Source organism: Saccharomonospora piscinae, assembly GCF_005862235.1.
Taxonomy (GTDB): domain Bacteria; phylum Actinomycetota; class Actinomycetes; order Mycobacteriales; family Pseudonocardiaceae; genus Saccharomonospora; species Saccharomonospora piscinae.
On the sequence record NZ_VCEK01000002.1, the window covers coordinates 1 to 56,479 of the forward strand.

At 70.8% G+C, this 56,479-nt stretch carries 55 protein-coding genes, 1 tRNA gene and 1 riboswitch (1 of these 57 cut by a window edge); of the genes, 28 read left to right on the top strand and 28 right to left on the bottom strand.

The features are described from left to right. Positions 1-177: 177 nt before the first annotated feature. From FFT09_RS05490 to FFT09_RS05505, 4 genes are all read right to left on the bottom strand, one after another. Positions 178-822 carry an Abi-alpha family protein gene (locus FFT09_RS05490; protein WP_167305359.1) on the bottom strand — a complete coding sequence of 215 codons (645 nt, stop codon included), beginning with the start codon at positions 820-822 and terminating at the stop codon, positions 178-180. 23 nt (positions 823-845) lie between these two features. Then, positions 846-1,160, bottom strand: coding sequence for a hypothetical protein (locus FFT09_RS05495; protein WP_176218265.1), 315 nt, complete (start codon positions 1,158-1,160; stop codon positions 846-848). Between the two features lie 228 nt (positions 1,161-1,388). Next, positions 1,389-2,000 (bottom strand): alpha/beta hydrolase, encoded by a 612-nt coding sequence (locus FFT09_RS05500; RefSeq protein ID WP_081191780.1) that lies wholly within the window; start codon positions 1,998-2,000, stop codon positions 1,389-1,391. Beyond that, positions 1,997-2,959 (bottom strand): ring-cleaving dioxygenase, encoded by a 963-nt coding sequence (locus FFT09_RS05505; protein WP_138382060.1) that lies wholly within the window; start codon positions 2,957-2,959, stop codon positions 1,997-1,999. Before FFT09_RS05505 ends, FFT09_RS05500 begins: the two co-directional genes overlap by 4 nt. Positions 2,960-3,053: 94 nt before the next feature. On the opposite strand from FFT09_RS05505, the gene FFT09_RS05510 reads away from it, so the two are divergent. Next, on the top strand, positions 3,054-3,548 hold the full coding sequence (locus tag FFT09_RS05510; protein WP_081191783.1) for a MarR family winged helix-turn-helix transcriptional regulator: 495 nt from the start codon (positions 3,054-3,056) through the stop codon (positions 3,546-3,548). Positions 3,549-3,590: 42 nt separating this feature from the next. On the opposite strand, the gene FFT09_RS05515 is transcribed toward FFT09_RS05510, so the two are convergent. The 4 genes from FFT09_RS05515 to FFT09_RS05530 form a co-directional block, all read right to left on the bottom strand. Beyond that, complete coding sequence (locus FFT09_RS05515) at positions 3,591-4,208, bottom strand: dihydrofolate reductase family protein (RefSeq protein WP_138382061.1); 618 nt, start codon at positions 4,206-4,208, stop codon at positions 3,591-3,593. 92 nt (positions 4,209-4,300) lie between these two features. Then, the gene (locus FFT09_RS05520) at positions 4,301-4,669 is read right to left on the bottom strand and encodes a YciI family protein (protein WP_081191785.1); all 369 of its coding nucleotides are present in this window, start codon (positions 4,667-4,669) and stop codon (positions 4,301-4,303) included. A gap of 80 nt (positions 4,670-4,749) precedes the next feature. Further along, positions 4,750-5,997: an RNA polymerase sigma factor gene (locus FFT09_RS05525; RefSeq protein ID WP_425273042.1), complete on the bottom strand. Its 1,248-nt coding sequence runs from the start codon at positions 5,995-5,997 to the stop codon at positions 4,750-4,752. 7 nt (positions 5,998-6,004) lie between these two features. Continuing rightward, positions 6,005-6,373 carry a YciI family protein gene (locus FFT09_RS05530; protein ID WP_081191786.1) on the bottom strand — a complete coding sequence of 123 codons (369 nt, stop codon included), beginning with the start codon at positions 6,371-6,373 and terminating at the stop codon, positions 6,005-6,007. Between the two features lie 300 nt (positions 6,374-6,673). On the opposite strand from FFT09_RS05530, the gene FFT09_RS05535 reads away from it, so the two are divergent. Further along, the gene (locus FFT09_RS05535; RefSeq protein WP_244231244.1) at positions 6,674-7,648 is read left to right on the top strand and encodes an alpha/beta fold hydrolase; all 975 of its coding nucleotides are present in this window, start codon (positions 6,674-6,676) and stop codon (positions 7,646-7,648) included. Between the two features lie 47 nt (positions 7,649-7,695). Here FFT09_RS05535 and paaE read toward each other — a convergent pair whose 3' ends face one another. From paaE to paaZ, 6 genes are all read right to left on the bottom strand, one after another. Next, complete coding sequence (paaE, locus tag FFT09_RS05540) at positions 7,696-8,775, bottom strand: 1,2-phenylacetyl-CoA epoxidase subunit PaaE (RefSeq protein WP_081191789.1); 1,080 nt, start codon at positions 8,773-8,775, stop codon at positions 7,696-7,698. Positions 8,776-8,903: 128 nt separating this feature from the next. After that, positions 8,904-9,398 (bottom strand): 1,2-phenylacetyl-CoA epoxidase subunit PaaD, encoded by a 495-nt coding sequence (gene paaD / locus FFT09_RS05545; RefSeq protein WP_024875313.1) that lies wholly within the window; start codon positions 9,396-9,398, stop codon positions 8,904-8,906. Then, positions 9,392-10,261 (bottom strand): 1,2-phenylacetyl-CoA epoxidase subunit PaaC, encoded by an 870-nt coding sequence (gene paaC, locus FFT09_RS05550; protein ID WP_138382062.1) that lies wholly within the window; start codon positions 10,259-10,261, stop codon positions 9,392-9,394. Before paaC ends, paaD begins: the two co-directional genes overlap by 7 nt. An 11-nt stretch (positions 10,262-10,272) precedes the next feature. Continuing rightward, entirely contained in the window at positions 10,273-10,557 is a 285-nt protein-coding gene (gene paaB, locus FFT09_RS05555; protein ID WP_024875315.1) for a 1,2-phenylacetyl-CoA epoxidase subunit PaaB, read from the bottom strand. Then, complete coding sequence (gene paaA, locus FFT09_RS05560; protein ID WP_081191791.1) at positions 10,554-11,507, bottom strand: 1,2-phenylacetyl-CoA epoxidase subunit PaaA; 954 nt, start codon at positions 11,505-11,507, stop codon at positions 10,554-10,556. The genes paaB and paaA overlap by 4 nt, the downstream gene beginning before the upstream one ends. Before the next feature lie 2 nt (positions 11,508-11,509). Then, a complete protein-coding gene (gene paaZ, locus FFT09_RS05565; protein ID WP_244231245.1) occupies positions 11,510-13,549 on the bottom strand; it encodes a phenylacetic acid degradation bifunctional protein PaaZ in 2,040 nt (679 codons plus the stop codon). A 119-nt stretch (positions 13,550-13,668) separates the two neighbouring features. Here paaZ and FFT09_RS05570 point away from each other — a divergent pair, with 119 nt between their 5' ends. From FFT09_RS05570 to FFT09_RS05580, 3 genes are all read left to right on the top strand, one after another. Further along, on the top strand, positions 13,669-14,949 hold the full coding sequence (locus FFT09_RS05570; RefSeq protein ID WP_244231246.1) for an AMP-binding protein: 1,281 nt from the start codon (positions 13,669-13,671) through the stop codon (positions 14,947-14,949). Between the two features lie 18 nt (positions 14,950-14,967). Further along, positions 14,968-15,579: a TetR/AcrR family transcriptional regulator gene (locus tag FFT09_RS05575; RefSeq protein ID WP_024875319.1), complete on the top strand. Its 612-nt coding sequence runs from the start codon at positions 14,968-14,970 to the stop codon at positions 15,577-15,579. Between the two features lie 116 nt (positions 15,580-15,695). Then, a complete protein-coding gene (locus FFT09_RS05580) occupies positions 15,696-16,118 on the top strand; it encodes a hypothetical protein (protein WP_081191796.1) in 423 nt (140 codons plus the stop codon). A gap of 54 nt (positions 16,119-16,172) precedes the next feature. On the opposite strand, the gene FFT09_RS05585 is transcribed toward FFT09_RS05580, so the two are convergent. After that, positions 16,173-16,946 (bottom strand): metal-dependent hydrolase, encoded by a 774-nt coding sequence (locus FFT09_RS05585; RefSeq protein WP_081191797.1) that lies wholly within the window; start codon positions 16,944-16,946, stop codon positions 16,173-16,175. Between the two features lie 246 nt (positions 16,947-17,192). Between FFT09_RS05585 and FFT09_RS05590 the strand changes: the two genes are divergently transcribed. From FFT09_RS05590 to FFT09_RS05610, 5 genes are all read left to right on the top strand, one after another. Then, a complete protein-coding gene (locus FFT09_RS05590; protein ID WP_167305340.1) occupies positions 17,193-20,375 on the top strand; it encodes a S8 family serine peptidase in 3,183 nt (1,060 codons plus the stop codon). 96 nt (positions 20,376-20,471) lie between these two features. Continuing rightward, the gene (ligD, locus tag FFT09_RS05595) at positions 20,472-21,896 is read left to right on the top strand and encodes a non-homologous end-joining DNA ligase (protein ID WP_138382066.1); all 1,425 of its coding nucleotides are present in this window, start codon (positions 20,472-20,474) and stop codon (positions 21,894-21,896) included. Next, positions 21,893-22,801, top strand: a complete 909-nt coding sequence (gene ligD, locus FFT09_RS05600; protein WP_138382067.1) for a non-homologous end-joining DNA ligase — start codon at positions 21,893-21,895, stop codon at positions 22,799-22,801. The genes ligD (FFT09_RS05595) and ligD (FFT09_RS05600) overlap by 4 nt, the downstream gene beginning before the upstream one ends. A 199-nt stretch (positions 22,802-23,000) precedes the next feature. Then, complete coding sequence (locus FFT09_RS05605) at positions 23,001-24,617, top strand: ATP-binding SpoIIE family protein phosphatase (RefSeq protein ID WP_138382068.1); 1,617 nt, start codon at positions 23,001-23,003, stop codon at positions 24,615-24,617. Then, a complete protein-coding gene (locus FFT09_RS05610; protein ID WP_081191802.1) occupies positions 24,614-24,931 on the top strand; it encodes an STAS domain-containing protein in 318 nt (105 codons plus the stop codon). The genes FFT09_RS05605 and FFT09_RS05610 overlap by 4 nt, the downstream gene beginning before the upstream one ends. Before the next feature lie 4 nt (positions 24,932-24,935). Here FFT09_RS05610 and FFT09_RS05615 read toward each other — a convergent pair whose 3' ends face one another. Together FFT09_RS05615 and FFT09_RS05620 are read right to left on the bottom strand one after the other, a co-directional pair. Beyond that, on the bottom strand, positions 24,936-25,646 hold the full coding sequence (locus FFT09_RS05615; protein ID WP_081191803.1) for an SIS domain-containing protein: 711 nt from the start codon (positions 25,644-25,646) through the stop codon (positions 24,936-24,938). A 90-nt stretch (positions 25,647-25,736) separates the two neighbouring features. Beyond that, complete coding sequence (locus FFT09_RS05620) at positions 25,737-27,374, bottom strand: amidohydrolase (RefSeq protein ID WP_138382069.1); 1,638 nt, start codon at positions 27,372-27,374, stop codon at positions 25,737-25,739. Positions 27,375-27,471: 97 nt separating this feature from the next. Here FFT09_RS05620 and FFT09_RS05625 point away from each other — a divergent pair, with 97 nt between their 5' ends. Beyond that, positions 27,472-28,140 carry a hypothetical protein gene (locus FFT09_RS05625; RefSeq protein WP_244231247.1) on the top strand — a complete coding sequence of 223 codons (669 nt, stop codon included), beginning with the start codon at positions 27,472-27,474 and terminating at the stop codon, positions 28,138-28,140. Positions 28,141-28,188: 48 nt separating this feature from the next. Here FFT09_RS05625 and FFT09_RS05630 read toward each other — a convergent pair whose 3' ends face one another. The 3 genes from FFT09_RS05630 to FFT09_RS05640 are packed head-to-tail and all read right to left on the bottom strand — an operon-like array spanning position 28,189 to position 30,844. After that, entirely contained in the window at positions 28,189-28,464 is a 276-nt protein-coding gene (locus FFT09_RS05630) for an amphi-Trp domain-containing protein (protein WP_081191805.1), read from the bottom strand. A 46-nt stretch (positions 28,465-28,510) separates the two neighbouring features. Beyond that, entirely contained in the window at positions 28,511-29,554 is a 1,044-nt protein-coding gene (locus FFT09_RS05635; RefSeq protein ID WP_081191806.1) for a cobalamin B12-binding domain-containing protein, read from the bottom strand. A 3-nt stretch (positions 29,555-29,557) separates the two neighbouring features. Further along, positions 29,558-30,844: a PP2C family protein-serine/threonine phosphatase gene (locus FFT09_RS05640; RefSeq protein WP_420852682.1), complete on the bottom strand. Its 1,287-nt coding sequence runs from the start codon at positions 30,842-30,844 to the stop codon at positions 29,558-29,560. A gap of 164 nt (positions 30,845-31,008) precedes the next feature. Between FFT09_RS05640 and FFT09_RS05645 the strand changes: the two genes are divergently transcribed. Together FFT09_RS05645 and FFT09_RS05650 are read left to right on the top strand one after the other, a co-directional pair. Next, positions 31,009-31,635: a DUF6461 domain-containing protein gene (locus FFT09_RS05645; protein ID WP_138382070.1), complete on the top strand. Its 627-nt coding sequence runs from the start codon at positions 31,009-31,011 to the stop codon at positions 31,633-31,635. A 39-nt stretch (positions 31,636-31,674) separates the two neighbouring features. Beyond that, a complete protein-coding gene (locus tag FFT09_RS05650) occupies positions 31,675-32,235 on the top strand; it encodes a CG0192-related protein (RefSeq protein WP_138382071.1) in 561 nt (186 codons plus the stop codon). 19 nt (positions 32,236-32,254) lie between these two features. On the opposite strand, the gene FFT09_RS05655 is transcribed toward FFT09_RS05650, so the two are convergent. Then, positions 32,255-32,327, bottom strand: a tRNA-Thr gene (locus FFT09_RS05655). A 251-nt stretch (positions 32,328-32,578) separates the two neighbouring features. Here FFT09_RS05655 and FFT09_RS05660 point away from each other — a divergent pair. The 3 genes from FFT09_RS05660 to otsB are packed head-to-tail and all read left to right on the top strand — an operon-like array spanning position 32,579 to position 38,167. Further along, positions 32,579-34,102, top strand: a complete 1,524-nt coding sequence (locus FFT09_RS05660) for a threonine/serine exporter family protein (protein WP_024875358.1) — start codon at positions 32,579-32,581, stop codon at positions 34,100-34,102. Between the two features lie 23 nt (positions 34,103-34,125). Then, a complete protein-coding gene (locus FFT09_RS05665; RefSeq protein ID WP_081191809.1) occupies positions 34,126-35,595 on the top strand; it encodes an alpha,alpha-trehalose-phosphate synthase (UDP-forming) in 1,470 nt (489 codons plus the stop codon). 40 nt (positions 35,596-35,635) lie between these two features. Then, the gene (gene otsB / locus FFT09_RS05670) at positions 35,636-38,167 is read left to right on the top strand and encodes a trehalose-phosphatase (protein WP_138382072.1); all 2,532 of its coding nucleotides are present in this window, start codon (positions 35,636-35,638) and stop codon (positions 38,165-38,167) included. 125 nt (positions 38,168-38,292) lie between these two features. Here the strand turns inward: otsB and FFT09_RS05675 are convergent, their stop codons facing one another. From FFT09_RS05675 to FFT09_RS05685, 3 genes are all read right to left on the bottom strand, one after another. Continuing rightward, positions 38,293-39,186 (bottom strand): hypothetical protein, encoded by an 894-nt coding sequence (locus tag FFT09_RS05675; protein WP_244231248.1) that lies wholly within the window; start codon positions 39,184-39,186, stop codon positions 38,293-38,295. Positions 39,187-39,430: 244 nt separating this feature from the next. Beyond that, positions 39,431-40,798, bottom strand: coding sequence for a DNA repair protein RadA (gene radA / locus FFT09_RS05680; protein ID WP_024875361.1), 1,368 nt, complete (start codon positions 40,796-40,798; stop codon positions 39,431-39,433). A gap of 50 nt (positions 40,799-40,848) precedes the next feature. Next, complete coding sequence (locus tag FFT09_RS05685) at positions 40,849-41,481, bottom strand: copper chaperone PCu(A)C domain-containing protein (protein WP_138382074.1); 633 nt, start codon at positions 41,479-41,481, stop codon at positions 40,849-40,851. Between the two features lie 320 nt (positions 41,482-41,801). Between FFT09_RS05685 and FFT09_RS05690 the strand changes: the two genes are divergently transcribed. The 11 genes from FFT09_RS05690 (at position 41,802) to FFT09_RS05735 (ending at position 50,893) form a co-directional block, all read left to right on the top strand. Continuing rightward, positions 41,802-42,293 (top strand): CarD family transcriptional regulator, encoded by a 492-nt coding sequence (locus FFT09_RS05690; protein ID WP_024875363.1) that lies wholly within the window; start codon positions 41,802-41,804, stop codon positions 42,291-42,293. A gap of 66 nt (positions 42,294-42,359) precedes the next feature. After that, positions 42,360-43,010 (top strand): IspD/TarI family cytidylyltransferase, encoded by a 651-nt coding sequence (locus FFT09_RS05695; protein WP_341869008.1) that lies wholly within the window; start codon positions 42,360-42,362, stop codon positions 43,008-43,010. Then, positions 42,961-43,425 (top strand): 2-C-methyl-D-erythritol 2,4-cyclodiphosphate synthase, encoded by a 465-nt coding sequence (gene ispF / locus FFT09_RS05700; protein ID WP_138382076.1) that lies wholly within the window; start codon positions 42,961-42,963, stop codon positions 43,423-43,425. The genes FFT09_RS05695 and ispF overlap by 50 nt, the downstream gene beginning before the upstream one ends. 16 nt (positions 43,426-43,441) lie before the next feature. Beyond that, positions 43,442-44,128 carry an HAD family hydrolase gene (locus tag FFT09_RS05705; RefSeq protein ID WP_138382077.1) on the top strand — a complete coding sequence of 229 codons (687 nt, stop codon included), beginning with the start codon at positions 43,442-43,444 and terminating at the stop codon, positions 44,126-44,128. 17 nt (positions 44,129-44,145) lie between these two features. Continuing rightward, positions 44,146-45,525, top strand: a complete 1,380-nt coding sequence (gene cysS, locus FFT09_RS05710; protein ID WP_138382078.1) for a cysteine--tRNA ligase — start codon at positions 44,146-44,148, stop codon at positions 45,523-45,525. A 3-nt stretch (positions 45,526-45,528) separates the two neighbouring features. Further along, a complete protein-coding gene (rlmB, locus tag FFT09_RS05715; protein ID WP_024875368.1) occupies positions 45,529-46,497 on the top strand; it encodes a 23S rRNA (guanosine(2251)-2'-O)-methyltransferase RlmB in 969 nt (322 codons plus the stop codon). 160 nt (positions 46,498-46,657) lie between these two features. After that, entirely contained in the window at positions 46,658-48,094 is a 1,437-nt protein-coding gene (locus tag FFT09_RS05720) for an MBOAT family O-acyltransferase (protein WP_081191816.1), read from the top strand. A 188-nt stretch (positions 48,095-48,282) separates the two neighbouring features. Continuing rightward, a complete protein-coding gene (locus FFT09_RS05725; protein ID WP_081191817.1) occupies positions 48,283-49,509 on the top strand; it encodes a helix-turn-helix domain-containing protein in 1,227 nt (408 codons plus the stop codon). A gap of 64 nt (positions 49,510-49,573) precedes the next feature. Next, complete coding sequence (locus FFT09_RS23405) at positions 49,574-49,702, top strand: hypothetical protein (protein ID WP_279631012.1); 129 nt, start codon at positions 49,574-49,576, stop codon at positions 49,700-49,702. Beyond that, entirely contained in the window at positions 49,699-50,001 is a 303-nt protein-coding gene (locus tag FFT09_RS23475; protein ID WP_341869001.1) for a hypothetical protein, read from the top strand. The genes FFT09_RS23405 and FFT09_RS23475 overlap by 4 nt, the downstream gene beginning before the upstream one ends. A 463-nt stretch (positions 50,002-50,464) precedes the next feature. Then, a complete protein-coding gene (locus FFT09_RS05735; RefSeq protein ID WP_244231250.1) occupies positions 50,465-50,893 on the top strand; it encodes an excalibur calcium-binding domain-containing protein in 429 nt (142 codons plus the stop codon). A 66-nt stretch (positions 50,894-50,959) separates the two neighbouring features. On the opposite strand, the gene metE is transcribed toward FFT09_RS05735, so the two are convergent. The 4 genes from metE to FFT09_RS05755 all read right to left on the bottom strand — a co-directional run bounded on the left by metE (position 50,960) and on the right by FFT09_RS05755 (position 56,033). Further along, complete coding sequence (gene metE / locus FFT09_RS05740) at positions 50,960-53,248, bottom strand: 5-methyltetrahydropteroyltriglutamate--homocysteine S-methyltransferase (protein WP_138382079.1); 2,289 nt, start codon at positions 53,246-53,248, stop codon at positions 50,960-50,962. A gap of 140 nt (positions 53,249-53,388) precedes the next feature. Beyond that, positions 53,389-53,622: riboswitch (cobalamin riboswitch) on the bottom strand. A gap of 34 nt (positions 53,623-53,656) precedes the next feature. Beyond that, positions 53,657-54,346, bottom strand: a complete 690-nt coding sequence (locus tag FFT09_RS05745; protein ID WP_024875374.1) for a hypothetical protein — start codon at positions 54,344-54,346, stop codon at positions 53,657-53,659. Between the two features lie 52 nt (positions 54,347-54,398). After that, positions 54,399-55,172 carry an SDR family oxidoreductase gene (locus FFT09_RS05750; protein WP_138382080.1) on the bottom strand — a complete coding sequence of 258 codons (774 nt, stop codon included), beginning with the start codon at positions 55,170-55,172 and terminating at the stop codon, positions 54,399-54,401. A gap of 54 nt (positions 55,173-55,226) precedes the next feature. Next, complete coding sequence (locus tag FFT09_RS05755) at positions 55,227-56,033, bottom strand: DivIVA domain-containing protein (protein WP_138382081.1); 807 nt, start codon at positions 56,031-56,033, stop codon at positions 55,227-55,229. Between the two features lie 129 nt (positions 56,034-56,162). On the opposite strand from FFT09_RS05755, the gene FFT09_RS05760 reads away from it, so the two are divergent. Then, positions 56,163-56,479, top strand: partial view of a DUF445 domain-containing protein gene (locus FFT09_RS05760; protein ID WP_081191822.1) — the 5' portion only. Its footprint extends 913 nt past the window's final position; the window shows 317 of its 1,230 coding nt (coding positions 1-317); the start codon lies at positions 56,163-56,165; its stop codon lies beyond the right edge, outside the window.

The following is a 56,479-nucleotide window of genomic DNA, read 5'->3' on the forward strand; positions in this document are numbered from 1 at the left end:
CCGTGTCCGCAGCCTGCGTAGCCGTGTCCGCAGCCTGCGTAGCCGTGTCCGCAGCCTGCGTAGCCGTGTCCGCATCGTGCGGTGCCGTGTCCGCAGCCTGCGTAGCCGTGTCCGCATCGTGCGGTGCAAACACGGCTACCTAACCTGCGGACACGGCTACCTGACCTGCGGACACGGTTACGGGGCCACGGCCTGCCAGAAGTTCGCTCCGAACTGGCTGATTCGCAGGGTGCGGCGCACGTACGTGGGCCTTCGGGCCAGCCGCGCCGCCTCGACCACCGCGTCGTCAGCGACGAGTACCTCGTACTGGGTGTCCAGCGCGGAGTCCGCCTTGGTGAGGTCGGCCAACCCAGCCCCGACCAGCCGTGTCACGTACACGGGCACACCCTCGGTGAGCACGACTCCCGCCGTGGCGCCGACGGTGGAGGCGTTGCGAAGCACCGTCCGGCCCACGCCACCGAGTGCGGTGCGCTCGGCGACATCGACGGCGGGATGTGGCGCGCCGTCGGCCAGCGTCGCGAGGATACGGACCTCGTCGGGCACCAGATCCGACAGCACCTGCTCGTACAGACGCTGTCGCGCGTCGTCGCGGCCCAGCTCGGCCGACTCCGCGAGCAGGGCGGCGGCCCGCACTCGCAGCGGATCGCCGTCGGCGCTCGGCTCGGGCCTCGGACCGGTGGCTTGCAGTTCGCGGCGGGACGTCGCCGGGTCCCCCGCCGGTGCCCCGTCGTCGACCCCGGGCAGGTAGCGGCTCAGTTCGTAGCCCGTACGCGCCGCCCACCCGGCCATCCGGCCCACACCGCGCACCAGGTTCCGCGTCATCACGGACCCGATGCTACTGCCGATCACGACCCTTTCGGGTGATCCCCATTCGGGTAATAGCCCCAGTGTTCGAGCGCGCTGCGGATGAAGTCGGCCCCGATGCGGTTGGCCGCGGCCACGTTGCCTTCCGGGCAGGCCGGTGCGTCGTCTGGCTCCTGCACCACCCGGTCACCCTCCTGCGCGGGATGGGTCCAGTACTCACCGCACCCCGCGGGGCACGGCATCTCGATGGTGCGCAGGACGCCCCACTGCGGCTGCTGCCACGACAGCACCCCGGACCCGGCACACAGCCGGCAGTCGTCACTTGGGGACCTGGCCGAGTCCTCCACAGTTGCCACAGGCGTCCTTCCGGTTGGGGGCCAGCCCGGAACCAAGGCAGCGCGGGCAGTTCACCATGTCACCGAAGCTCATCGTGCATCGTCCTTCGCGATTTCCGGAAGTGACGACGACTATATTCGCGACATCGGAGCACATCGGCGACTCGCGACGCCATCACCCGATCGCCGCAGCCCGGGCCTCGCCGGGTTTCGTGCAGTGAAGGCCACCCCAGCGCGGGCCGCCGGGCGTCAGCGCCCCAGCCACGCCTTGGCCTCCGCGAGGCCGTCGACGGTGATCTGGTGGCCCCCGCTGTGCCAGTGCTCGGTGACGTCGGCGCCACGCTCGCGCAGCACCGCGGCGAGTTCCTGGGCTGGCGCGAGCGGCGCCATCGGGTCGCGCCTGCCGTTCACCATGAGCACCCGACTGGCGGAGAGATCGTGGTGCGGCGGGTCGGGCACCGGCAGCATGGCCGCGAACAGCACCGCCTCGGCCAGCACGTCGGGTCGCAGCAGTACCGCGGCGGCCGCGATGTTGGCTCCGTTCGAGAACCCGGTGGCCACGAGCCTGCGACCCCCGAGCCCGTAGTGCTCCCGGGCCTCGACCACGAAGTCGGCGAGCTGCCCGGCCCGGTAGATGACGTCTTCGGTGTCGAACACGCCCTCGGCATGACGGCGGAACCAGCGAGCCGCGCCCCGCTCGGTCACCGGACCCGCGGGGGCCAGCATCGGCGAGGACGGGCACAGCTCCTTGCCGAGCGACACGATGTCGGCGGGGCTGCCACCCGTCCCGTGCAGGAGGAGCAGCACCGGGGCCGACGCACTGCCCTCGACGTACTCGTGGTCGAACGTCAGCTCGCTCATGTCCGCACCGGGTTGTTCTCGGCGGGCAGGTCCAGCGCGGGCAACGCCGCCTCGATCTGCTCGCGGTCCGGCTCCAGCCACGGCGGCAGTTTGAGTGCTCTGCCGAGTTCCAGCAACGGCTCGTCGATGCCGAAGCCGGGCTGGTCCGTGGCGATCTCCAGCAGGGTGCCGCCGGGTTCGCGGAAGTAGATGGAGCGGAAGTACTGCCGGTCCAGGATGGACGTGACACCGACCCCGCGGTCGAGCAGTTCGTCGCGCCAGGCCGACTGGGTGTCCTCGTCGGGAGCCCGCCACGCGACGTGGTGCACCGTGCCCGCCGCGACCAGCCCGCGCGGGGCGTCGGGTGTCACCAGGACGTCGACCGTGGCGCCGGGGCCGCCCTCTCCCGCCGCGAACCGGAAACGATCGCGCTCCTCGGCTTCGAACGAGAGGCCGAGGCCCTCCGTCAGCATGCCCGCGGTGGCGTCCTCCCGGCTCACCGACAGCGTCACCGAGTGCAGGCCCCGGATGGCGTGTTCGGCCGGCACCGCCGGGGTGTCCCACGGATCACGCGGGTCGCCCTGCGGGTGCGCCACCAGCGCCAGCGTCAGGCCGTCCGGGTCGCGGAAGTTCAGCGCGTCCTCGCCGTCTCGGTGGACCAGCTCGCTCTCGACTCCGGCCTCGCCGAGGTGCCGCCGCCACCAGCCCAGTGATCGCTCAGGCACGGAGAACGACGTGGTGGTCGCCTGCCCGGTGCCGACTCGGCCTCGGGGCGCGTCCCGCCACGGAAAGAAGGTCAGCAGCGTGCCGGGCCGACCGGACTCGTCACCGTAGTACAGGTGATAGGTGCCCGGGTCGTCGAAGTTCACCGTGGTCTTCACCAGGCGAAGCCCCAGCGTGCGGAGATAGAAGTCGGCGTTGCGCCTGGGGTCACCCCCGATGGCGGTGACGTGGTGCAGTCCGCTCGTCCGAAACGGCATGGCTCCTCCTTGGCGAGTGAGTACCTCCTACGTTAGAGCATAAACTCTTGCGGGCAAGATATATTCCCAGAAGAGAGTCCGGTATCCTGTCGTGGTGCCGATCCAACCCGACGACGATGAGATCGTGACCTGGTGGGGCCTCGTGATCGAGGGCTACCTCGCCACCCAGGACCGCCTGATGGGCGAGATCGCCGAACGTTTCGGACTCGCTCCCGCGTCCTTCGACGTTCTGCTGCGCCTGGTCCGTTCCCCTGATCACCGAATGCCGATGACCCGGCTCGCCCGCGAGGCCGCGCTGTCCAGCGGCGGGTTCACCAAGGTGGCCGACCGGCTCTGCGGCGCGGGCCTGATGCGCCGGGTCGCCAGCACTCACGACCGCCGGGTCACCTACGCCTGCCTGACCGAGCACGGACTGGACGTCGCCCGGCAGGCGCGTACCGCGTGCGCGGAGATCCTCCGCCGCACCGTGCTCGGCCCTCTCGGGCCCGAGGCGTCGGAGGAACTGGCGCGATCCATGCGGCTGCTGCGCGACACCCACAGCGGCGAGCCCGCGCCGGGCCCGGTGAGCGCCAGAAACGGCCGGGTCTAGCAGCGGGCGGTCCGGACGTCGCCGCCCGGACCGCCGTCGCCGTCAGCGGATCACACGGTACGTGAGATGTGCCGCGCTCTCGCCTTCGACGACACGGACTTGCTCCAACGACGGCATGTCGGAGCCGATGCCGTCGAACAGCGGCACCCCGTCGCCCAGCAGGATCGGCACCACGTGCAGCTGGAGTTCGTCGATCAGGCCGGCTCGCAGGTACTGCCGCACCGTCTGTGCCCCGCCCGCGATGTCGACGTTCCGGTCGCCCGCGGCCTCCCGGGCCTGTTTGAGCGCGCTCTCGATGCCGTCGGAGACGAAGGTGAAGCTCGTGCCGCCTGCCTTCTCGAGTACCGGGCGCGGCCGGTTGGTGAGCACGAACACCGGCGCCCGGAACGGCGGATTCTCGCCCCACGGCAGTTCACCGGTGTCGAACATGGTCCGGCCCATCACGACCGCACCGGTGCCGTCGAACCACGCACCGAGAATGCGCGAATCGGTGTTGTCGACGCCGCCGGAGAGGTTCTGCCGCTCGCGCCAGCTGGCGAGACCGGCGAACCACTCGTGCAGTTCGATCCCCCGATCTCCCACCGGATTGTCCGCGGTGATGTTGGGCCCCGCGATGAATCCGTCGAGGGAGATCGCCAGGTCGGCGGTGACAATGGACATGAGTCGTTTCCTTTCTCCGGATGCGGGCGCTGCCGAGCACCAGTGGTGTGCCCTTGAGTCTTGCCCGCGGGTGTGACAGTCCCGGCCGGTCTTCAGTTCGCGGCGTCCGAGTAGACGATCGGCCGGACCTCGATCCCGACACCGTCGAGCCGGGCGTCCGGAATCATCGCGGCGACGGCGTGCGCCCGATCCCTGTCCGCACAGTCGACGATGTAGTACCCACCCATCGACACCTCGGACGGGTGGAACGGGCCACGCCGCACGGCCGTGTCGCCGTCGCTGACGCTCACCACTGTGCTGTCGTCGGTGTCGGCCAGCGCGTGGGTCGACACGAACTCGCCCGTGCGTTTCATCGCCTCGGTGAAGCGGCCGTGTCCCGCGACGATGTCGTCGCGCTGCTGCGTCGACAGGGCCTCGACCAGCTCCGAGATCCCCCGCATGATGAGCATGTAGTGCGGCACAACTGTCCCTTCCTGTCCCGGCACCCGGACGGTGCCTCTCACAGGGAGTCGGAGCGGGACCGCCGATCTCGACACTTCTGTCACCCGGCTCGCGTGAGCCGACCGCACCGGGCTTCGAGGTAGCGCCGCTCCGGCGAGCTGCTCGCGCGGTCACGGGCGGTGCGGTACCACCGCAGCGCCGCGTCGACCTCGCCCGCCATCTCCAGCAGGTGCGCTCGGACGGCCGCGAGCCGGTGGCCGCCCGCCACGCGCTCATCCCGGTCGAGCTCGGCCAGCAATTCCAGGCCGGCGCGGGGACCTCGCACCATCGCGAGCGCCACCGCGTGATTCAGCGTGACCACCGGGCCGGGTGCGATGGCGTCGAGCAGCGTGTACAGGTGCAGGATCTGCGGCCAGTCGGTCTCCTGCGCGTCCGCCGCCTCGTCGTGGATCGCCGCGATCGCGGCCTGTAGCTGGTAAGGACCCGGCCTGCCGCGGCCGAGGACCCCGGTCAGCAGCTCGACGCCCTCCTTGACGGCCGCCGCGTCCCACAGTCGACGGTCCTGCTCGGCCAGCGGGACGAGGTCCCCCTCGGCGGTCGTCCGCGCGGGACGGCGCGCGTCGGTGAGCAGCATGAGCGCGAGCAGTCCGGTCACCTCGCCGTCGTCCGGCGCCAGCGCGTGGACCAGGCGCGTCAACCGCACGGCCTCGTCGGTCAGCTCCTCGCGGTGCAGGTCCGGGCCCGACGTCGCCGTGTAGCCCTCGTTGAACAGCAGGTACAGCACGTGCAGCACCGCACCCAGCCGGTCGGCGAGTTCCGATTCGCCGGGCATGCCGAACACCGCGCCACTCGACCGGATGCGGGCCTTCGCCCTGCTGATGCGCTGTGCCATCGTCGACTCGGAAACCAGAAACGCTCCGGCGATCTGCGCGGTGGTCAGGCCGCACACGGCACGCAACGTCAGCGCGAGGCGAGCGTTGTCGGGCAGCACCGGGTGGCAGCACAGGAACAACAGGAGCAGCGTGTCGTCCCGGCTCGGCCGCACGGTGTCGGCCTCCCCCGGCCCGGGGGCCACCCGGTCGGCGGGCGGCACCAGGGCCGCGACGGCGTCCTCCCTGCGCCGGCGCGCCAGGTCACTGCGGTACTCGTCGGTCAACCGGCGCGACGCGACCGTGAGCAGCCAGCCACGGGGACTCGCCGGGACGCCGTCCTCGCGCCACCGGAGCGAGGCGCTCAGCAGCGCCTCCTGGACGGCGTCCTCACAGGCGTCGAAGCGGCCCTCCCTGCGGACCAGCATCCCCAGGATCTGCGGAGCCATCTCGCGGAGCAGGCCGTCGATGTCCGGCACGAGACGCTCAGCCGGTGCGGCTGTCCGAGAAGACGATCGGGCGCACCTCGATGGCGAGCCCCTCGACACCGGCGTCCGGGATCAGCGCGGCCACCGCGCGCGCACGCTCGGCGCTCTCGCACTCCACCACGTAGAAGCCCGCGAGAAACTCCTTCGACTCGGCGAAGGGCCCGTCCGTCACAGTCGTGACCCCGTCCCGAACCGCCACGACGGCACTGGACGACGGGGCGTCCAGCGCGTCGGTACTGACGAACTCGCCCGTCTGACTGATGGCCGCGATGAATTCGCCATGGCCCTGCTGGATCTCCGTGCGCACCTGCTCGGGCAGGGAGTCCCAGACCTCGCGGTTCGAGTAGATCGACAGTAGGTACTTCACCGGCCACTCACTCCGTTCTCGACTGCGCAGGCATCCGCACGGAGGGTACACGCTCGGTCACGGATTTCCCGTACATTCGCGGGAGCGACCACTGCGGATGCAACGGTCTTCCCACCGTCCGAATCAGACCCGAACGCGCCGGGCCGGCGGCTCGCCGCGGACCGGCCGGTCCGCGAGTCGTGGCGGAGACGGGCGAAAACGGTGCCAAGAAGTTCTCTTGTCGATCTCGACCTTCACCGGGTCGGCCTGCTTCACTGTGTTGCCCACTGTGACGAGTGCGACTCAAGGAGGCACCGCCAAGTGAACGTGACACGACGAGGGCTTCTCGTGATGGGAGCGGGGACGGCCGTGGCCGCCGCTGCCGGAACCACCGCAGCGGCCGCCGGCACCGGTCCCGGAACCATATCGAATCACCACCTGGCTCGGTCCCTGCACGGCGGCTTCAGCAGCCACTACGCCACGGTCAACGGCGTCAGGTTGCACTACGTCGCCGGAGGCCACGGCGAGCCGCTGATCCTGCTGCACGGGTGGCCCCAGACGTGGTGGGAGTTCAGCAAGGTCATGCCCGCACTCGCGCGGCACTACCGGGTCATCGCGGTCGACCTGCGCGGCGGCGGTGCGTCGGACAAGCCCGAGGGCGGCTACGACAAGAAGACCATGGCGCGCGACATCGCCGAGCTGATCCGTGCCCTGGGCTACGACAGCGCCCACGTCGCGGGCCACGACATCGGTTCGATCGTCGGCTACAGCCTCGCCGCCAACCACCCCGAGCGGTTGCGCAAGCTGGCGATGCTGGCGGTGACCCATCCGGACGAGAGCTACTACGAGTTCCGCATGTTGCCGAAGCCCGAGGACCCGTTCCACCTGTGGTGGTTCGCTTTCACCCAGGTACGCGAGCTGCCCGAGCAGCTCGTCGAGGGGCGCTCCCGGTTCCTGATCGACTGGATGCTCGACAACGCCATGCAGAACCCGGCCGCGGTGACCGATTTCGACCGGCGGGTCTACGCGCAGGCTTACGACTCGCGCGACACCATCCGCGGCACCAACGGCTGGTACCAGGCGTTCGGCCAGGACATCGCCGACATGGCGACCTACGCTCCCGTGTCGACCCCCATCCTGGGGATGGCCGACGGGTTCTTCTACACGAGCATGAGCCAGACCCTGCCCCAGGTCGCGAAGGACGTGACGCTCAAGGAGGTCACCGGGGCCGGGCACTACTTCATCGAGGAGAAGCCGGACATGGTCGCCGACGAGCTGATCGGCTTCTTCGGCTGAGACGGCTGCGACCCCGCGAGCGCGCCCGAGGGTGACCCCGGGCGCGCTCAGGCGTCGTAGTCCAGCCGCACGACGTCCGAGACCGGCCGAGCCTGGCAGGTCAGCACGAACCCCTGCGCCACCTCGGCGTCCTCCAGCGCGAAGTTGCGCCGCATCCGCACCTCGCCGTCGACCACCCTGGCCCGGCAGGTCCCGCACACACCGCCCTTGCAGGCGAACGGCAGATCGGGTCGCACGCGCTGCACTCCGTCCAGGATCGCCGACGTCCGCTCCACCGCGACCGTGCTGGCGCGGCCGTCGAGGGTCACGGTGACCTCGCTGGCCTCGCCGGTGATCTCCTCGTCGGGGTGGCGTACCGGTTCGGGCGGCACATCGTCCACAAAGAACAGTTCCTGGCGGATGCGGGAGTCGTCGACGCCGTGGGCGCGCAGCAGTTCCCGCGCGCCGGTCACCATGCCGTACGGCCCGCACAGCCACCAGCACTCAACCGAGGCGACGTCCGGTACCAGGCGGAGCAACTCGGCGAGCTTGGCCCTGTCGAGCCTGCCGGTGAACAGCTCCGCCTCTCTCGGCTCCCGGGACAGCACGTGTACCAGCTGCAGCCGGTCGGGACAGCGGTCCTTGAGCTCCGCCAGCTCGTCGGCGAACATCACGGTGTCCGAACGGCGGTTGCCGTAGAGCAGCATCGCGTCCACCTCGGGATCGCGCAGCACCGAGGCGAGGATCGACAACACCGGCGTGATGCCCGAACCCGCCGCGACGAAGACGTGCTGAGCCGGGCCGGGCTCGGGGACGAAGGTGCCGGTGGGGGTTCCGACGTCGAGGCGGTCGCCGGGCCGCACGTCGTGGACCAGCCAAGACGAGAACATGCCGCCGGGGATCTCGCGCACCCCGATCCTCGGCCGCTCGCCCTCGGCGGCGCACACGGAGTATGAGCGTCGTTCCTCCCGACCGTCCACCGTGCGCCGCAGCGTCAGAGACTGGCCGGGCCGGAAGTCGTAGTCGCGCGCGAGTGCGTCGGGCACCTCGAAGGTCACCGCGACCGCGTCGTCACACAACCGCGTGACGTCGGCGACGGTGAGTGGGTGGAAGACCGTCCGAAGCCGGGACGGAGCGGAGGCGGTCACTGGTCCTCCCTGAGGCCGGACTCCGACGGCCGGCGCGTGAAGTGCGGACACGACTGCACAAAGTGCGGACACGGCTGCATGGGCTGCGGACACGGCTGCATGGGCTGCGGACACGGTGTCAGGGGCACTCAGAACTCCTTCACGTGCTCGAACGGTTCCTCGCAGGCACGGCAGCGCCGCAGCGAGCGGCAGGCCGTCGAGCCGAAGGCGGACAGCGACACGGTGTCGCGCGAGCCGCAACGCGGGCACGGGACCACGCGGCGCGGTGGTTCCAGCGTCAGCGGCACCGCGGTCCCCGCTCCGCCGGACACCACGTGCTGCGGCGGCGCGATTCCCGCCTCGGTGAGCCTGTTCCGGCCCCGCTCGCTGATCCAGTCGCTGGTCCACGGCGGATGCAGCACCGTGCGGACCTCGACCTCGGCGAACCCGGCACGGTGCAGGGCCCGCACCACGTCCGCCCGCATCTCGTCCATCGCGGGGCAGCCGCTGTAGGTCGGGGTCAGCGACACCACGACCCGGCCGTCCGATTCGGACACATCGCGGAGCACGCCGAGATCGGCCAGCGTCAGCATCGGCAGCTCGGGATCGCGGACCTGTTCCGCCACGGAGCGCGCGGTCACCATGTCGCCTCCGGGTGTGCGCGTGCGACGCTCTGCAACTCGGCCAGCAGGTACCCCATCGCCTCGGTGTGGACGCCGTCGCGGCCCGCCCGGCCGGACACGCCGGGTGCCGGGGCGACGTCGGGCACGGTCAGCGTCGCGGCGGAGAGCACGCGCTCGACGACGTCGTCGAACTCGGGCCGCACGAGCGAAGGGTCCACCGCAACGCCCTGCTCGGCCAGCGTCCGCTCGACCGGGTGGGGCTCGAACAGTTCGGCCACGTAGGGCCATACCGTGGTGAGTCCCGCCCGCATCCGCTCGCGGGAGAAGTCGGTGCCGTCACCGAGCCGGACGGTCCACTGTGCTGCGTGGTCGCGATGATAGGTGAGTTCCTTCACGGCCTTGGCCGCGACGGCCGCGAGCACCGGGTCACGGGAGTCCACCAGCCGCCGCAGCACGGCCAGCCGCCAGGTGGACAGCACGAGCAGCCTGGCGACGAGCTCGCCGAAGTCGCCGCAGGGCAACTCCGCCAGCCGGACGTTGCGGAACTCGTGCTCGTCGCGCAGGAAGGCGTAGTCGTCCTCGCTCCGCTCACCCGGGCGGGACAGCAGCAGCCTGGCCTGGCCCAGCAGGTCGAGCCCGATGTTGGCCAGCGCCACCTCCTCCTCCAGTTCGGGGGCGCGCGTACACCACTGCTGCAACCGGTGCGACGTCACGAGCGCGTCGTCACCGAGCATCAGGCAGTACGCGGTGAGGGCGTCACGATCCACACCCGGCGGGACGGTGGTGTCCACGCCGGTCAGCGGATCGGCGAACCCGGTGCCGAAGGCCCAGTGAGCGGAGTCCTCGGCATCGGTGATGGCCTCGTAGACGTTGTCGAATGCCATGATGGTCCGCCTCACATGTGCGGGACGTCGTCGGGAATGTCGTAGAACGTCGGGTGGCGGTACACCTTGTCGCCACTGGGCTCGAAGAACGGGTCCTTCTCGTCCGGGCTCGACGCGGTGATGTCGCGCGACCGCACGACCCAGATGCTCACGCCCTCGTTGCGCCGCGTGTAGAGATCGCGGGCGTTGTGCAGCGCCACCTCGTCGTCGGGCGCGCGCAGCGACCCGACGTGAACGTGGTTGAGCCCGCGCTTGCCGCGCACGAACACCTCGTAGAGAGGCCACTGACCACTCATGCCGCACCGTCCCGTTCCGCCCGCCTTGCCGCGTGCGCCGCGGCGGCCTCCCTGACCCACGCGCCGTCGTCGTGGGCGGCACGCCGGTGCGCCACGCGCTCGGCGTTGCACGGCCCGTTGCCCGCCACGACGCGCTTGAACTCCGCCCAGTCGATGGCCCCGAAGTCGTAGTGCTCGCGTTCGGCGTTCCACCTCAGGTCGGGATCGGGCAGTGTCACGCCCAGCGCATCGGCCTGCGGCACCGTCATGTCCACGAACCGCTGCCGGAGCTCGTCGTTGGTGTGGCGCTTGATCTTCCACGCCATCGAGCGTTCGGTGTGCGGCGAGTCGGCGTCGGGCGGGCCGAACATCATCAGCGACGGCCACCACCAGCGATCGGTGGCGTCCTGCACCATGCGGCGCTGCGAGTCGCTTCCGCGCATCATCGTCATCAGCAGCTCGTAGCCCTGCCGCTGGTGGAAGGACTCCTCCTTGCAGATGCGGATCATGGCGCGGGCGTAGGGACCGTACGAGCTGCGGCACAGCGGGACCTGGTTGCAAATCGCCGCGCCGTCGACCAACCAGCCGATCACGCCGACGTCGGCGAAGCTCAGCGTCGGGTAGTTGAAGATCGACGAGTACTTCTGCCTGCCCTCGATCAGCTTGCGGGTCAGCTCGTCCCGGTCGGCGCCCAGGGTTTCGGCCGCCGAGTACAGATACAGCCCGTGCCCCGCCTCGTCCTGCACCTTCGCGAGCAGGATGGCCTTGCGCCGCAGCGACGGAGCCCTGGTGATCCAGTTGCCTTCCGGCTGCATGCCGATGATCTCGGAGTGCGCGTGCTGCGCGATCATCCGGATCATCGTGGCGCGGTAGTCGTCCGGTACCCAGTCCCTCGGCTCGACGCGCTCCTCGCGCGCGATCACTTCCTCGAACCGGCGTTCCAGCTCAGCGGGCTCCGCGGTCGCGGTCATGGTCAGCCCTCCTTGGCGACGAGGGTCAGCACGTCGTACTTGGCCACCGACTCGCCCTCGGCGTTGGTGACGTCGGCGTCCCAGCGGACCTCGCCGTAGTCGGCGCCCGTGCGTGGGGTGATGCGCTTGGCGGTGAGAGTCACGGTCAGCGAGTCGCCGGGCTTCACCGGAGTGAGGAACCGCAGGTTCTCCAGTCCGTAGTTGGCGAGCACCGGACCGGGCTCCGGCGAGACGAACAGCCCGGCCGCGAGCGACACCACCAGGTAGCCGTGGGCGACGATGCCGCCGAAGAGCGGGTTCTCGACCGCCGCCTGCTCGTCGGTGTGGGCGTAGAAGGTGTCGCCGGTGAACTCGGCGAAGTGCGCGATGTCCTCGCTCGTCACGGTCCTCGGCCCAGCGACGACCGCGTCGCCGACCCGCAGCCGCGACAGCGGCTTGCGGAACGGGTGCTCCCCCTCGCGGCGCGGCGCGCCCGCCACCCACTCGCCGGTGACGGCGCTGAGCACGGCCGGGCTCGCCTGCACCGAGGTCCGCTGCATGTGGTGGGCCACGCCGTGCAGCCCGGCGAGCTCCTGACCACCGCCTGCCCGGCCGGGACCACCGTGGACGAGCTGCGGCAGCGGCGAGCCGTGCCCGGTGGACTCCCCGGCGTCGTCCGCGTCGAGCACCAGCAGGCGCCCGTGCCAGGGTGCCGCCCCGAGCACGACGGCGCGGGCGAAGTCGGCGTCGGCGGTCACCACCGAGCCCGCGAGGCTGCCCTGCCCGCGCGCGGCGAGGTCGACGAGCTGCTCCACCGACCGGTACGGCATCAGGGTGCTCACCGGACCGAACGCCTCGACCTCGTGGGGTTCGGCCCGGTCGGGGTCGTCGGCGCGCAGCAGGACCGGGGAACAGAACGCGCCGCGTTCGGGGTCGGCGTCCACCACGTCGACGTGGTCCGGGTCGCCGAACACGACGCGGCCCGCGTCGCGCAGCGCCTTGAGGCTGCGGCGCAACTCCTCGCGCTGTTCGAGGCTGGCCAGCGCACCCATGCGCACGTCGGGGTGCGCCGGGTTGCCGACCGGGACGGCGGCCAGTCGTTCGGCCACGGCCTGTTCCACGTCGTCGATCAGCTCCGCCGGCACGAAGGCCCTGCGGATCGCGGTGCACTTCTGCCCGGCCTTCACGGTCATCTCGGTGACGAGCGAGTCGACGTAGAGGTCGAACTCGACGGTGCCCGGGGTGGCGTCCGGCCCGAGCGCCGAGAGGTTGAGCGAGTCCGCCTCGGCGTTGAACCGCACGCTGTGCCGCACCACGGTGGGGTGGGCGCGCAGGCGCCGCGCGGTGTCGGCCGAGCCGGTGAACGACACGAGGTCCTGCGGCGTGAGGTGGTCGAGCAGATCGCCGGCACCACCGCACACCAGCTGGAGCGCGCCCTCGGGCAGCAGCCCCGACTCGACGATCAGCTCCACCAGCCGGTGGGTGAGGTAGGCGGTCTGGCTCGCGGGCTTGACCAGGGTCGGCACCCCGGCCACGAACGCGGGCGCGAACTTCTCCAGCGGCCCCCACACGGGGAAGTTGAACGCGTTGATCTGGACGGCCACGCCGTGCAGCGGGGTGAGCAGGTGCCTGCCGAGGAACGTGCCGCCCTTACCGAGCGGGAGCACCGGGCCGTCGGCGCACACGGTGTCGTCGGGCAGCTCACGCCGCGCGAGGCTGGAGTAGGCGAACAGCGTGCCGATCCCGCCGTCGACGTCGAACTTCGCGTCACCACGTGTGGCACCGGTGTGCGCCGAGAGGGCGTACAGCTCGTCGCGGTGCTCGCGCAGGTGGGAGGCGAGTGCCTTGAGCAGGGCACCCCGCTGGTGGAACGTCAGCTCCCGCAGCGCGGGCCCGCCGGTCCGGCGGCCGTGCTCCAGCGCGGCACCCAGATCGAGGCCGCTGGCGGAGATCCGGGCGACGTCATGGCCGGTCACCGCGTCGCGGACGGGTGTGCCGTCGTCCGAGGGCCTGCGCCATCCCCCGGAGACGTAGCTGGGCAACACCGTCGGTACCCCTGTCACCACGAACCTCCTCATTGATTTACCAAACGTTCGGCCAGTAATTTTAGGGGGCACAAGTCACGCCGGACAACGCCCGCACGGACCCGATCTCGCGCCGGGAAGAAGGAGTGTTCGACACCGTGCCGAAACCAGCCCTCGACCCCGAGGAACACCTCGATCCCGACGGCCTGCGTGACCTGCGGCTTCGCCGCCTGCGGCAGACGCTGCGCCACGCCTACGACAACGTCAGGCTGTACCGCCGCAGGATCGACGAGGCGGGGCTGGACCCCGACCGGGCCGAGCCGGCCGACCTCGCGCGACTGCCGTTCACCACGAAGCAGGACCTGCGCGAGCACTACCCGACCGGCCTGTTCGCGGTCCCGCGCGAACGGCTTGCCCGCATCCACGCCTCCAGCGGCACCACCGGCTCACCGACCGTCGTCGGCTACACCGCCGAGGACATCCGCACCTGGTCGGCGCTCATGGCGCGCTCGATCAGGGCCGCCGGTGGCGGGCCGGGCGACACCGTCCACGTGGCCTACGGCTACGGCCTGTTCACCGGCGGGCTGGGCGCGCACTACGGCGCCGAGGCGCTCGGCTGCACCGTGATCCCGGCCTCCGGCGGCATGACGGCCCGCCAGGTGCGCCTCATCGCCGACCTCCGGCCCGAGGTCATCATGGTCACCCCGACGTACCTGCTGACCCTGCTCGACGAGTTCGCACGGCAGGGCCTCGACCCCGCGGAGTCGTCACTGCGGGTCGGCATCCTGGGCGCCGAGCCGTGGACCGAGGGAATGCGGGAGGAGATCGAGCAGCGCGCCGGGTTGCGGGCACTGGACATCTACGGCTTGTCGGAGATCATGGGCCCCGGTGTGGCACAGGAGTGCGCGGACACGAAGGACGGCCTGCACATCTGGGAGGACCACTTCTACCCCGAGATCGTCGATCCGGTCACCGGCGAGGTGCTCGGCGACGGTGAGCACGGCGAGCTGGTCATCACCACGCTCACCAGGCAGGCGATGCCGCTGCTGCGCTACCGCACGCGGGACCTGACGACCCTGCGGCCCGGCACGGCCCGTCCCGCGCACCGCAGGATGGACCGCATCACGGGCCGCTCGGACGACATGATCATCCTGCGGGGCGTGAACATGTTCCCCACCCAGTTCGAGCGGATCATCCTCGGCACCGAGGGGCTGTCCCCGCACTTCCAGCTCGTGCTGTCCTCGCGCGACCGGCTGGACCAGCTCACCGTGCGGGTGGAGGCCGCACCGGGCGCCTCGGGGCTCGACCCGGTGCCCGCGCTGGTCGCCGAGCGGGTCCGTTCGGAGATCGGAGTCACCGTGGCCGTCGACGTGGTGGAGCCCGAGACGCTGGAGCGCTCGGTCGGCAAGCTGCGCCGGGTGATCGACCAGCGAGGATGATCGGGGATACTGACACCCATGACCACAACGCAGCGCACGGGGTCCGGGCGCCGGGGACGGCCCGGGTACGACCTGGAGTCGCTGCTGCGCATCGCCGTCGACCTGTTCAACGAACGCGGTTACGACGGGACCAGCATGGAGGACCTCGCGCGCAGGCTCGGCATCACCAAGTCCGCGATCTACCACCACGTGAGCGGTAAGCAGGAACTGCTGCGGCTCGGTGTCGATCGGGCACTGGACGGCCTGCTCGGTGTCGCGGACGAGGCCGCGGCGCTCCAGGGGCGCGCCATCGACCGGCTCGACCACCTCGTGCGGGGCAGCGTGGCCGTGCTCGTCGATCGGCTTCCGTTCGTCACCCTGCTGCTGCGGGTGCGGGGCAACACCGACGTCGAGCGCGACGCTCTGGCCCGGCGGCGCCGGTTCGACCGGACCGTCGCCGATCTCGTGGCACAGGCCGAACGCGACGGCGACGTGCGCCCCGACGTCGATCCGGCCCTCACCGCACGCCTGTTGTTCGGAATGGTCAATTCCCTGGTGGAGTGGTATCGCCCCCGCGGGGATGACACCCACATTATCGATGCCGTGGCCAGCGTCGCTTTTCACGGCATTCGCGATACCACCAACCGGTGAAGTGATCTGCCACACTCTTCGATTCCCGCTTAGTTCTCGTGTGGCGCGGGTAGCAAAAACGGCGAGGCTTTCTGCCTCGGCTACACACCCTGTGTAACACGAGAAAGGATCAGCTCATGCGCAGTGTTCGTCGCGGTATGGTGGCGGCCGCCCTGGCCTTCCCGCTTGCGTTCGGCTTCGCCGGTGTCGCGGGCGCGGCCGAGAAGGACGAGGCTCAGCTGAACTGGGCTTCCTACGAGGCAAACTACGCCCTCGCGGGTCCGGAAGGCGCCGTCGCCGGCGACGTGTCCACGGAGGCCGTTCAGGCCTCGATCGAGGGCAAGCACGGCAAGAAGAAGGACGCCAAGGAGGACGGCGACAAGCGCTCCGACAACGGCGACGCCCGCCACGGCGACAAGGGCAAGGACAAGGACAAGAAGAAGGACAAGGACAAGAAGTTCGGCTACTCGGAGTACGAGGAGTCGGGCGCCGCGGCCGGTGTCAAGGGTGCCGCCGCGTGGGACGTGGAGTCCGAGGCGTTCTACGCCGAGAAGGGCTGACGTTCTCGCCTGTTCTTCATTCAGCCGCCCCGGGGTCGTTTCCCCGGGGCGGCTTCATGTTGTCGAACTGCTAAATACGTCGTTCACGAAACCGACCAGCGCGGGCCACACCCCCGGAATGAGCAACACGCCAAGAACGGCGAAAACCGGGAAGAGGAAGGTTGTCTCGACCTTTTTTCCCGTGCGGAACCGCAGGGCCTTCGGGGGCCGCAACTCATACCACGTCTCCCCCGCGATGGGAACAGGGAACAGGAACGGGCAACCGGATTCGGTGAGAGCATCACCGAGACAGTGGGTGAAACACCCCAGCGCCACCGCGACGCCGAGCTGACCCGCCACCGAGTCGAGCTCGGCCAGCGCGTTCGGACTGTTCTCGGCGACCCACCAGACGACCGCACCACCCGCCACCGGCAACAGCCAGTCGCCCAGCCCGTCCTCGGCCAGCAGCAGGCCGAAGACCACCACCCCGACGACGACCCACGGCCCACCCTCCGCGGTACCCCACGCGGTCGCGCCGCCGAGCAGCAGCGCGAACAGCAGCGTGTGAGTGAGATGTCGGTGCGTGCCCTTCTTCCGCTCGTCCCTCGGCCCCTTCGTGACGGAGTACAACCCGGCCGACGCCTTCCGCAGCAGCCAGGAGAGCCCCCCGGTGACCGGTCCCAGCAGCCGCGACGCGCGCGCACCCGGATGGTCGAGGTCGGGCAGCAGGGCGTAGCCCGCCGTCGTGGCGGCGAAGACCACAGCCTGGGACAGCGTGGTGACGCCCACCGCGGGTGCGACGGCGAGGCCCGCACACCAACCGGTCAGTGCGTGGGTGCGACCCATCATGGGTGTCAGGGACCTCCAGCTTCTCCTTCGTCGAACACGGGTGCGAACAGTCTCCCCGACCGACCACGCGCAGTGATCAAGACCCCCGCCCCGCGCCGCCGTGCACCCTCGTGGACCCCTACGAAAGTCGGGACTTCACCGCCGAAGCGTCCGCGTGTGAAACGTCTGTGAGTCAACTGGAGATGATCGAGCAAAATTCCGCGCGTGGGAGGTCACCCAGTGACAGCACAACCCTGGTTCAGACGAATGGGGGTCGCGGCGACCGTCGGTGCCGTCGCGTTCCTCGGTGTCGGCGTACCGCAGGCATCCGGCCAGCAGCACCAACCGCCCCCGTCAGAACCCGGTGACGAACAACTCGACCGCGAGGACCGCGTTTTGCTCGACCAGGCCGCGAAGGCGGGCAAGTCGTCGGTGACGCTCCTGGTCGCCGCGGAACGCGGTCGCGCGGGCGCCGCCGCCGGCGAGCTGTCCGCGCTCGGGGGCACGGTGCGCGACACCGACGAGGAACTGGACTACCTCAAGGTCAGCGTGCCGCTCGAGTCGGCCGAGCAGGCGCAGAAGCTGCGCTCGGTCAAGGCCGTCGACGTCGACGGGCTCATCGCCAGGGACGAGCCGGAACCCGTGGGCTCGACCGACCCGATCCCGCAGCCCGCTCCCGACGCCGACACGCCGAAGCGCAACCCGTACCTGCCCACGCAGGACACCAAGGCCGCGCAGTTCACCGACTGGTTCCCCTGGTGGGACGGGCGCGGCACCACGATCGCCGTGCTCGACACCGGCGTCGACCTCGACCATCCCGCGCTCGCGAAGACGAGCACCGGCGAGCGCAAGATCGTCGACTGGTACACGGCCAACTCGCCCACCTCGGGCGACGGCACCTGGGTGACGATGTCGGAGCAGGTCCACTCCGGCACCTTCACCGCCGAGGGCCGCGAGTGGAGTGCCCCGGAGGGCGAGCACACGTTCGGCGTGTTCTCCGAGACCGCGGACGACCTGGGTTCCGGGTCGAGCGAACTCGGCGGTGACGTCAACCGCGACGGAGACCGGCAGGACAGCTGGGGCGTGCTCCTGGACGCGGACACCAAGCAGGTCCGCGTGGACCTCGACGGCGACGGCGACTTCACCGACGAGGAACCGATGCGCGACTACGCGATCGACCACGACGTCGCCCACTTCGGCAAAGACGACCCCGACACCGGGGTGGTCGAACGCATGTCCTTCGTCGTCCAGACCGACCAGCCCGGCTACGTCAACATCGGGCTCTCCGGCGGCGCGCACGGCTCCCACGTCGCGGGCATCGCGGCGGGCAACGACCTGTTCGGCGGCGAGATGGACGGCGCGGCGCCCGGAGCCAAGCTCATGTCGATCAAGGCGTGCCTGTCCACGCCGTCGTGTACGTCGAGCGGGCTCGTGGACGGCGTTGTCTACGCGGCGACCCACGGCGCCGACGTCGTCAACATCTCCATCGGCGGCCTGCCCGCGCTGAACGACGGCAACAACGCCCGCGCCGAGCTGTACAACCGCATCATCGACACCTACAACGTGCAGTTGTTCATCTCCGCGGGCAACAGCGGCGCGGGCGCCAACTCCGTGGGTGACCCGTCCGTGGCCACCGACGCGGTCAGCGTCGGCTCGTACATCACCGACGACACCTGGCTCGCCAACTACGGCTCCGAGTCCGCTACCGACGAGAGCCTGCACCCGTTCTCGTCGCGGGGTCCGGCCGAGGACGGCGGCTTCAAGCCCAACCTGATCGCCCCAGGCTCCGCCGTGTCGCCGATCCCCCGTTGGCAGGAGGGCAGCCCGGTGCCGGGCACCTACGAGCTGCCGCCGGGCTACGGCATGTTCAACGGCACGTCAATGGCCGCACCGCAGGCGACCGGCTCGGCCGCGCTGCTGGTAGGGGCGTACAAGTCGCTGCACCGGGGCGAGGGCCCCGACGTCGCCGTGCTGCGCTCGGCGATGAGCTCGACCGCCCGCTTCGTCGACGGCATCCCCGCCTACGCGCAGGGCGCCGGCCTGATCGACACCGTGAAGGCGCTGCGCGTGCTGCGCGGTACCGAGCACGCGGACGTCAGCACCTCCGTGGAGGTCGACACGGTGCTGTCGCACCAGCTGGCCACCCCGGACACCGGCGTCGGCATCCACGACCGCGAGGGCGTGACGGTCGGCGAGAGCTACACGCGGACCTACACGCTGACCAGGACGACCGGACCGGACCGGCCGGTGAACTACAAGGCCAGCTGGGTCGGCAACGACGGCACCTTCTCCTCGAAGCGCACCGTCAGGCTGCCGCTCGACCGGCCGGTGGAGTTCGACGTGCGGATCGAGCCCGAGACGGCGGGCGCCCACTCCGCGCTCCTGCGTCTGGACGACCGCAGGACCGTCGGCTACGACGTGCAGACCATGAACGTCGTGTTCGCACCGCTGGAGTTCGCCGAGAGCGACGGCTTCACGGCGGAGGCGTCCGGCGAGGTCGGGCGTAACCAGGTGTCGAAGGTGTTCGTCAGGGTTCCCGAGAACACCAGCTCGCTGAAGGTCGACATGGCGGCGGGCGGCGACGACGGCGCGGGCCAGGTGCGCTTCGTCCGCTACGACCCGACCGGCATTCCCGTCGACTCCACGTCGTCGATCCACTGCTTCAACCCGGACGCGGGCGGCGGCTGCCCCGGCGGCACCGCGGCGAGCCGGACGAGCGTGGATCCCATGCCGGGCGTGTGGGAGATCGTGGTGGAGTCGCGGCGAACCTCCGACGTCGAGACCGCGCCGTGGTCACTGTCGATGTCGGTGCAGGGCGCGACCGTGGAACCCGACCCCGACGTGCTGACCGAAGCGACGCTGAACGAGCCGGTGGCGCGGGAGTACACCGTCTCCAACGCCCTCGGCACCTTCACGGGCGGGCTGACGGGCGCCGCGCTCGACAGCGCGCGGCAGGAGCGGCCCACCATCGGTGACGGCGAGGCGCAGACCTACGACCTCACCGTGCCCGACGGTGCCTCGTCGCTGACCGCGACCATCGGTTCCACCTCCGACGGCGGAGCGGACCTCGACCTGTTCGTCTACGACTGCACCTCTGGGTCGTGCGTGCTGGCCGACTACACCGCCGACGGCGACTCCGAGGAGTCGGTGACCGTGGCCGACCCGGCGGCGGGCACCTGGCGAGTCGAGGTCGACGCCTACGCGGTGCCGTCCGGCGCGACCGAGTACGACTACCTCGACGTGTACTCGGTCGACGGCCTTGGCGCGATCGAGGTCGACGACCCGGCCACCGAACGCGCCACCGGCGACACCTGGACCGTGCCGGCCACCGTGACCGCCTCGGGCGAGCCCGGTGAGGGCCGGGTGCTGCGCGGCGTGCTCACCGTGCGCACGGAGGACGACCTGCGCGTCGCCAGCGCCGAGGTCATCGTCGAGTCCGTCACCGGCTGAGCCCGGCGACACTCTGGAACGGCCGGGCGCGATCTCACCGCGCCCGGCCGTTCTCGTCGCGGCGTTCACCACCGCACCTCCGGGTACCCCCGCCGTATGGCATCGCGACTCGACCCGTACCGGGGCAGGCGGCGGGAGGGCCGCACGCCCGAGCCGCTGCCCGGTGAGGTGGCCACGACCGGCGAGGGTGACCGGTTCGTCGTCCACGAGCACCACGCCCGCAGGCTGCACTGGGACGTGCGGCTCGAACGCGACGGCGTCCTCGTGTCGTTCGCCGTGCCGAAGGGGCTGCCCGACGAGCCGGGCACCGTGCGCCTCGCCGTGCACACCGAGGACCACCCGCTCGACTACGCCACCTTCTCGGGCGAGATCCCACCGGGCGAGTACGGCGCGGGGCGCATGTCGATCTGGGACCACGGCCACTACGAAACCCTCAAGTGGACCGAGCGCGAGGTGGCGGTGCTGCTGCACGGGCAGCGGCTGGAGGGCACCTACGTGTTCTTCCGTTCCGGCGATCGCGGCTGGAACGTCATCCGCTCCGATCCCCCCGACGACCCCGGCTGGAGCCCGCCGCCACCACTGCTGCGGCCGATGCTCGCCGTGGCGGGGACGCTGCCCGAGCCTGCCGAGGACGCGCGCTGGGGCTACGAGTTCAAGTGGGACGGGGTGCGCGCCCTCGCCAGGGTGGACGGGGGCCGAGCCACACTGTTCTCCCGCAACGGCGACGACATCAGCGGCACCTACCCGGAACTACGGGCACTCGGCGAGCGGCTCGGCAGCACGCGGGTGTGGCTCGACGGGGAGATCGTGGCCCTGCGCGACGGCAGGCCGAGCTTCGCCGCACTCCAGCGCCGGATCAACGCCGGTGAGCAGCGAGCGCGCAGCCTGGCCCGGCGGCACCCCGTGACCTACCTCGTGTTCGACCTGCTGCACCTCGACGGCCGTTCCTGCCTGGACCTGCCGTATCGGCAGCGCAGGTGGCTGCTGACCGAGCTCGACCTCGCCGGGGAGCACTGGCAGGTCCCGCCCGCCTTCGAGGGCGGTGGCCCCGCCGTGGTGGCCGCTGCCGCCGAACAGCAACTGGAAGGCGTGATCGCGAAACGGCTCGACTCGCCGTACCGGCCCGGTGACCGCAGCGGTGCCTGGCTCAAACTCACCGACGTGCGCACGGCCGAGGTGGTGATCGGCGGCTGGCGGCGGGGCGAGGGAAGGCGAGCGGAGACGTTCGGATCGCTGATGCTGGGGCTGCCCGGCGAGCACGGCCTGCGCTACCTCGGCCAGGTCGGCACCGGTTTCGACGACGCGGCGCTGCGCGCGCTCTCGGCCCGGTTACGCCGGCTGGAACGCCGCACCTCGCCGTTCGCCGAGACACTGCCCCGCGACCGGGCCGAGGGCGCCCACTGGGTGCGCCCGGCACTCGTCGGCGAGGTGGCATTCAAGAGCTGGACCGACGACGGCAGACTGCGCGCACCCGTCTGGCGTGGGCTGCGAACGGACCGCGACCCGGAGGAGCTGCGATGACCGCCGGACAAGTCGTCGACATCGAGGGACGCCGGTTTCGGCTGTCCAATCTGGACAAGGTCTTCTACCCGGACAGCGGGTTCACGAAGGGCGACGTGATCGATTACTACGTGCGCGTGGCTCCGGTGCTGCTGCCGCACGTCCGCGACCGGCCACTCACGCTGAAGCGGTATCCCGACGGGGTCGCGGCCTCGTCGTTCTTCGAGAAGAACGTCTCCCGCCACGCACCGGACTGGGTCCGCACCGTGCGCATCGACACCCCCGGCAGCACCCGGGGTTCGGAGAGCGCCGACTTCGCACTGGTCCAGGACCTGCCCACCCTCGTGTGGGCGGCCCACCTCGCGAGCATCGAACTGCATATTCCACAGTGGACTGTCGGGCCGAGGGGCGGGCTCCGCGACCCGGACCTGCTCGTCTTCGACCTCGACCCCGGCGAACCGGCGACGATCGTGGAGTGCTGCACAGTGGCCCGGTGGCTGCGCGACGAACTCGACGCCGACGGGCTGAGCGCACACCCGAAGACGAGCGGCTCCAAGGGACTGCAACTCTACGCGCCCGTGCGCGCGCGCTCGGGCGAGCGCACCAGCGCCTACGCCAAACGGCTCGCCGAGCGGCTCGAACAGGCGCACCCCGAGCTCGTCGTGTCCCGGATGGCCAAGAACCTGCGCGGCGGCAAGGTGCTCATCGACTGGAGCCAGAACAACCCGAAGAAGACGACCGTGGCGCCGTACTCCCTGCGCGCCCGGCCGTCGCCCACCGTGTCCACTCCGGTGACCTGGAGCGAGGTCGAGACGTGTGAGACACCGGAGGACCTCACCTTCGTCGCCGCCGAGGTCCTCGACCGGATCGCGGAGTCCGGAGACCTGTTCGAACCACTCCTCGCGGCGAACCGCCCACCCCTGTAACCGTGTCCGCAGATCAGGTAGCCGTGTCCGCAGCCCACGCAGCGGAGTTCGCACCGCACGATGCGGACACGGCGACGCAAACTGCGGACACGGCTACGCAGTCTGCGTAGGATTCGGACACGATGTCGGCGGCCGGACGAGCCGAGTATCACGTCGACATGGACTGCCGGGGCGGTAGGTGGAGACTATGCTCGCGGCTATGCCACGGGCGGTCGACACGACGGACAGCGCCGAGGACCGCCTGCGTCGGATCGAAGCGATCACCGATTCGACTCTGGCGCACCTGGGCGTGGAGGACGCGCTTCAGGAGCTGCTGGACCGGATCCGCGACAACCTCGAGGTGGACACCGCAACGGCACTGCTGCTGGACAGCGCCAAACAACACCTGGTCGCCACCGCCTCCTCCGGTATCGAGGAAGAGGTCCACCAGGGCGTGCGGGTGCGCGTGGGCGAGGGATTCGCGGGCCGCATCGCGGCGGAGTGCGAACCGTACGTCATCAACGAGGTCAGCTCCAGCACGGTCGTCAACCCGCTGTTGTGGCGCAAGGGTCTCCGCACGCTCGTCGGTGTTCCCCTGCTCGCGGAGGGTGAGCTGCTCGGCATCCTGCACGTCGGCACGTTCCGCGAACGCGAGTTCAACGACGCCGAGATCGACTGGCTTCGCCTCGCGGCCGACCGGATCTCGGTGAGTGTACGCAGCCAGCTGACCACCACCGAGCGCAACGCCGCGACCACGTTGCAGCGTTCGCTGCTGCCGACGGAGTTGCCGCGCGTGCCCGGGCTCGACTTCGGGTCGCGCTACGTTCCCGGGGAACGACTCGACATCAGTGGGGACTGGTACGACGTGTTCACACTGCCCTCGGGGCGGTTGTGCATGGCGATCGGCGACGTCGTGGGCCGGGGACTGCCCGCCGCGATGATCATGAGCCGGATCCGGACGGCGGTCCGGGCCTACGCGCTCGACTGCGACGGCCCCGCCGAGGTCCTCACCAAGATCGACCGCCACCTCCGGCACTTCGAACCCGAGTCCATGGCCACCATCGCCTTCGCGATGTGGGAACCGTCACTGGACCAGGTCCACCTCTCGCTGGCCGGGCATCTGGCTCCGGTGCTCGCCACCGGGCACGGCGACAGCCGCCTGCTCACCGACCTCCCCGTCGACGCACCCATCGGGGTCAGCTCGTCGACGCGGCCCCGGCGGACGGCCACACTCGACATCGGCCACGGCACCGCGTTGTTCTTCTACACCGACGGCCTGGTGGAACGTCGAGGACGACCGATCGAGGACGGGCTTCGCCTGCTGCGCGAGACCGTGCGGCCCGGACCGGCGGAGGTGGTCTGCGCCGAGGTCATGAGCGCCCTGGTCGGGTCGGAGGCGGCACGCGACGATATCGCCGTGCTCGCCGTGTGCCGACAGGAACCGGAATCCAACTCGTCGTTGGAGCTGGAGATCGACGCCGTTCCCGAGTCGCTGGCCGAGGTGCGCTCCGAGCTGCGTCGCTGGTTGCCGAGCGTCGGGGCGTCCGAGGATGATGTGGCCGATCTGCTGATCGCCGTGGGCGAGGCGGTGGCGAACTCGGTGGAGCACGCCTACGGGCCGCAGGGTGGCACGGTCACGCTGCGGCTGGAGGCGGGCGACGGCGCCGTGGAGGTCACCGTCCGCGACACGGGTACCTGGCGGGAAGCCAGGGGAAAGCACCGAGGAAGGGGAACACAGCTCATGCGGCAGCTCTGCGATGAGCTCACGGTCGACCACGGGGAGCAGGGCACCCGGGTGTGGCTGCGCAAGCTCCTTTCGAAGAGCGAGACCGCGTGACGGCGGCCGATGTCGACGTCCGCCCCCACGGCAGCACCATCGAGATCGTGCTCACCGGCGAGATCGATCTGTCCAACAGCGACGACGTGAAGGACCGGGTCTTCGCCTCGATCGACAACCACCTCGTCGGGGTGACGATCGACCTCGGCGGGCTCCGCTACATCGACAGCGCCGGTCTGCGCATCATCTTCGCACTGGCCGAACGGCTGCGGCTGTTGCAGACGGACTGCCGGGTGGTCGCTCCCGAGGGTTCCGCGACGCGGCGCGTCCTGGAGATGTCGGGCATGGCCGCCGTCGTGCGGCTCGACCCCTGAGCTCTCAGTTCGACAGCTCGGGAATCCGGTCGCTGTAGCGGGCGACGAGTTCCGCGTTGCGCTCGTCGCCGCCCGGCACGTTGGCACTGGTCCACACCGGCAGTGTCTCTCCCCGCTCCTCCGCGAGGTCGTGGAGTTCCGCGAGCAGCGCGGACCACAGGTAGGCACCAGCGATCGTGGACACCGCCGACGTTCGCGGTTCGCCGGCGGGATGCACGACGTCGCCCGGCGGCACCGCCGTGTCGAGCACCAGCGTGGCGTGCTCGGCCAGGCGGGTGCCGCTGCGGTCGGTGGCCGCCGCCGAGGCGGCCACCGACGTCACCGCGATCACGTCGACGCCGCGTTCCAGCGCGGTCCGCGCGATCTCGACGGGGTAGGGATTGCGCCCGCTGGTGGAGAACACCACAACGACGTCGCCGGGTCGGAGATCGGCCCGCTCAACGAGAGCACGGCCCCGCCCGGGCGCGCGTTCGGCCGCGGAGCTGCGCAACGCGCCGGACAGGGGCAGCACCTCGCCGTCCCACAGCGGGCGTACCGCCGCGAGCCCGCCCGCGCGGTAGAAGGTCTCGCACACCATCGCCAGCGAATGGCCCGCACCGGCGGCGTGAATCACACCATCGCCGTCGAGGACGTCGAGCAGCAGACCGGCGGCCTCGCGCAGCGCCGCCCGCCCGGTGTCGAGGCTGTCGAGCAGGCTCCGAACCTCGTCCCGCATCGTCGCACTCCAACCCTGTGTCGCCGTGTCCGCAGCCCACGTAGCCGTGTCCGCAGGCTGCGTAGCCGTGTCCGCGGTTCCCGTAGGGACTCAGCCCGCCCCGCCCCGGGCATAGGTCAGCTTCTCGCCGCCGTACACCGCCTCACCGCCGACGAACGTCGCCAGCACGCCGATCCCGTCGATGGCCGACGACGGCACGGTCGTGGGGTCGTCGTCGAGCAGCACGAGGTCGGCGTCCATCCCGGCCTCGATGTGGCCTCGCCGGTGCTCCAACCCGCCCGCGTACGCCGCGTGCGTGGTGAACGCCCGCAACGCCTCGGTGGCGTCCACGCGCTCGTCCTGCGCCAGCACCACACCACCGCTCGTGGTGCGCTCGACCATGTTCCGCATGCCCGCCAGCGGCGCGCCCGTGCCCACGCAGGGCCGGTCGGAGCTGGCCGGGACCCGCAGTCCCGCGTCGAGGAACGACCGGTGCCGGTACACCCACGGCACGCGGGCGTCGCCGAGCGCGGCGCGGATGGTGTCGCCGATCTCGTACAGGAAGCGCGCCTGCGGCACCGGGACGACGTCGAGTGCCGCCAGTCGCGGCAACTGGTCGGGCCGCACCATGGCCGCGTGCTCGATCCGGTGCCGCACACCGGGCCGGGGGAACTCCCGCTGCGCCTGCTCGAACGCGTCGAGCGTGAGGTCGATGGCCCGGTCGCCGATCGCGTGCGCGGCCACCCGCCAGCCGCTGCGGTGCGCGGCGAGGATGCGTGCCCGCAGCACCTCAGGGTCGTCGCCCAGCACGCCGAGTCCCCCACCGCCCTCGAACGGCTCCGTCACCGCCGCCGTGCGACTGCTCAACGCGCCGTCGGTGAAGATCTTCATCGGGCCGATGCGCAGCCTGTCGTCGCCGAACCCGCTGCGCAGGCCGAGATCGAGCCCCACGAGTTCCTCGGCGAGCGGGTGCAGTACGTCCGCGGCGGGCATCAGCTCGACCCGCGCCGTCAACTCACCACGCTGCCGGGCGAGCTGGTAGGCCGCCGCCTCGGCCGGGCTGTGGCCGATCCAGCCGCCCCCGATGCCCGCCTCCGTGACGTGGGTGAGGCCCTCCGCGGCGTACACCTTCGCCGCCCTGGCGATGGCCTCGGCCAGCTCGTCGACCGGGTACGGCTTGACGAGCGCGTCCACGAGCTGCTGGGCCTGCTCGGCGAGCAGGCCCGTGGCCTCGCCCGCCGCGTCGCGCTCGACGACGCCGCCCTCCGGCACCGGCGCGCTGCCGTCGAGAATCCCCGCCTTGTCGAGGATCGCGCTGCTGGCCACGCACATGTGCGCGGAGCGGTGCTTGAGCCACACGGGACGGCCACCACCGGCGCGGTCCAGCGCCGCCCGCTCGGGGTGGCGGCCCAGCACGAAGTCGTCGTACTGCGACCCGACGACCCAGGCATCCGACGGGAGCTGCGCGGCGCGGGCGGCCACCGTGTCGTACAGCTCGTCGAGCGTGCGGCATCCGGACAGGTCCAGCTCCGCGAGCGACAGCCCGTACCAGACCATGTGGTTGTGCGCGTCGGTGAATCCGGGCGTGAGCACGGCACCGCCGCCGTCCACGACCGTGCGCGCGGAGAGGCCGGCGACCTCGTCGTCGACGCCGACGATGCGACCGCCGAGCACGCCCACGGTATGGGCCCGGGGCGCCTCGTCCCGCATGGTCAGGGCACGCACGTTTCGCAGAAGCAGGTCCAGCACCGCGGTTTCCTCCCTAGAATTCGGGTCACGAAGTCGGCCGATTACCCTCGGAGCACGCTCGACGGTACCCGGACGCGGGAGAAAGGGGCAGCGGTCTGTGCGCCAGAAACTCAGGCGGCCGGCGATCGCGGTGATGGCGTGCCTTGCCGTGGCCGCGGCACTGGCCACCGGCTGCACGACCTCGCCCGCGGCCACGGCGGAACCGGTGCAACGCACCCACACGGTCGTGTTCGACCCCTACGGCGAGCACGGCGATCCCGCCGCGGGCCTCCGGGTCACCGACGAGGTGTCGGCGCGGTGCGAGAACTCCCTGCTCAGCCCGGAGAATCCGCTCGCCCGGCGTTGCTTCACCAACGAGACGACAGTGGCCCTGGACCCGTGTTTCGTGCCGGCGGGGCCGGTACTCGTCCGCGCTCCCGGGGACGGGGACGCGCAACTCACCAGCGTCGACACCGTGGCACTCTGCCTCGCCGACCCGGCACAGTCCGAGCTCACCAGGGTGTACGTGCTGCACGACAACGGTGAGCAGCCGCGCGATTCGGCGGCGTTCGACCCGCACTGGTTCCTCGAACTCGCCGACGGCACGCGCTGCGCCAAGATCTTCGGGGTGCGCGAGACGGTCGAGGGCCACCACCTCAGCTACCGCTGCGACGAGGGCCAGCTCTACGGGATGCTGGACGAGGCAGGAACCGTCTGGACCATTCACCACCGTGCCGAGGGGGAGGACGAGCTGGACGTCGCGGAGGTGCGCACAGTCTGGAAGTGAGGCCGTGGCGGACGGCGGTGGCCCGCCACGGTCTCCGGGACAGGCCGGTCAGACCACCGGCTTGTCGTCGGCTTCGGTCGCCTCGTCGGCGTCCTCGCCCGCATCGGCCAGCGTCCACTTCAGCTGGAACTCGATCTCCTCCTCGCCGTCGCCCCGCTCGTGCTCGATGGAGAACTGGGCGCGAGCGGGAACGCGGACGCGCTCACCGGCGATCTGGATGCGGAACGGCTGGTCGGTCTCCAGTGCGTCGGCGAGACGGCGCAGCTTGGCGACCACCTCCGCGGTCGAGTAGAACTGCTCCACATCACGGGGTGCGGCGGTCACGACTCCTCCTTCACGGCTCGGGTTGTCGAGTCGATCATGGCACGGGTCACGCGGGCGCGGTGCCGGGCCAGCGGTCCTCCACCAGCCTCCGCGCCAACGGGTACTCCCCCAGCGCGGCCACGAGCTCCCCGCGCAGGTCGACGACCGCCGACGGCGGCACCGAGCGCGCCCGCAACACGGCGGCCGTCCAGTCGGCGACCTCACTCACGAGCCTGCCGTCGCCCGTCAGCAGCGCGCCCTGCAGGCAACGCAGCGGCTGCTCGATACAGTCGCGCGCCACCAGCGTGAGGTCGGTGTCGGCCACGATGTCGTCGGCGGGCGCGAGCCCGGCCGGTTTCCAGTGCCGCGCCACCAGCTCCACCAGACGGTGATGATCGGCGTCGAGACCGCGCTGCTCCGACACCACGGCCACGGGCAGCGGCTCCACCGGTTCGACGGTGGCGGGCAGCTCCTCGACGAGATCGAGCCCCTCGGGCAGGGTCGGCGCCCACGCCGTCGCCCCGAGCGCGCGGGCACGCAGCGCATCGGGACCGAACGCCGCACCGCCCGCCAGTACCGGGATGCCTGCGGTCGTGGCCGCCTCGATGGCCCGGCGGGTGCTGGGCAGCCCACCGGCCACCGACGTACTCACCGCCACGGCGTCGGGCGCCATCTGCTGCAGGTAGGAGTAGAGCCGCTCGGCCGGAGTGGCGGCCCCGAGAAACGTGACCTGCCAGCCACGGGTTCGCAGGCTGGTGCCGACGACCATCGCCGCCAGCGCGTGCCACTCCCGTTCGGCGCACCCGACGACGACGCGGCCCTTGGTGGCGGGAACCTCGCGGACCCGCCTGGCCACGGCCTCGGTCGCGGCCAGCGAGATACCGGTGGCGATGTGTTCCTGCGCGACCGACCACTGCCCGTCCTGCCACCGCTGCCCGATCGCGCGCTGTGCCGGGGTGATCACCTCGCACAGCACCGACAGTGGCGCGTGGCCGTCGTCGAGCGCGCTGTCCACGACGCCCACCGCGGCCGACGTGTTTCCCGACAACAGCGCGTACTCGAAGTCGTCGAGGACGGCCACATTGTCGGAACGGGGAGGGCCGGTGCTCATGGATCACGCTCCGTTTCGCACGGCGAGCAGGGCGATGTCGTCGTGGCCGCCCCCGTCGAGATGTTCGAGGACGCGCTGCTCGACAGCCTCGCACAGGGTGGCCGGTCCCGCTCCCGCGTACTCGGGCAGCAGCAGGCGCAGCCGTTCGTGGCCGTAGAAGTCGTCGGGCCCGCGCGCCTCGTCCACCCCGTCGGTGTAGAGCAGCATGGTGTCGCCCTCACCGAGCCGCACCCCGGCCTCGGCGAAGGTCAGGCCGGGGATCATGCCGGCGACGGTGCCCGCGATCGTGACCTCGTCGACGGTGCCGTCGGCCCGCAACACCAGCGGTGGAGGGTGCCCGGCCACCCCCACGGTCGCCGCCAGTTCCGCCGACTCCGGCTCCCGCTGGAACCGCACGCACGCAGCGGTGACGAACCGGTCGGCGAGCTGGCCGCGCAGGACCTCGTTCAACGCACCGAGCACGCGCGCGGGCGAGCGGTCGAAGAACGCCGCCGCTCTGATCGTCTGCCGCGCGAGGCCGGTGTAGACGGCCGCGTCGATGCCCTTGCCGCACACGTCGCCGACCACGACGGTGAAGTCCTCGGGCGTGCCGTGGACGTCGTAGAAGTCGCCGCCGATGCTGAGCCGCTGGGCGCCGGGCCGGTACCGCGCGGCCAGCCGCACCCCGCCCAGTTCCGGCAGTTCCGGCGGGCGCAGCGACGCCTGCAACGCCTCCGCCATCTGCCCGCGCTCCTCGTAGAGCCGCGCCGACTCCAGGGTGGCGGCGACCCGGTAGACGAACTCCTCGGCCACCAGTACGTCACCGGAGGTCTCCTGGTCGTCGGCGCGCGCGAGCAGGAGCACCCCGTTGGTGGCACCGCCGATGTTCAGCGGTACGGCGAGCATCTCGGCGGGGCGGCGACTCGCCACCACGGCCCTCAGCGCTTCCGAGGGAACCAGCGCGTCCAGGATCTCCGGACGGTCACCTGCTGGGAGTGCGTACCGGGCCGTGGTTCCGCGCCGCCGGAGGCGGGACAGCTCGTGGTCGGGTGCCAGCCTGCCGAGCGGAGTGGGGCCGGTCGCCCGCCCGCTGCTGTCGTGGGAGTACACCGAGACCTGATCGGAGTCGAAGAAGGCCAGCATGGCCCAGTGCCCCAGAGCGGGGACGGCGAAGCCGAGTGCGCGCAGCGCCGTGCGCCGGACGTTGAGCGAACCGGCGAGCTGCCGCGAGACCTGTTGCAGAAAGCGCATCTGCTCCCGGTCACCGCCGACCGCGGCCGGACCGGGCCGATGGTCGGCTGACGTACTCACAACGGGACTCCTCGGCGAACATGGCGTCGGTATCCGACCTTACGGGACGGAGACGGCTCCGAGCCCCGTCGCGACCTTCTCGTGGCCCCACCGTGGCACGAGATCGTCGGAGGGTCACCGTATGGTCGCCCACGGCACGACGCAGACGAGTCCGGGACGGTGAAATGGTGATCGAGCCCGTGGACGGCACCGAGCAGCAGCGCGCCGACTCGCTCATCGCGTCCTACCGATGGGCGTCCGGGTGGAGCGACTTCCAGCTGGAGGTCGCCGTCGTCGCCGGGATCGGTGAGGACGACGCGATCAGGCGGCTGGGAGCCGAGCCGGCCGCGTGCCCCCGCGTTCGCAGCCCGTACGCGGCGGTGCGATACGCCCTCGGCGACGAGGATCCCCTCTACGAGCACGACGAGTGGGTGCTCGGGCCGGAGCGCGCCGACGCCTACCTGGGTGCGTGCGACGGCGGTGTGGCCGTGCTCGGCCCCACCGCCTCCGAGGGGCGGGCCTGCCGGAACCTGTCCAGCGGCACGCGGCTGGCGAGCGTGTTCTTCAACCCCAAGGGCAGCCTCTACGCCTCGTGCTGGCGGGACGCGACGCTGCTGTACCGGACAGAGCCCGGCACGCCCCCACCGCACGAGCGCCCCGAGGAACGGCTCCACCACTTCGGCGACCCGGAGCACTCCTCACCGGACGAGGCGAAGGTGCTGGCGCTGCTGACTCACCACACGGGCGTGAGCATCACACAGCGGTGGCTCACGCACGGCCGGGTGCGGGCGGTGACCCTGCCCGGCGACTGAGCACCGGGCATCGCGCGCGAGCCCGGCTAGTTTGGTCGGATGGCGATCATCTACCAGGCGAACATCGTTCCCACGAAGGCAGAACTCGTCGCGGCGTGGCTGCCGAAGCAGCCCTGGTTCGACGGGCAGGCAACCCAGCTCAACCCGATCGGCTCCTACCGCTTCGACGACCCGGTCGGCGAGGTCGGCATGGAAGCGCATCTGTTCGCGGCAGGACAGCGGCTCGTCCACGTCCCACTGACCTACCGCGCCGCGCCACTGGACGGCGCCGAGGAGTGGCTCGTCGGCACCATGGAACACTCGGTGCTCGGCACCCGCTGGGTCTACGACGGCCCCGGCGACCCGGTCTTCCGAACCGAGCTGACCCGCGTCATCCTCGACGCGGACACCCAGGTCGAGCAGATCGTCCACACACCGGAAGGCCCGGTGACCCGCGAGCCGACGATGTGGGTCCGCGGCAGCGGCGCGAGCCGGAATCCCGCCGAGGGAATCGTCGTGGTCCGTGATCCCCGCCGAGCACCGGCCCGGCCTGCCGGCCCGGCCCTCACCGGAACCTGGGGCGACCGGGACGAGCCCGCGGTGCTGGCCTACCTCGCCTGAGGCGTCGATCGCCTCACGGAGCCGGCAAGGGGACTCGAACCCCTGACCTTCTGTTTACAAGACAGATGCTCTACCAACTGAGCTATACCGGCCGGATTTCCGTGCGCCGGGGGGCGCGCGGCTCCACCCTCACTATATCCAGCGCGATGTGCGCCACAGCGACCGCCCGGGAAGCCTCGTCGTGCCTGTTGAGCGGGCCAGCAGCGATTACCGTGGACCGAGGTCACAGTCGAACAACAATGTGGTATACGCCACGGCCCTTGGGGTGCAACGACCAGCGTCACCCGGCCGATGGTCTGGCGGGGGATTCGCTGGAACTCCCTCGCTTGTCGAGGAGGTGGAGATGAAACTGAAGCCGCGCGCTCGTGCGGCCGCACCCAAGCGCCGTCACGCGTGGCAGATCCTGGAAGCACCAGCCGACGATCAGGCAGACAAGCGCGCACAGCGGCAGCAGCGCAGCCACCGCACCCGGCAGCGCGCGTGGCACGTCCTGGAGCCGCCGACGGGTGAGTTGCCCGCGGTGGAACCGTTCCAGGACCACGCCATCGGGCCCGAGCTGCCCGACGAGACCACCGTTCACCTGGTCCTGGACCTGGTGACGCGGATCGGCGAGGTCCAGATGGCCAACGGCGCTGGCGCGTCGGACGTCACCGCGACCATCCTCGCGCTGACCCGCGCGCTGGGTGTGCCGCGCTGCGAGGTGGACGTGATCTTCACGTCCATCACCGTGAGTTGCCTCCGGGGCAGTGACCTTCCCCCGGTCACGGCGCTTCGCGTCGTCCGCTCGCGCAGCCTCGACTACACCCGGTTGTCCGAAACCGAACGCCTCGTGCAGCGGCTGCTCCGCAACCGGATCAGCGCGGCCGACGCGTACACGGAACTGGTCAGCATCACCAACGCCAAGCACCCCTACCCGCGCTGGGTCTCGACCCTGGCCTGGGGCGGCATGGCGGGTTTCATCACCCTCCTGCTCGGCGGGACCGGCTGGCTGCCGGTGATCTCGTTCGTGATCAGTGCCGTGGTCGACCGGGTGGGCCGGCTGCTCAACAAGGGCGCCCTGCCCTTTTTCTTTCAACAGGTGGTCGGCGGGTTCATCGCGACGCTCGCCGCGACCGCCATCGTCAACATCGAATCCCTCGATCTCGAAAGACCCACCCTGGTGGTCGCCGCGGCCCTGACCGTGTTGCTGTCGGGACTGTCCACGGTGTCCGCGGTGCAGGACGCCATCACCGGTTACTACGTCACGGCGTCGGGCCGGACCCTCGAAGTGGCGATCATGAGTGCGGGACTCATCACGGGCGTGGGTGCCGCGCTCAGCCTCGCGACCGAGCTGGGTGCCACGCACACGCCCCTGCCCACCACGCCCGCGTACACCCCGCTGTCGCTGCCGGTGATGATGGTGGCCGGGACGGGCGCGGCGGCGTGCTTCGCACTGGCGTCGTACTCGAAGGTGCGACCGCTGGCCGTGGCGGCCGTCGCGGGTGCCGTGGGCGCGAGCGCGTACGGCGCACTCGGTCTCGCCGGCTACAACCAGATCTTCGCCGCGTCCATCGCGGCGACGCTCGTGGGGCTCGGCGGGGGCGTGCTCGCCCGCAGGCTCAAGGTCACCCCGCTGGTGGTGGCCGTGTCCGGCATCACCCCGCTCCTTCCGGGGTTCTCCACCTACCGGGGAATGTCCGAACTCGTCGACGGCGGCAACATCACCACGCTCATGTCCGCCGTGGCCATCGGCCTGGCACTGGCCGCGGGCGTAGTGCTCGGTGAGTTCCTGGCGCAGCCGGTCAGGACGGGTCTCGGCAGGCTCGAACGCAAGCTGTCAGGGCCCCGGATGGCCGGGCCCCTGAACGCTGGCCGCCCCCTCGAATAGCTCCACCGCGATACTGTTTGAGCATGCCTTTCCCGGAGCTTGCCGAACCGTCGGAGATTCCCCGGTCGAACGCGAGAGCCGAGTTCGTGGTCGTCGCCAACCGGTTGCCGGTGGACCTCGAACGCTCCTCGGACGGCACCCAGCGCTGGACACAGAGCCCCGGCGGGCTCGTGTCCGCGCTGGAGCCGTTCCTGCGCTCCCGCAAGGGCGCATGGGTGGGCTGGCCCGGTGTTCCGGACGTGGACGTCGAGGAGTTCAGCGACGACGGCCTGGTGCTGCACCCGGTGTCGCTGACCTCCGCGGAGGTGGCCGACTACTACGAAGGCTTCTCGAACGCGACGCTGTGGCCGCTCTACCACGACGTGGTGGCCCGGCCGGTGTTCGACCGCGGCTGGTGGGAAAGCTACGTGCGGGTCAACCGCCGCTTCGCCGAGGCCAGCGCCGCCGTGGCGGGTGAGGGCGCCACCGTGTGGGTGCAGGACTACCAGCTGCAACTCGTGCCCACGATGCTGCGCGACCTGCGCCCCGACCTGCGTATCGGGTTCTTCCTGCACATCCCCTTCCCGCCCGTGGAGCTGTTCATGCAGCTGCCGTGGCGGGCCGAGATCGTCCGCGGGCTGATCGGAGCCGACCTGGTGGGCTTCCACCGGCCCGGTGGGGCGCAGAACTTCCTCTGGCTGGCCCGGCAGCTCATCGGGCTGGAACCCAGCCGGGGCTCGGTGGGTGTGCGATCCCGTCCGGGCATGGTGCAGGTCGGCGACCGCACCGTCCGGGTCGGCGCGTTCCCCATCTCCATCGACGCGGCGGGGCTCGACACCCTGTCGCGCAGCAAGGAGGTCCAGGAGCGTGCCGCGCAGGTGCGGCACGAGCTGGGCGACCCGAAGACGGTGTTGCTCGGGGTCGACCGGCTCGACTACACGAAGGGCATCGACCTGCGGTTGCAGGCGTTCCACGAACTGCTCCAGGAGGGCAGGGTCAAGCCCGACGACGTCACGTTCATCCAGCTGGCCACTCCCAGCAGGGAGCGGGTCGAGCACTACCAGCAGATGCGCAGTGAGATCGAGCAGATGGTGGGGCGCATCAACGGCGAGTTCGCCCGCGTCGGGCACCCCGCCGTGCACTACCTGCACCAGTCCGTGAACCGCTCCGAGCTGGCCGCGTTCTTCTCCGCCGCCGACGTCATGGTCGTCACGCCGCTGCGGGACGGCATGAACCTCGTCTGCAAGGAGTACGTCGCGTGCAGACACGATCTTGGTGGCGCACTCCTGCTGTCGGAGTTCGCGGGAGCGGCGGCCGAGCTGAGCAGCGCTTTTCTCGTCAATCCGCACGACCTGGACGGGGTGAAGAACGCACTCGAACAGGCCATTACGCTCGACCCCGCGGAAGGTCGGCGTAGGATGCGCGCCTTGCGTCGTCAGGTGCTGACACACGACGTCGACAGGTGGGCGCGCTCGTTCCTCGAAGCCCTCGGGACCGAAGCGGCCACCGCCTGACTGCTTCTCCATATGCTGCTGAACTCCTGAAGGAGGAGTGTTGACCGCCGAGGCCCTGCCCGCCGAGCTGCGGCGCGCGATCGTGCAGATCGCCAGGACGCCGCGTCTGCTGGTCGCCTGCGACTACGACGGAACGCTGGCGCCCATCACGACGAATCCCGACGAGGCCAGAGCCAGGCCGGAGTCGGTCGGCGCGCTGCGGTCCCTGGCGTCCCTGCACGAGACCACGTCCGCGGTGATCTCCGGCCGCGCACTGCGTGACCTGGCCATTCTGTCCCGCCTGCCCGCCGAGGTGCATCTCGTCGGCAGCCACGGCTCCGAGTTCGACATCGGATTCGTTCACGCGCTCGAATCGGACGCCCGCGACCTGCACCGAAAGCTGGAGAGCGAGCTGACCCGCCTCATCGACGGTGTCGACGGCGCCACGCTGGAGGTGAAGCCGGCCAGCGTGGCGGTACACGTGCGGCGAGCCGACCGGGACGCCGCACAGCGCGTGGTGAGCGCCGTACACGACGGCCCCGCCACGTGGGACGGCGTCTCGACCACGGACGGCAAGGAGGTCGTCGAACTCGCGGTCGTGAAGACCGACAAGGGCAGCGCGCTGGACACGCTGCGCCACCAGGCCGGCGCCACCGCAGCCGTGTTCGTCGGCGACGACGTCACCGACGAGAAGGCGTTCGCCCGCCTGCACGGCCCCGACCTGGGCGTGAAGGTCGGCGACGGCGACTCACTCGCCCAGTACCGCATCGACGACACCGAGGACGTCGCGACGGTGCTCGCGTTCCTGCTGGAGGAGCGCCGCGCCTGGCTCTACGGGGAGCAGTCGCCGCCCATCGAGCGGCTGTCGATGCTCGCCAGCGAGCGGTCGGTCGCCCTGCTCACCCCGGACGCCAAGCTCACGTGGCTGTGCCACCCCGGCCCCGACGCGCCCGCCGTGTTCGCCGACCTGCTCGGCGGTGAGGGCGCGGGCCACTTCTCGATCAAGCCGCACCGCAACGGGCTTCCGCTCGGGCAGCGCTACCTGCCCAACACGATGACGGTGGAGACCCGCTGGTCGCGGCTGCTCGTCACCGACTACTTGGAACCGGAGAGCGCGCCCCATCGCACCGACCTCGTGCGGGTCATCAGCGGCGAGGCCACCGCGTCGATCGTGTTCGCGCCCCGGCCCGAGTTCGGCGGCGTCCCCGTGCGGCTGCTGCGGGAGGAGGACGGCCTCCGGGTGCTGGGGACCTCCGAGCCGTTCGTGCTGCGCTCCCCCGGCGTGCAGTGGGAGATCACGAGCGACGGGCTGCACGACACCGCCAGCGCGCTGGTGGAGCCCGACCAGGGCAGGCCGGTGGTGCTCGAACTGCGGTGCGGCACCACCGACCTCGGCAGCCACGAGCTGAGCGAACTCGACCGGCGGTCCAGGGCAGGACGGTACTGGAGCGACTGGGCCACCACGCTGAAACTGCCGCAGGTGGAGCCCGAACTGGTCGCCCGGTCGGCGCTGACCCTGCGCGGGCTCGCCGACTCCGACACCGGGGGCGTGATGGCCGCCGCCACCACCTCCCTGCCCGAGGAGATCGGCGGGGTCCGCAACTGGGACTACCGCTACTGCTGGATCCGCGACGGCGCCATGACGGTGCGCGAACTGGTCTCGCTCGGATCACTCGACGAGGCCGAAGGCTTCCTGCGCTGGCTGCACGGCGTGCTGTCCACGCTCGCGGGCCCGGAACGGCTGCACCCGCTGTACACGCTGGCCGGAACCCAGCTCGGCGCCGAAGCCGTGATCGACTCGCTGCCCGGCTACAAGGGTTCGCGGCCGGTGCGCGTCGGCAACCTCGCCAACCACCAGGTGCAGCTCGACGTCTTCGGTCCCGTGGTGGAGCTCGTCATGACGCTCGCCGAGGCGCGGGGCGAGCTGCGGGACGAGGACTGGCAGATGGTGCGCGCCATGGCCGAGGCCGTGACCCGGCGCTGGTCGGAGCCCGACCACGGCATCTGGGAGGAACGGCACGTCCCGCGGCACCGCGTGTACTCGCGCGTCATGTGCTGGCTGACGATCGACCGCGCCATCAAGCTCGCCGAGATCTACCAGCGTCCGGTGCCGACCGGCTGGCACGAACTGCGCGACACGATCGCCACGGACGTGCTCGACCAGGGCTGGAACGACGAGGTGCGCGCCTACACCACCGCCTACGACGGCACGGACCTCGACGCGGCGTCGCTGTTCGTGGGGCTGTCCGGCCTGCTCGACCCCAACGACGAGCGGTTCCAGTCGACGGTGACCGCCATCGAGGCCGAGCTGCGCAGCGGCTCCACGGTCTACCGCTACCACAGGGAGGACGGCCTGCCCGGCAACGAGGGCGGCTTCCACCTGTGCGCGGCCTGGATGATCGAGGCGTACCTGCTGACCGGCAGGCGCACCGAGGCGGAGGAACTGTTCGAACAGCTCGTGGACGCCGCGGGACCGACCGGCCTGCTGCCGGAACAGTACGACCCGGTTGCCGAGCGCTCGCTGGGCAACCACCCGCAGGCGTACTCGCACATCGGTCTCATCCGCTGCGCACGCCTGCTCTCGGAAGCCTGAGGGTCACCGCGCCCTGTGCCGGGGTGCCGCGAAGGCCACCCTCGCTGCACAGGGCGCAGTGAAGGCCACCCTCGCTGCGTCTGACGCAGTGAAGGTGGCCTTCGCGGCACCAATCCCACGCGCGGTCACGGCTCGGCGGCGATGGTCACCGGCGGCCGGGGCCGGGTCGCCGCCATGCGATACGCCGCATCGAGTTCGTCGATCACCGCCGCCCGGTCCGCCAGTAGCCGTGACGGCAGCGTCTGGACCACGACCACGCCGTTCCGCGCGTAGCGGCTGTTCCTGGCGAGCGTCTTCGCATAGTCTGCGCGGTCGAAGTGGAACTCCACGGAATCGATCTCCCAAGCGAGGCCGACGTCGTCCCACCACGCATCCGGGCGTCCGACGTACTGGGAGTCGCTGCCGAGCAGCCGGGCGTTCCAGTGGCTCGGCGCGACCCCGAGGTGTCGCGACAACCGGCGACCATGCACTTCGGCGACCGACCGGAGGCCGTCGACCTGGGCGAGCACCCGACGCGGCAGGGCACTCCCGCGCTGGGAACCCTTCGCCAGTTCGTCTCGAAGTTCCGCGACCGAGCATTTGCCCCGCTGCATCGCCTCGACCAGGCATGCGGCGACGACGTCCCGTTCGCGAAGGCGCCGCACCGCGTCGAGCACCGCGCGCTGCGGCGGCGCCAGCGGGAGCCCCTGCCGTGACAGTGGCCGTGGCAGACGATGCGTCCGCTCGACCACGACGAACCCGCAGCTGGTCATCTCGCGTGCGTGCGGGACCAACACATGCACCGAGTGGTCGTCCACCTCAAGCCGCATACCCAGTCGCCGGCACGCCTCGACCCCCGTCACCACAGCGTTCGGCCCCGCGTGCAACAGCGCGGCCGTCACCTTCTGCAGCTGATCGGGTGGAGCGTTCTGCAGCACGACGATGCCGGGCAGGAGACGTCGCCACGGCCCTCCCGGTTGGCAACGGCGGTACACCGTCGCGCTGTCCATTCCCCCGGCCACGAGCGTCGCCACCCTCACGACGCCGCGGCGGCTCCGCTGCCGAAGAAGCTCCGAGTGATCGTCCCACCGTCCTCTGGTCATGCGGCAAGCTTCGCCGTGGTCGCAGGACGAGGGAATCCCGAACTGCGCAGCCTGTGGACAACTCTGCCCCTGTGGACAACTGGGATGCAGTGAAGGCCACCCTCGCTGCGTCTGGCGCAATCAGGGTGGCCTTCACTGCGTCTCGCGCAGCGAAGGTGGCCTTCGCGGCACCGCCCGCGGCTCAGCGGTACTTCGCCGCCAGGACTTCCAAGGCTTCGGCGAGGCTGGCGACCTCCATCGTCTTGATGCCGTCGGGCAGCGGCCCGGCATCGGGCGGCACGAACGCGTGCGTGAAACCCAGCCTCGCCGCCTCGGCCAGCCGCCTGCCGACCCCGGTCACCCGGCGTACCTCACCGGCCAGGCCCACCTCGCCGATCGCCACCAGCCTCGGCGACAGCGCCGTCTCGTACGCGGCCGACCACACCGCCAGCGCGACGGCCAGGTCCACGGCCGGTTCGGTGACCTTCATTCCCCCGACCGTGGCGGTGTACACGTCCTTGCCGCCGAGCGGGTTGCGGGTGCGTTTCTCCAGCACCGCCAGCACCATGCTCACCCGCGCCGAGTCGAGGCCGCTCACCGCCCGTCGCGGCTGCGGCAGCGCCGAGTCGGCCACCAGCGCCTGGACCTCACACAGCAGCGGCCGCTTGCCCTCCACGGTCACCGCGACCGCCGTGCCCGGCACGGCCTCGGCATGCCGGTTCAGAAACAGCCCCGACGGGTCGGGCACACCCTCGATCCCGTCGTCGCGCAGTTCGAAGCAGCCGATCTCGTCGGCCGCGCCGAACCGGTTCTTGACACCCCGCACCATGCGCAGCGTGGAGTGCTTGTCGCCCTCGAAGTGCAGGACGACGTCCACGAGGTGTTCCAGCACCCTCGGGCCCGCGACCGAGCCCTCCTTGGTGACGTGCCCGACCAGTACCACGGGCAGCCCCCGGTCCTTGGCGAGCGCGACCAGCGCCGCCGCCACCGCTCGCACCTGCGTCACGCCCCCCGGCGCTCCCTCGGCCTGGGGCGACGACATCGTCTGCACGGAGTCCACGATCAGCAGGCCGGGTTTGACGTCGTCGACATGCCCGAACACGGCGGACAGGTCGCTCTCGGCGGCGAGGTACATCGCCTCGTGGACGTTGCCGGTCCGTTCGGCCCGCAGCCGCACCTGCCCCGCGGACTCCTCGCCGGTCACGTACAGCGCCGCCCCCGAGGCACCACGGCCCTCCGCCCACTGGTAGGCGACCTCCAGCAACAGCGTGGACTTGCCGACCCCGGGTTCGCCCGCGAGCAACACCACGACCCCGGGAACGAGGCCGCCACCGAGCACCCGGTCGAGCTCGGAAACGCCCGTGGCGCGGGCGCGGGAGGTCTCGATGTCGACGTCGGCGATGGGACGGGCCGGCGAGCTGGGCGCCCCCGCGGCGACCTTCGCGATCGGAGCGCGCGAGTCGGCGCGCTCCTCCATCGTTCCCCACGCCTGGCACTCGGGGCAGCGGCCGCGCCACTTCGCGACTTCACAGCCGCACTCGGCACAGCGATAGGTCGAACCTTTGGCCACCCGCCGACGCTAACGCCGGCCACCGACAGTCCGCGCGCCGCCCGGCGGCGTCAGTGACCGCCGCCGTGCCCCTCGGGCTCGTTCGGGTTCGACCTCGGGTCGTCGGGTGCGGTCACCGGCACATCGAACGTCACGGAACCGGCGTCGCGGAACGTGAGAGTGAGCTGCACCATCTGCCCGGGACGGAGCTGCCGCTTGAGGCCCTCCAGGGTGAGCTGGCCCCGCGTGGGGTCGTCGGTGCTCAGCTCTCCGGAGGCGGGGTTGAGCACGAGGGTGCGCTGCGCGGGCACCGAACGGGACCCCTCGATCGCCACGTTGGAGGCGAGATCGGAGCGGGCGGAAACGAGTTCGTCGCCCTCGTAGCCTTCGTTGACGATCCACATGCTGATCTCGGCGTCACTGTTGACGGGGTACACGGCGGGGGCCAGTCCCTCCGCCTCCTCGGCCTCGTGCTCCTGCTGAGCCTGCTGTGACTGGCCCTGCGAAGCTTCCGGATAGTCGATCTCGGCATTGCGGATCGCGATCGTCCCGACACCGACCGAAGTGCCGTTGATGGTCGCCACCTGGGTGTCCGTCTGCGTGATCTGGCCAGCCCCGCAGCCCGCGACGAGCAACGCGGCGCCGACAGCGACCACGGCCGGACCGGCCGAGCCGACCATCGAGCCCACCATGCGACGTTTCACTTCCGGTCCCTCCTACTCAGGGCTGCCCTGGGCATCGACACTATCCCGACCCGCACGCTGGGAATTCACCCGGTGCCCCACGAGTGTGGCGCAGGCGGCACCGGACCACCGAGATCAACTAGCGGAATCGTGTCCACAATGGATTACCGGAAACGGCGGGAAAGACCCCGCCGTCACCTGCGTGAGTATGCGAATTACACATTTGTCAACCCCCTCGACTCCCCGAATCAGGCCACTGACCTGCGAAGACGAGTCCGGGTGCCTGGTTCGGCACCGAGCGCGCGTGCTAAGCTGGACGCAGCGAAAGGGGCAGAGGACACATGGTTTTCAAGGTCGGAGAGACCGTCGTCTACCCGCACCACGGTGCCGCACTCATCGAAGCGATCGAAACCCGCGTGATCAAGGGCGAGGAGAAGCAGTACCTCGTCCTGAAAGTCGCGCAGGGTGACCTCACGGTTCGCGTCCCCGCTGACAACGCCGAGGTCGTCGGCGTGCGCGACGTCGTCGGCCAGGACGGCTTGAACCGCGTTTTCGACGTGCTGCGCGCACCCCACACCGACGAGCCGACCAACTGGTCTCGCCGGTACAAGGCCAACCTGGAAAAGCTCGCCTCCGGCGACGTCAACAAGGTGGCCGAAGTGGTGCGCGATCTGTGGCGACGGGAGAAAGACCGTGGCCTTTCCGCTGGTGAGAAGCGGATGCTGGCCAAGGCGCGGCAGATTCTGGTCAGCGAACTCGCACTCGCCGAGGGCACCGACGAGGGCAAGGCCGAGGTCCTGCTCGACGAGGTGCTGGAAACCGCGGTGGTTTAGTCGCTGCGCCAGGTCATAGCACTGGTCCCCCTCGGGGACGACGACGTTCCGGACACGGCGGGCGCGCTGGCGCGCGTCAACGGTGTGACACTGCTCGCTCACGCCGTGCGTCGACTGGTGGACTCGGGTTGCGTCGACCGGATCGTGATAGCCGGTCCACACGCGACACCGTCCGGGCCCGACCTCGGGCTCGACCCGGATTCCGCCGTGTCCGTACTCGTCACGTCAGGCAATGCGGACCGGATCGAGTCGGCGCGCTGCGCACTGCGTCGCGCCGACCCTCGCCCGTCCGACGTCGTCCTGATACACGATCCGGTACGCCCGTTCACTCCGCCGGAGACGATCCGTGCGGTCGTCGCTGCTGTGCGTGACGGCGCGCCCGTGGCCGTGCCGGTGGAGCCCGTCACCGACACCGTCAAGGTGCTCGACGCCAGCGGTGACGTACTCCACACGCTGGACCGCGACCGGCTGCGCCGGGCGCAGTCGCCGCGCGGGTTCTCCGCCGCGCTGCTGGACCACGCGGACCTGAGCGAGGTGTTCTTACTCACCGGCGCCGCGGCGAGCGCGTGCCCGGTACCGGGACATCCGCACGGGATGCGCGTGAGCACCCCCTACGAACGCACGGTCGCCGAGGCCGTGTTCGCGCAAGCCGGGGAGAGGGACGGCGATGAGAATCGGTCAGGGAGTCGACGTTCACCCCATCGAGCCGGGGCGTGAGTGCTGGCTCGCCGGCTTGGAATGGCCCGGCGCCGATGGCTGCTCCGGACACTCGGACGGTGACGTCGCGGCACACGCCCTGTGTGACGCCCTGCTGTCGGCCGCCGGGCTCGGCGACCTCGGCGCCGTCTTCGGCACGGGAGACAGCCGATGGGCGGGCGCCCACGGCGCCGAACTGCTCACCGAGGTCCGCCGCCGCATCACCGCGGCCGGGTACCGCGTGAACAACGCGGTGGTCCAGGTCGTCGGCAACCGGCCCAAGATCGGCACACGGCGCGACGAGGCACAGCGCGTGCTCTCCGAGGCGGCGGGCGGCCCCGTTTCGGTCTCGGCGACCACCACCGACGGACTCGGTCTGACCGGGCGTGGTGAGGGTGTGGCGGCCATCGCGACGGCACTGCTCCTGCCCCGGTGACCGGTAGCGTGGCCCCGTGACGATCAAGGCGGTGCTCTTCGACTTCTCCGGCACACTGTTCCGGCTCGAACACGATCCGAGCTGGCTGGCCGATCTCACCGATCACCGGGGCGAGACCTTCGACGTCGAGGCCAGGGCCGAGTTGATGCGGCGCATGACGGCGCCGGTGACGCTGAGCGTGGATCTGGACGACGAGCACCTCCACGCATGGCACCACCGCGACCTCGATCCCGCCCTGCACCGCACCGTGTACCTGGAGGTGTTGCGGCAGTCGGGCATCCCGCACCGACAGCAGGCGGAGTCCCTGTATGGCAGGCTCGTCGATCCGGCGTCGTGGACGCCGTATCCCGACACCGCCGAGGTACTGCGACGGGTCTCGGGCGCGGGACTCGCTGTGGGCGTGCTGAGCAACATCGCGTTCGACATCCGGCCCGCCTTCACCAGGCTCGGCCTCGACCGGCACGTGGACGACTTCGTCCTCTCCTACGAGGTCGGCGCCATCAAGCCCGACCCGGCGATGTTCCGGCTCGCGCTCGACCGCCTCGGTGTGGCCCCCGGCAACGCACTCATGGTCGGCGACAGCGAGGAGGCCGACGGTGGGGCCCGCGCGCTGGGGTGCGCGTTCGCGCTGGTGGAGCCGTCACCGACGGCGACGCGCACGGACGGGCTGCTGACCGCCCTGCGCGAGCATTCCGTGCTCTGACCCGTACCATTTGCGACGTGGCCCTTCACCTGTTCGACACGGCGACCCGGCAGGTGCGCGAGTTCCGACCCGCGCGCGGTGGAACGGCGTCGCTGTACGTCTGTGGCGCCACCGTGCAGGGAATCCCGCACATCGGGCACGTGCGGGGCGCGCTCAACTACGACGTGCTGCGGCGGTGGCTGGTCCACTCCGGACTCGACGTGCTCTTCGTCCGCAACGTCACCGACATCGACGACAAGATCCTCACCAAGGCCGCCGACGCGGGCAGGCCGTGGTGGGAGTGGGCGGCCACCCACGAGCGCGCGTTCGAGGACGCCTACACCGCACTCGGCTGCCTGCCGCCGTCGGCGGCGCCGAGGGCCACCGGGCACATCACGCAGATGATCGAGCTGATCCAGCGGCTGATCGACTCGGGGCACGCCTACGCGGCGGGCGGAGACGTGTACTTCTCGGTGGCGACGTTCGGCGACTACGGCGCGTTGTCGGGCCAGCGGACCGAGGACGTGCAGCAGGGCGAGACCCAGGCCGAGGGCAAGCGCGACCACCGCGACTTCACGTTGTGGAAGGCGAGCAAGGCCGGCGAGCCCTCGTGGCCGACTCCGTGGGGCCCCGGCAGGCCGGGCTGGCACCTGGAGTGCTCCGCGATGGCGACGGCCTACCTCGGCTCGGAGTTCGACATCCACGGCGGCGGCGTCGACCTGGTGTTTCCCCACCACGAGAACGAGCGCGCCCAGTCGCTGGCCGCCGGTGACGGGTTCGCGCGGTACTGGCTGCACAACGCCTGGGTGACCATGTCGGGCGAGAAGATGTCGAAGTCGCTCGGCAACGTCGTCTCGATCCCGCAGATGCTGCGCCGCTACCGGCCCGTCGAGTTGCGCGCCTACCTCATCCAGCCGCACTACCGGTCCACCATCGAGTACTCCGACGAGGCGTTGTCGGAGTCGGCGCAGGGCTACCGGCGCATCGAGCAGTTCCTGCGTCGCATGCGGGGCACCGTCGGCGAGATCGGCATCGGCACCGTCCCGGCCGAGTTCGGCGCGGCCCTCGACGACGACCTCGGCACGCCGCAGGCGTTCGCGGTACTGCACAACACGGTGCGCGACGGCAACGCCGCACTGGACGCCGCGGACCGGGACAAGGCGCGGGAGCTGGCCGAGGCGGTCCGCGCGATGGTGGCGGTGCTGGGCATCGACCCGCTCTCGGCGCAGTGGGCCGAGCACGCGGGAGGCGGGACCGAGGCGTTGACCGCACTGGTGGATGCCCTGCTCGCCGAGCGCAGGAAAGCCCGTGCCGACCGCGACTTCGCCGCAGCCGATGCGATCAGGGACCGGCTCACCGAGGCCGGCATCGCCGTGGAAGACACCCCCGATGGTCCGATGTGGACAGTGAGAGACTGACGAATGGCTGGCAATTCCCGTCGCCGCGGCGCGATACGTAAGCAGGGCACGAAGAAGGGGTCCGTCGTCGGTTCCGGCGGCCAGCGCCGCAAGGGCCTCGAAGGCAAGGGGCCGACACCCAAGGCGGAGCACCGCCCCGGGCACCCGGCCCAGCGCAAGGCCGCCGCCGCGGCGGCACGGACCGAGCGCAAGCGCACGGCGTCCAAGAAGGCGGCCGACACCCCCGAGATCATCGCGGGCCGCAACCCCGTCGTGGAGGCGCTGCGGGCCGGAGTGCCCGCCACGGCCCTGTACGTGGCGCTGAACATCGACGCCGACGACCGCGTCACCGAGGCCGTGCGCGTCGCCTCCGACAAGGGCATCTCGCTGCTGGAGGTGCCGCGCGAGGAACTCGACCGCAAGACCGGCGGCGCGGTACACCAGGGCCTCGGCCTCCAGGTGCCGCCCTTCGACTACGCGCACCCCGACGACCTGCTGCGGGCCGCGCGGGAGTCCGGTGAGCCGCCGCTGCTCGTGGCGCTCGACGGCGTCACCGACCCGCGCAACCTCGGGGCGGTGATCCGCTCGGCCGCCGCCTTCGGCGCCCACGGCGTGCTGCTGCCGAGCAGGCGCAGCGCCGGCATGACGGCCGTGGCCTGGCGCACGAGCGCGGGCGCGGCCGCCCGCCTGCCCATCGGTGTGGCCACCAACCTCACCCGCCAGCTGCGGGAGTGGGCCGCCGACGGGCTGATGATCGCCGGGCTCGACGCCGACGGCGCCACGGACATCGACACGATGAACCTCGACGTGGACCCGCTGGTGGTCGTCGTGGGCTCGGAGGGCCGTGGCCTGTCCCGGCTGGTGCGGGAGACGTGCGACTTCACGGTGTCCATCCCGATGGCCGCGGGTGTCGAGTCGCTCAACGCGTCCGTCGCGGGCGCGGTACTGCTGGCGGAGGTCGCCCGCCGCCGCCGAGCCGCGGGCCGGGTCTGAAGCCGTGTCCGCAGGCTAGGTAGCCGTGTCCGCAGCTCCCGTAGCCGTGTCCGCACCTCTCGCATGTCATGGCGCGGGCCACTCGGTCACCATGTTCGCCTCATCGGGGGACGGCCTCGGCTAAGGTCACGGTGCGCAATCGTGACCAGGGGGCCGCTCGATGTCGTTCGTTTCGCCACTGTTCCTGTGGTATTTCCTGCCCGCGATCCTCATCGCGGTGCTCGTGCTGCCCCGGAGCTGGCGCAACGGCATCGTCGCGGTCGGCAGCCTCCTGTTCTACGCCACCGGCGCGGGCGCGTTCACGCTGCTGCTGCTGGCTTGCATGGTGGTGAACTTCGCGGCGGGACCGCACCTGGAGCCCGACCCGTGGGGGATGCGCTCGCAAGCCCAACGGCGGTGGCTGTTGATCGGCGTGGTGGCATTCGACCTGTCGATCCTGCTGGTGTGGAAGTACGCGGGGTTCGCCACGGAACAGATCGCGTGGTTCGCCCAGCTGTTCGGCGGCGACGTTCCGATCGCGGAGCTGGCACTGCCCATCGGCATCTCGTTCTTCACGTTCCACCACATCTCCTACGTGGTCGACATCTATCGTGGTGAGCGCCCGGCGCTGCGTAATCCGGTGGCGTTCGGCACCTACATCTCGATGTTCCCGCAGCTCGCGGCAGGGCCGATCGTGCGCTATCACGAGATCGCCGACCAGCTCCCGCAACACCGCTCGCACCGCCTCGACGACATCGCCGCGGGCTTCCCGCGTTTCGCGCTCGGACTGTGCAAGAAGGCGGTGATCGCCGACTCGCTCGCGCCGATGGTGGACGCCTGCTTCTCCACCCCCGCCGACGAGATGACCTTCGCGATCGCGTGGCTCGGCGCGATCGGGTACACGTTGCAGCTGTACTTCGACTTCTCCGGCTACTCGGACATGGCCATCGGCCTCGGCCGGATGCTCGGCTTCCGGCTGCCGGAGAACTTCGCGCGGCCGTACTCGTCGGTGACGGTGACGGAGTTCTGGCGGCGCTGGCACATGTCGCTGTCCCGCTGGTTCCGCGACTACGTGTACATCCCGCTCGGCGGCAACCGTGGCAGTGCGGCGAAGACGTACCGCAACCTGTGGATCGTCTTCCTGCTGACCGGTTTCTGGCACGGGGCGGCGTGGACCTACGTGGTGTGGGGGCTCTACCACGGAGTTCTGCTGGTCGTCGAGCGTGCCACCGGCAGGGACACCTCGCCCGCGACCACGGGCGCGCGGGTCGGCAGGCGCGCCCTCACGCTGGTGCTCGTCGTGTTCGGCTGGGTGTTCTTCCGCTCCCCCGACCTCGGCTACGCGTTCACCGTGGTCGGCACCATGCTGGTCCCCGACTTCAGCGGGCTGAGCGACGTCGTGGCGACCGCGCTCACCAACCAGCGTCTCGTGCTGCTGCTGGCCGCGCTCGCGGTGTTCTTCCTGCCCGCCCGCCCGGTGACAGGGCCGATGCTCGAATCGGCGCGCACCACGCCAGCCACGGTGCTGCGCATCGGCGTCATGACAGTCGGCGCGATCTACGCCGCCATCCTCGTGGCCACCGGCACGTTCAGCCCGTTCTTGTACTACCAGTTCTGATCGCGGCGAATGACTTCGGCTGCACCGAGTACGTGTCCGTCCAGCGACCTCGGACGGCAACCGGGGGCCGTTCCGGGTCTCTAGACGCGTTCTTCCCGCTACCCTGTCTGTACCTTTTCGCAGTGAGGGCCCCGGTATGACAACCGGGGCATGCGAAAGGGTCGATCTCTGCGGAGGGTGTGGGTGCGATGACGCCGCAGCCAGATGCCGACCTGCTCATCGGTCGACGTATCCAGCGCTATCGCGAACGCGCGGGCATGTCTCGCCCGGTGCTGGCCGGGCTTGTCGGCCGCTCGGCCGAGTGGGTCAAGGCCGTCGAGACCGGCCGTTTGCAGGTGCCGAAGCTGCCGATGCTGCTCAAGCTCGCGCAGGCCCTCGGCCTCGAGGACCTCGCGGATCTCACTGGGAACGGTCACGCCGTGTCGGTCGAGCGGTTCGGAGGCTCACGGCATGTCGCGTTGTCGGCGGTGCAGAAGGCGCTGACGGAGTACCGCGTGACGCCTGCCGGTGCTCCGCCGTCCGTGCCGCACCTCGCACACCGGCTCGACCAGGCATGGGGGGTACGGCACAGCTCACCGGATCACCGCACACAACTCGGTGTCCTGCTGCCCGACCTGATCCGTGATGCACAGACCGCCGTGCGTCTGCTGCGTGGTGACGAGCGCCGGGACGCGCGGCGCGTGCTCAGCGGGGTGTACCAGCTCGCCGACTTCTACGTCGCGTACCAGCCCGCACCCGAACTGGTGTGGATGGTCGCCGACCGGGCCGTGACCGAGGGCCAGGAGGCCGACGACCCCTACATCGCCGCGGGTGGCGCATGGGCGATGGTGCAGGCGTTGCGCGACGCGGGTAGGTGGGACGAAGCGCTCGCCGTCGCGAACGACGCGATACGGCAGCTACAACCGCACCTTGACTCCGCACCCGTCGACTGGCGAGGCATGGTCGGCGCCCTCGAGGCCGAGATCTCCTACGTCCACGCTCGCCGAGGACGGCACGGCGAGGCGTGGGCGCACTGGGAAACCGCCGACCGGATCGCGCACACGCTCGGCCCCGGATACCGGCACGTCCAATCCAGTTTCTCCCCGTCGGTGATGGGCGCTCACGCGGTCACACTCGGCGTCGAGCTGCGGCGACCAGCTGAGGCGCTGCGCGCGGCAGACCAACTGGATCCAACGTCGATCGCGTCGGTGCCGAGGCGGAGCCGCCACCTGATCGAAGTCTCACGTGCCTACCAGCAGCGCGGTGAGCGGCACGCGGTGTGGGCGTTGCTCGCGGCCGCGGAACGGACCGCCGTGGAGACGATCCGCTACAACGGGTTCGCCCGGGAAATGCTGGTCGACCTCCGCCAGCACCCACCTACCGGCCTCAGCGACGATGTTCAGGCCCTCTGCGAGCGCGTAGGGGTACCCGCCTAGACCGAACAGGTGAGGGTACGAACCGTACCCCCTGACCGATGCGTCGGCTCGTAGCTTCCCGGCCATGAGGAACAGCCGAGCATGCCTGGCCGGTCGGCACACGGCGCCGCGCGCGAGCGAGAACGACTGCCACGATCAGGCGTCCGCCGATGCGCCCGAGCTGTACGCATATGACGAGGACGGTCAGCGGTGATCGCGCGGGACCGCGAGTTGCTGGCCCGCCTGGCGCGAGTGAACCGCGACCTCGGGCAGGTCGCGCTGCGGCTGATGGCCGCGCAGGACGGCGGCGAACTGCCTGCCGGTGGGCTGCGCGAGGTCGGTGAAGCGCTGAGCGTCCTCGGAGGCGACATGCTCGCCCGTGCGAACGAGCTGGACGGCCACACATTCCCGGCAGTACAATGTTCCGTGCTATGTGCGCTGTGTTGCGCTGAGCCGGTCACGCGGCCCGACCAGCCACGCACCACCGTCGACGGCCGGTTCTGCGGCGGCTGAATCGCCCGATGCCTCGACGACACCCACCACCGGCACTGGTGCGCCGTCGACACACTCGGCCAGGCCAACCAGCTCGACGGCCGCACTATCGCGGAGGCGCCGAGTGCATGACTCGCCACGACCGTCCTCGCACCCGTGGTGGATGACCGCCCAACCATGCAGCTCTACCGCCTCGACCCCATCCCCCCGGCCTGGCCCACCGTCGACGAACTCCGGGCCGCCCAAGCGCGCCGCGCTGCGGGAGACCACGCGGCCGTCGGTGAGCGTCCTGCGCGACGTGCTGGACGGACTCCGGCGCCTGCGGTAGGCGCAGTGCCTCGGGCATACCCGGGGCGTTCCGGAGAGAAATCACCCGTCAGCGTGGTTTCACCGAAACCCTCCCGCGATCGTGGTTCGGACCGGCCTCCGGTGCTAACGCCCCGATAGCGGGCGGCGACCTGTCGTCCGCTATCGGGAGATGCTGATGGGAGTCCTCATCATGCTGCTTCGCCAAGCCACACTCACGTTCCTGTTCGCCGCCGCAACGATGCTTCCGGCGGCCGGGCTCGCGAACGCTCAGGATCTCGACTGCGCGAACTTCTCCACACAGGCAGAGGCGCAGGCGGAGTTCGACCGTGATCCGAGCGATCCGCACCGGCTCGACGCCGATGACGACGGCATCGCGTGCGAGGTGCTGAACGGCACGACAGCGCCACCGCCGCCCGCCACAACCACCCCCGATGCGACGGACAGCAACGGCCAGGTGCGCCGGACTCCCGACGGTGGTGTTGCCACCGGAGACGGCTCACTAGCCGACGGCGATTCGGTGGCCGTGCCCGCCGTCATCGGCTTGCTGGGACTCGGTACTGCGGCTACCGCAACCGTCGTCGCAGCTCGCCGTCGAAACGTCTGAGCCCCACCGCCGCGAAGGCCACCCTCGCTGCACCACACGCAGTGAAGGTGGCCTTCGCGACACCCCTCAGGCGAGGCTGCCGCGGACTTCGGTCGCTGCGGCCACCAGGTGGCGCAGCGCCGGTTCGACCTCGGCGTAGCCGCGGGTCTTCAGGCCGCAGTCGGGGTTGACCCACAGCCGGTGTGCCGGGACCGCCTCCAGCGCCGCGCGGAGCAGGTCGGTCATCTCGGCCCGCTCCGGTACGCGCGGCGAGTGGATGTCGTACACCCCCGGCCCGACGCCCCGCGCGAAGCCGACGGCGCCCAGGTCGCCGAGCACCTCCATGCGGGAGCGGGCCGCCTCGATGCTGGTGACGTCGGCGTCGAGCGCCACGATGGCGTCGATGACGTCACCGAACTCCGAGTAGCACAGGTGTGTGTGGATCTGGGTGTCCGCACGCACGCCCGAGGTCGCGAGCCGGAACGCGGCCACCGCCCAGTCCAGGTAGTCCCGCTGCCGGCCGGCGCGCAACGGCAGCAGCTCGCGCAGAGCGGGCTCGTCGACCTGGATCACCCGTAGTCCGGCGGACTCCAGGTCCGCGACCTCGTCCCGGATGGCCAGTGCCACCTGCTTCGCCGTGTCGCCCAGCGGTTGGTCGTCGCGCACGAACGACCACGCGAGGATGGTCACGGGGCCGGTGAGCATGCCCTTGACCGGCTTGTCCGTGAGGCTCTGCGCGTAGGTGGCCCACTCGACGGTGATGGGTGCCGGGCGCGACACGTCGCCGAACAGGATCGGGGGCCGCACACACCGCGACCCGTACGACTGCACCCAGCCGTGGTCGGTCTCGGCGAACCCGGCGAGGTGCTCGGCGAAGTACTGCACCATGTCGTTGCGTTCGGGTTCGCCGTGGACGACGACGTCGAGCCCGAGTTCCTCCTGCAGCCGCACCACGCGCTCGATCTCGGTGCGCATCCGGGCGGTGTAGCCGGCCTTGTCGAGATCACCCCGCCGCAGCGCCGCCCTCGCCCTGCGGACGTCCGTGGTCTGCGGGAACGATCCGATGGTGGTCGTCGGCAGCGGCGGCAGGCGCAGCGAGTCGTCCTGGGCCACACGGCGGGTCTCGTAGTCCTCCCGGCGTGTGTCCTCCGGGCGCAGCGCGGCCAGCCGCCGCCGCACCCGCTCGTCGCGCACCCGCTCGGCCCGTGCCCGGTCGGCCACGGTCTCCCGTGCCGCCGTGAGTTCGTCGGCCACCGGGTCACGGCCCTCGCTCAGGGCACGCCCGAGCACGACGACCTCGTCCACCTTCTGCCGCGCGAACGCCAGCCACGACGCGACCTGCGGGTCGAGGCGGGTCTCGGCGGCCACGTCGTAGGGCACGTGGAGCAGCGAGCAGGACGTCCCGACGGCGACCTCCCCCGCCATCCCGAGCAGGGTGGCGGCCGTGCTCAGGGCGCGATCGAGGTCGGTGCGCCACACGTTGCGCCCGTCGACGAGACCCGCGACCAGGGTCTTGTTCCGCAGGCCCGGTAGCGCCGCGAGGTCCTCGACCCGCGGGTCACCGGCCCGGAGGTCGAGACCGATCGCCTCGATCGGCGCGCTCGCCAGTACCGGCAGCGCCTCGCCGAGATCGCCGAAATAGCCGGGCACGAAGATGTTGGGCCGGTCGGTGAGCGAGCCCAGCACCCGGTACGTCTCCTCCAGCGCGGCCAACTCGGCCGGGCCGCGATCGGCGACGAACGCGGGTTCGTCGAGCTGAACCCACTCCGCTCCGGCGCGATGCAGCTCGCCCAACAGCTCCGCGTACACCGCGACCAGATCGTCCACAGTGTCCAGTGGGGTGAACCCCGTCGGCGCCTCGGAGTCTGGTTTGGACAGCAGCAGGAACGTAACCGGCCCGACCAGCACCGGCCTGGTGCGCACACCTTGCTCCAGCGCCTCCCGGAAGTGCTCGACGGCGGTGCGGTCGGTGAGCGAGAACCGGGTTTCCGGACCGATCTCCGGAACGAGGTAGTGGTAGTTGGTATCGAACCACTTCGTCATCTCCAGCGGCGGCACCGGGCCGACTCCCCTGGCCATCGCGAAGTAGGTGTCGAGCGACCCGAGGCCGAGCCGGGTGTAGCGGGATGGGATCGCACCGAACGTCACCGCCGTGTCCAGCACGTGGTCGTAGAACGAGCCCGTATTGCCCGGCACCGAGCCCAGCCCGGCCTCGTGCAGGGTTCGCACGGTGTCGGCCCGCACCGCGCGGGCGACGTCGCGCAGGTGCGCCTCGTCGATCGTCGAGGCCCAGTAGCGCTCCAGGGCGCGCTTGAGTTCCCGGTCCGGTCCGATCCTGGGGTAGCCGAGTACGGTCGATCCGATTGTGCTGGTCAACGCTCTCTCCTCGCGAGCTCGACGGCGTCGCCGGGAACCGAGCGCGAGCACACAGGCGGCCGCGGGGCGGCGTGTTGCCGTCCGTGGCGTTCGTGGCGTCCGCGAGACTTCCCCTCGGAATCCCGGCGTCGCGCGCACCGGCGGTGCGCGCACCGGTGGCAGGTCTTCGGACTCGCGGGCGCGCCGGACACGCTCCGGCTCCTACTCGCCGTCGGCTTCCCAGGCCGGTTGGCCCAGTGCCGGTTCCCGATCGTGTGACCGGCCACGGCTTTCGTTCCCACTCACCGCTGCGGGGCAGTCCCGGAATCACACCGGGTTCCCTCTTGCCTCACCCACCCGAGCCGGGCAGGTGAACCACCAGCGCGCCTCAGGCTAGTGCAGTCCCCCGTGCCGACCAAGGGTCCGCGCTCACTGCTCGGGTTCGTCCGGCACGAACGCCAGCTGGTCGGGATGGAACGAGTCCCGGCGCGGGGGCGGCAACCACGCCTCGGGCCGGACACTCTTGCGCCTGCCCAGCTCCGCGAAGTCGAGCGGAGCCGCCAGATCGGCTCCGTACTCCGCTCCGTCGGTCACCGGCGCGAACGCCAGGTCGGCCGGGTCCATCCCGATACCCACCACGACGAGGTACACGTCGTCCAGCGCCGTGCAGAACGCCGCCCAGCCGCCCGCGAAGTGCCACACTCTGGCGCGCACCTGCGCACCTTCGAGGCGCCACCACACGATCGGCCAGTCGGCGTAGCGCTGGGCCTCGTGTTCGGCGTGTTCGACCAGCGCGGGAATGAGGCCGTCGGGCCTCGGCACGGAGCTGTCGGGAAGCGTGACGTTCACGACCCCGAAGGCGCCGCTGAACGCGACCTCCACCAGCGGGTCCTTGCCGTTCGGGCACATCACCGCCTCGTAGCGGCGTTTCGGCAGCGTTCCCACCCTGACCCCGCTGTCGGCGTCCGGTTCCCGGTGGCCGAGCCACAACGCCCACGGCGGCCTGCCGGGCAGCCCTTCGAAGAAATCCACCCAGCGCGCACCGGTGAAGGTGTCGTCGAGTCCGTACGCCTGGAAGTCGACGACCGACGATGTCTGCTCTACGGCGTCCGAGTCCACCTGACGATGGTGCACCGCCGACGGCGTTTCGGCAGCCCGGCTTCACCCACGTTCACAGCTGCCACCGGCGGAATCCGGCCTCGGCGTCCACGACGTTGCCGACGATGGTGGCCGCGTCCTCGCTCAACAGCAGGGCCACCACCGAGGCCGCGTCAGCGGGCGTGTTCCAGCCGCCGCTGGGCAGCTGGCTGGCCACGGCACGGGTCAGTTCGTCGGTGGCCCATCCGGTGTCGGTGGGGCCTGGATTGACGCAGTTGACCGTGATCCCGTCGGCCACGAGTGCGTCCGACAGAGTGAGCGTGAGCTGGTGCAACGCGCCCTTGGTGGCCGCGTACGGGATCTCCGACGCCATCGGCGCCCGGTGCTGGCCCGAGGTGAACAACACGACGCGCCCCCCGTGTGCCGACCCGTGTGCGCGGTACCGCTCGGCGAAGGCGCGCACGAGCAGCAGCGTGGCCCGCACGTTGACCGCCCAGGTGAGGTCGAGTTCCTCGGCCGTCGACGCCGCGAGGTCGTGGGCGGAGCTGCGCGCGTGGTTGACGATCAACGTGTCGAGTTCACCGAAACGGGCGACGGCCGCGCGGATGACCCGTTCGGGCGCGCCGGGGTCCGCGAAGTCCGCTTCGAGGTGCCCGAGGGAGTCACCGCCGCCGAGTTCGGCGACGACCCCGTCGATCCCCCGTGGGTCGGCGCCCCACGGCTCGGTGGCGTCGTACGGGGACCACGACTGGGCGAACACCCGGTGCCCGTCGGCCAGCAGCCGCCGCGCGACCGCGAAGCCGATGCCCTCGGCCCTGCTCACACCCGTGACCAACGCTGTTCGCATGGCGCGCCAGTCTCACCGCGACCCGGCGACGCGGCAACCGGTTTTCGGTCCCGCTCAGGCGGGCTGTTTCTCCTCACCGGAACGGTCCCCGGACTCGGCGGTGCCCTTCGGCTCGCTTTCGGTGGACTCGTCCTCCGGGGCCGGATCGTTGCCGAGCCGGTCGACGGCCTGCCGCAGCGCGGACTGGCTGGCAGTCAGGCGGTCCAGCACCGTGGACCGCAGCTCGTAGGCCTCCCTGCGCAGCGAGCGGGCCTCGGCGAGGCGGCTCTCGGCTTCGGCGATCATCGCGTCGGCCTTCTCCTCGGTGACCCGACGCAGCTCCGCTGCCTCGTTCTCGGCGCGTTCCCGGTCCGCGGCGAGCTGGTCCTCGGTCGACTTCCGCTGCTCGTCCCGCTGCCGCTGCGCCTCCTCGTCGAGGCGCGTTCGCTCGGCGGCGGCCTGCTCCGCGAGCTGTTCGGCGTCGGCCTGTGCCTTGTTCCGGGTCTTCTCCGCGTAGGCATCGGCCGCCTCGCGGGTGTCGGCGGCGTCCTGCTCCGCCTTCGCGCGCAGCTCGGCGATCTCCTCCTCCGCGAGCTGCATCATGGTCTTGACCCGCTCGGTCATGGCTGCGGGGCCCGCGGGATCGTCGACCATCCGCGCCAGTGCGGTCTTGGAGTCGGCCAGCTCCTTCTGCGCGTAGCTCAGCGCCTTGGTCAGCTCCGCGACCGACGCCGTGGCGTCGTCGCGGTGGCGTGCCGCGCTGGCCAGCTCCTCCCGCAGGGTCGAGATGTGCTCGTCCACCTGCGCCTGGTCGTAGCCACGGAAAGCCGTCGCGAACTGCGTGTTTGTCGCCTGTGTGGGGGATGCCTGCGCTTCAGCCATCGGGCCACCATAATGAGTCCGGGTTGCCGATCCCATACCTTTCGCACGCGGATTCCGGCGAACTGCGTGCCGAGTGCGATGAAAGGTTCCGCACGAACCCGGAAGACGGGCGCCGGCAAGGAGGTCGCAGTGGAGGCCGTTCTCGACGACCTCGCCGGGAACTGGCCGCTCTACGCCGCGATCCCGGTCGTCGCGGCACTGATCGGCTACGTGACCAAGCGGGTCGCGATCGAGATGATGTTCCGGCCGCTGGAGTTCGTCGGCGTGCGCGGAACGGTCCTCGGCTGGCAGGGTGTCGTGCCCCGGCACGGTGGCCGGATGGCCGCGACGGCGGCCGACCTGCTGACTCGCAACGTCCTCGACGTGTCCGACGTGATCGCCCGGATCGATCCGGCACGGCTCACCCGCGAAATCGAACAGCCGTTACTGCGGGCGGTCGACGAGAT

Excerpts from the sequence above, each read along its gene's own strand:
- FFT09_RS05665 (WP_081191809.1), top strand. The coding sequence starts at position 34,126 with ATGCCTTTCCCGGAGCTTGCCGAACCGTCGGAGATTCCCCGGTCGAAC.
- FFT09_RS23405 (WP_279631012.1), top strand. The coding sequence starts at position 49,574 with ATGAGGAACAGCCGAGCATGCCTGGCCGGTCGGCACACGGCGCCGCGC.
- FFT09_RS05605 (WP_138382068.1), top strand. The coding sequence starts at position 23,001 with ATGCCACGGGCGGTCGACACGACGGACAGCGCCGAGGACCGCCTGCGT.
- rlmB (WP_024875368.1), top strand. The coding sequence starts at position 45,529 with ATGGCTGGCAATTCCCGTCGCCGCGGCGCGATACGTAAGCAGGGCACG.
- FFT09_RS05635 (WP_081191806.1), bottom strand. The coding sequence starts at position 29,554 with ATGAGCACCGGCCCTCCCCGTTCCGACAATGTGGCCGTCCTCGACGAC.
- FFT09_RS05720 (WP_081191816.1), top strand. The coding sequence starts at position 46,658 with ATGTCGTTCGTTTCGCCACTGTTCCTGTGGTATTTCCTGCCCGCGATC.
- ligD (WP_138382067.1), top strand. The coding sequence starts at position 21,893 with ATGACCGCCGGACAAGTCGTCGACATCGAGGGACGCCGGTTTCGGCTG.
- FFT09_RS05660 (WP_024875358.1), top strand. The coding sequence starts at position 32,579 with ATGAAACTGAAGCCGCGCGCTCGTGCGGCCGCACCCAAGCGCCGTCAC.
- paaD (WP_024875313.1), bottom strand. The coding sequence starts at position 9,398 with ATGGTGACCGCGCGCTCCGTGGCGGAACAGGTCCGCGATCCCGAGCTG.
- FFT09_RS05690 (WP_024875363.1), top strand. The coding sequence starts at position 41,802 with ATGGTTTTCAAGGTCGGAGAGACCGTCGTCTACCCGCACCACGGTGCC.
- FFT09_RS05515 (WP_138382061.1), bottom strand. The coding sequence starts at position 4,208 with ATGTCCATTGTCACCGCCGACCTGGCGATCTCCCTCGACGGATTCATC.
- paaC (WP_138382062.1), bottom strand. The coding sequence starts at position 10,261 with ATGGCATTCGACAACGTCTACGAGGCCATCACCGATGCCGAGGACTCC.
- FFT09_RS05750 (WP_138382080.1), bottom strand. The coding sequence starts at position 55,172 with ATGCGAACAGCGTTGGTCACGGGTGTGAGCAGGGCCGAGGGCATCGGC.
- FFT09_RS05735 (WP_244231250.1), top strand. The coding sequence starts at position 50,465 with ATGGGAGTCCTCATCATGCTGCTTCGCCAAGCCACACTCACGTTCCTG.
- FFT09_RS05615 (WP_081191803.1), bottom strand. The coding sequence starts at position 25,646 with ATGCGGGACGAGGTTCGGAGCCTGCTCGACAGCCTCGACACCGGGCGG.
- FFT09_RS05580 (WP_081191796.1), top strand. The coding sequence starts at position 15,696 with ATGCGCAGTGTTCGTCGCGGTATGGTGGCGGCCGCCCTGGCCTTCCCG.
- FFT09_RS05725 (WP_081191817.1), top strand. The coding sequence starts at position 48,283 with ATGACGCCGCAGCCAGATGCCGACCTGCTCATCGGTCGACGTATCCAG.
- FFT09_RS05650 (WP_138382071.1), top strand. The coding sequence starts at position 31,675 with ATGGCGATCATCTACCAGGCGAACATCGTTCCCACGAAGGCAGAACTC.
- FFT09_RS05645 (WP_138382070.1), top strand. The coding sequence starts at position 31,009 with ATGGTGATCGAGCCCGTGGACGGCACCGAGCAGCAGCGCGCCGACTCG.
- paaA (WP_081191791.1), bottom strand. The coding sequence starts at position 11,507 with ATGACCGCGACCGCGGAGCCCGCTGAGCTGGAACGCCGGTTCGAGGAA.
- FFT09_RS05755 (WP_138382081.1), bottom strand. The coding sequence starts at position 56,033 with ATGGCTGAAGCGCAGGCATCCCCCACACAGGCGACAAACACGCAGTTC.
- FFT09_RS05585 (WP_081191797.1), bottom strand. The coding sequence starts at position 16,946 with ATGATGGGTCGCACCCACGCACTGACCGGTTGGTGTGCGGGCCTCGCC.
- FFT09_RS05490 (WP_167305359.1), bottom strand. The coding sequence starts at position 822 with ATGACGCGGAACCTGGTGCGCGGTGTGGGCCGGATGGCCGGGTGGGCG.
- FFT09_RS05500 (WP_081191780.1), bottom strand. The coding sequence starts at position 2,000 with ATGAGCGAGCTGACGTTCGACCACGAGTACGTCGAGGGCAGTGCGTCG.
- FFT09_RS05590 (WP_167305340.1), top strand. The coding sequence starts at position 17,193 with ATGGGGGTCGCGGCGACCGTCGGTGCCGTCGCGTTCCTCGGTGTCGGC.
- ligD (WP_138382066.1), top strand. The coding sequence starts at position 20,472 with ATGGCATCGCGACTCGACCCGTACCGGGGCAGGCGGCGGGAGGGCCGC.
- ispF (WP_138382076.1), top strand. The coding sequence starts at position 42,961 with ATGAGAATCGGTCAGGGAGTCGACGTTCACCCCATCGAGCCGGGGCGT.
- FFT09_RS05505 (WP_138382060.1), bottom strand. The coding sequence starts at position 2,959 with ATGCCGTTTCGGACGAGCGGACTGCACCACGTCACCGCCATCGGGGGT.
- paaB (WP_024875315.1), bottom strand. The coding sequence starts at position 10,557 with ATGAGTGGTCAGTGGCCTCTCTACGAGGTGTTCGTGCGCGGCAAGCGC.
- FFT09_RS05575 (WP_024875319.1), top strand. The coding sequence starts at position 14,968 with ATGACCACAACGCAGCGCACGGGGTCCGGGCGCCGGGGACGGCCCGGG.